The organism is Pseudonocardia sp. NPDC046786, from assembly GCF_040645415.1.
GTDB lineage: Bacteria > Actinomycetota > Actinomycetes > Mycobacteriales > Pseudonocardiaceae > Pseudonocardia > Pseudonocardia kongjuensis.
The window spans coordinates 228,979-285,351 of sequence record NZ_JBEYYF010000002.1; the positions used below are offsets into that span (position 1 = coordinate 228,979).

The following is a 56,373-nucleotide window of genomic DNA, read 5'->3' on the forward strand; positions in this document are numbered from 1 at the left end:
CGGCCCCCGAGGTGTTCCACACCAACGAGGGGCACGCCGGGTTCCTCGGGCTGGAGCGGATCCGGGAGCTCTGCACCGGCTCGGCGGTCGCGTCGAACGGCGCCGGGCCCGCCTCCAGCTCGCCGGCCACGGTCTCCGGCGCCGGGCTGGACTTCGACGAGGCGCTGGCCGCGGTCCGTGCCGGGACGGTGTTCACCACGCACACCCCGGTCCCCGCCGGGATCGACCGGTTCGGCCTGGACCTGGTGCGGCACTACCTGACCGACCGGCTGCTGCCCGGTCTGCCGGTCGAGCGGGTGCTCGCGCTCGGCGCCGAGGAGGACGCCGCGGGCGCCGACCACGGGATGTTCAACATGGCGCACATGGGCCTGCGGCTGGCCCAGCGCGCCAACGGCGTCTCGAAGCTGCACGGGATCGTCTCCCGGGAGATGTTCGGCGGGCTGTGGGCCGGCTTCGACCGCGACGAGGTGCCGATCGGCTCGGTCACCAACGGCGTGCACGGCAACACCTGGGAGGCCGGTCAGGTCGCCGAGGTGCTCGGCGGCCCCGAGTCCGCCCCGGCCGAGGTCTCCGACGCCGACCTGTGGGCGCTGCGCAACACGCTGCGCTCCCGGCTGGTCGACGAGGTCCGCAGGCGGGTGCGCGCCGCCTGGCTGGAGCGCGGCGCGTCCGAGCCGGAGCTGGGCTGGACCGATCACGTCTTCGACCGCGACGTGCTCACCGTCGGCTTCGCCCGCCGGGTGCCCACCTACAAGCGGCTCACCCTGATGCTGCGCGATCCGGAGCGGCTGCGCGGCCTGCTGCTCGACCCGCACCGGCCGGTGCAGTTGATCGTCGCGGGCAAGTCGCACCCGGCCGACGACGGCGGCAAGGCCCTGATCCAGCAGATCGTCCGGTTCGCCGACGACGCCGGAGTCCGGCACCGGATCGTGTTCCTGCCCGACTACGACATGTCGATGGCCCGGTACCTGTACTGGGGCTGCGACGTCTGGCTGAACAACCCGCTGCGCCCGCTGGAGGCGTGCGGCACGTCCGGCATGAAGTCGGCGCTCAACGGCGGGCTCAACCTGTCCATCCGGGACGGCTGGTGGGACGAGTTCTACGACGGCCGCAACGGCTGGGCGATCCCCACCGCGGACGGCGTCGAGGACCCGACCCGGCGCGACGACCTGGAGGCGAACGCGCTCTACGAGCTGATCGCCACCCAGGTCGGGCCCGCCTTCTACGACCGGGTCGACGGCGTCCCGCCGCGCTGGGTGGAGATGGTGCGGCACACGCTGACCACCCTGCGGCCCAAGGTGCAGGCGACCCGGATGGTGCGGGAGTACGTGCAGGACTGGTACGCCCCGGCCGGCCGGGCCGCGGCGGCCGCCGCGGCCGACGACTACGCCGCGGCCCGCGACATCGCCCAGTACCGGGCCCGGCTGAACAAGGCGTGGAACCACGTCCGGGTCACCGGGGTGGACGCGTCCGGGCTGCCGGACACCCCGGTCGTCGGGTCGCCGATGACGGTGCGCGCCGGGGTGGACCTGGCCGGGCTGGAGCCGTCGGACGTGACGGTCGAGGCCGTCGTCGGCCGGGTCGACGACGCCGACGAGCTGGCCGATCCGGTCACCGTCGCGATGGAGCACCGCGGCGAGGGCAGCTGGGAGGTCGCGGTGCCGCTGCCGCACGCCGGGCTGACCGGCTACACGGTGCGGGTGCTGCCGCAGCACCCGCAGCTGGCGTCGTCGGTGGAGCTGGGCCGGATCGTGCTGGCCGGGTGAGTGCCGGTCAGCGGCCGCAGACGTCCAGCGGCGGGCGGGCGCCGGGTACCTCGCCGTACTGCGGGAAGTACCAGGTGAGCACCCGGTAGGCGGTCCGCCCGCCGCAGTCGCCCAGGTCGGAGGCGACCAGCGTGGTCGGCTGCGGTGTCGCCGCGGACAGCGGCGCGCCCGGGGCGGCGTAGCTGGCGGTCCCGGTGCCGGTGGCGTGCGGGCCGCCCCAGTCCTGCCAGGACACGTCCCGGACGACGCCGGTCGCGCCGGTCCCGCCGAGGTCGATCAGCGCGGGCCGGGGCTCGCCGAGGCCGCGGGTGTTCGGCCGGTCCGGGACGCCGAGCAGCGGTCCGCCGGTCTGCCCGGCGGACCCGCCCGACCCGCCCGCCCCGGCCGACCGGCCCGCCCCGGAGGTGTCGGTCGCGGCCGGTGTCGCGGCGGTGCCCGCTCCCGCGGTGCCGGTGGTGCCCGGTCCGGTCGCCGCGGGTGTGCCGCCGGCGCCGGTGAGCACGGGCGCCCCCGGACCGGCGGCGGTGGCCGTGCGGGTCTCCGGGGTGCGTTCGGTGAGCCCGGAGCAGGCGGTGAGCAGCAGGGCGCCCAGCAGCAGCGCGACCGCCCGGGCCGGTAGCGGCCGCGGGCCGGAGCGCGGGGCGGCCGGGTCGGTCCGCGGGACCGCCGGGTCGGTTCGCGGGGCGGCCGGGTCGGTTCGCGGGGCGGCCGGGTCGGTTCGCGGGGCGGCCGGGCCGGGGTGCGGTAGGACCGGGCCGGTCCGCGGCGGCGGGATCAGCCGCCGCAGCACCCTCCGCCGCAGCAGCCCCCGCCGCCGGCCGGGGCCATCGCCGGTGGCGGCGCGGCCCGGCCGCCGGCCGAACGCCCACCGAGCGAGACGGTGGAGAGCAGCTTCACGGTGTCCGCGTGCCCGGCCGGGCAGGCCGCCGGATCGGAGGCGGTGGCCATCGGCCGGTCCACCTCGAAGGTCGAGCTGCACTCGCGGCAGCGGAACTCGTAGCGCGGCATGCGCGCAGCGTACGCCGCGGACGCCGGTGCGGCGACGCCCCGGAACCGGCCGGTGCCCCGTGCCCCCCATCGCCGCCCCCGCATCGTCATCGGTCCTGTGACGATCTCGTCGCGTCGGGACGGTCCGGCGTAACACGACCCGCCGGGCGGTCAGGTGACGGTCGCGGAGGTGCGCGCGACGTGCTGCTCGCCGCGCGGGGAGACGGTGGTGAGCACCAGCCCGTGGGTGCCGGGCGCGAGCCCGTCGAGGGTGGTGCTCCAGCCGGTGGCGCCGCCGCAGGTGCCGCTCCAGGCGGGCGCGCCGTCGACCGTCAGCTCGCACGGCCCGGCGACGTAGGGATCGACCGGCTGCTCCCGGGCTGCGTCGACCCGCACCGCCCCCGGGCCGGTCTGCTCGGCGGAGAGCGACATGTGGATCGGGCAGGGATCGGCCTTGCCGAACTCGGTGAGCACGGTGGGGCCGGTGAGCGGGGCGCCGCCGTGCGGGTCCTGGGTGACCGCGCGCACCGAGAAGGTCAGCGGGCCGAGGCAGCGGTCGCCGCGGACCGGGCCCGCGGTGGTGGCGCCGGTGGCGGCGGAGTGCAGCCGGGTGCCGGTCGCGTCGTGCGTCTCGACGACGTAGTGGGTGCGGATCCCGCCGCCGGTCCCGGCCGGCTCGGTCCAGCTCGCCTCGAAGCCGGTGCCGCGGGCGCCGCCGCCCTCGACCGGGGCGAGCACCAGGTCCCGGACCGGGCCGGGCGGCTCCGGCGCGTCGATCCGCGGCGTGGCGGACACGGCCGCCCCGCCCGCGAGCAGTGCCGCGACCGCGGCGAGCCCGACACCGACCGTCCGGATCGACCGGCTGTGTACCCCGCTCATCGTGGATCCCCCGCTTCGACACGCGTCGCGCTCGTCACACGGACGAGTGAACCACGGCCGTTCGGCGGAGCCGCAGGCGGGATCCGGCTCAGTGGCTGCGCAACAACCGGACCGACCGGGGCGGCAGCACGATCGTCGCGCCGACGCCGATCGGGGCCGGATCGGCGGGCTCGCCGTCGTCGGTGGTGGAGTCCAGCACCGGATCGAAGCCGTGCCCGGTGGGGAGCAGGCAGTCGACCGGCTCGTCGCCGGCGTGCAGGCACAGCAGCCAGTAGTCGGCGAGCAGCACGACGAGGGTCAGCCGGCCGCCGTCGTGCCAGTCGTGTGGTTCCATCGGCCGCCCCGACGGGTCCCACCAGAGCACCTCGCCGTCGACGTAGAACTGGTCGCGGTGCAGCACCGGCGACTCCCGGCGCAGCGCGGTGACCTTCGCGGTGAACGCCTCCATCGCGGCCGTCTCGTCGGTCGCGGTCCAGTCCACCCAGGACGTCTCGTCGTCGCGGCAGTAGGCGTTGTTGTTGCCGCCCTGGGTGCGCCAGCGCTCGTCCCCACCGGTGATCATCGGGGTGCCGATGGACAGCAGTAGGGTCGCCATCAGGGCCCGCGCGGTGGACCGCCGGGCGGCCCGGATCCCGGCGTCGTCGGTCTCGCCCTCGACGCCGAAGTTCTGCGAGCGGTTGTCGTCGGTGCCGTCCCGGTTCTGCTCGCCGTTGCCCTCGTTGTGCTTGCGCTCGTAGGAGACGAGATCGCGCAGCGTGAAGCCGTCGTGCGCGGTCACGAAGTTGACCGAGGCCCACGGCCGGCGCCCGGACATCCGGTAGATGTCGGAGCTGCCGGTCAGCCGGGACGCGAGCTCGGCGACCCCGCCGCCGTGCCCGCGCCAGAAGTCCCGGACGGCGTCGCGGTAGCGGCCGTTCCACTCCGACCAGGCGACGCCGAACCCGCCGACCCGGTAGCCCTCGCCGGTGGCGTCCCACGGCTCGGCGATCAGCTTGCAGCCCGACAGCGTCGGGTCCTGGGCGATCGCGGTGAGCAGGGCGGAGTCCGGGGAGAACGGGCCGGACCGCGGGCGGCCCAGCACCGACGCCAGGTCGATCCGGAAGCCGTCGACGCCGTAGGCGTGCACCCAGTGCCGCATCGCGTCGCAGACCAGCCGGATCACGGTGGGGGAGCCGGCGTCGAGGGTGTTGCCGGTGCCGGTGATGTCGGCGTCGTGCCCGGACCCGCCCAGCGAGTAGTACGCCGGCGCGTCCAGCCCGCGGTAGGACAGCGTCGTCCCGCCGACCCCGCCCTCGCAGGTGTGGTTGGGCACGATGTCGAGGATCACCTCGATCCCGGCGGCGTGCAGGGTGTCGACCAGGTAGGCGAACTCGGCGCACTCGTTGCCCGGGTCGGCGGCGTAGCCGGGGTGCGGGGCGAGGAAGCCGAGCGTGGCGTAGCCCCAGTAGTTGCTCGCCCCGCGCTCCAGCAGCGGTGGCTCGGGGGCGTTGGCCTGCACCGGCAACAGCTCGACGGCGGTGATCCCGGTGCGCTGCAGGTGCGCGATCACGGCCGGATGGGCGAGCCCGAGATAGGTGCCGCGGTGCGCCTCCGGGACCTCCGGGTGCAGCCGCGTCCAGCCCTTGACGTGGATCTCCGAGATCACGGTGTCCGACCAGGGGACGTCCGGCCGGGGCGGGCGCCTGCCGGGCGCGGTGGACTCGACCACCGAGAGCGGGACGCTGCCCAGCGAGTCGACGGTGCTCGGGCCGCCGGTCATCGGGTCGCCGTGCCAGCCGCGGGCGGCGACGACGTCGGTGACCGCGCCGGTGATCCGCCGGGCGTAGGGATCGACGAGGATCTTGTGCGGGTTGCTGCGCAGCCCGGCGAACGGCCGGTACGGCCCGTGCGCCCGGAACCCGTACCGCTGGCCCGGCCGCACCCCGGGCACGTGCCCGTGCCAGACGCCGAAGGTGTGCTCGCGCAGCTCGACCCGCCGTTCGGTCAGCCCGCCCTCGTCCCCGGCGGGGCCGTCGATCAGGCAGACCTCCACCATCTCCGCGCTGGTCGAGGCGACCGCGAAGCGGGTTCCGTGGTCGTCGGGGTGGGCACCGAGCGGGAAGACAGGCACGGTCGGCCAGGATAGGCGGGTGAGCATTCCCGGCACGACGCCCATCGATTCCGAGAGCAGCGGCAGCGGAACGAGTATCGACTCCGAGGACCTGGTGATCGGGATGGACGGCGCCACCGTCCGTCGCGGCGCCGCCACCCTGCTCGACGCCGTGGACTGGCGGGTCGAGCTCGACGAACGATGGGTGGTGCTGGGCCCGAACGGCGCCGGCAAGACCACCCTGCTCCGGCTCGCGGCGGCCGAGCTGCACCCGACGTCCGGCCGGGTGCAGGTGCTCGGCGAGCGGATGGGCCGGGTCAACGTGTTCGAGCTGCGCCCGCGGATCGGGCTGACCTCGGCGAACCTCGGCATCCGGATCCCCGGCGACGAGCGGGTGGCCGATGTCGTCGTGTCGGCCGGGTACGGCGTGCTGGGCCGCTGGAACGAGGACTACGAGAGCGAGGACACCGGCCGCGCGACCCAGCTGCTGGAGCAGCTCGGGATGGGCGCCCTCGCCGACCGGCTGTACGGGACGCTGTCCGAGGGCGAGCGCAAGCGCACCCTGATCGCCCGCGCGCTGATGACCGATCCGGAGCTGCTGCTGCTCGACGAGCCCGCCGCCGGCCTGGACCTGGGCGGGCGCGAGGACCTGGTCGGCCGGCTCGCCGGTCTCGCCGAGGACCCGTACGCGCCGGCGTCGGTGCTGGTCACCCACCACGTCGAGGAGATCCCGCCGGGGTACACGCACGGGATGCTGCTGCGCGAGGGCCGGGTGGTGGCGGCCGGGCTGCTCGACGACGTGATGGCCGACGCGCCGCTCAGCGAGACCTTCGGCCTGGACCTGACCGTCGAACGCCGCCCGGGCGGCCGCTTCACCGCCTACCGCCGGACCTGAGCCGCGCCCGCACCGCCGAGATGCGCAGCAGTGTCCTGCGGAGATCGACTTGTCGCGCTGTGGCGCATCTCGGCGGACGGGGCGCGGGCGCGGCGCGGGGATTAGGGTCCGGGCTGTGACCGAATTCGTGAGCCTGTCCGTGGACGACGGCGTCGGGACGATCCGGATCGACCGCCCGCCGATGAACGCCCTGAACCGCCAGATCCAGGGTGAGCTGCTGGAGGTCGCCGACGAGGCGTCCACCCGCGCCGACGTGCGCGCCGTCGTCGTCTACGGCGGGGAGAAGACCTTCGCCGCCGGCGCCGACGTCAAGGAGATGGCGTCGATGTCCTATGCGGACATGGCGCCGCAGGCCCGCCGGCTCTCGGCCGGGCTGGGCGCGATCTCGACGATCCCGAAGCCGACCGTGGCCGCGGTGACCGGCTACGCGCTCGGCGGCGGCCTGGAGGTCGTGCTCGGCGCGGACCGCCGGATCGCCGGCGAGAACGCGAAGCTCGGCTTCCCGGAGATCCTGCTCGGCATCTTCCCGGGCGGCGGCGGCACCCAGCGGGCGGCCCGGCTGATCGGCGCCCCGCGCACCAAGGACCTGATCTACACCGGCCGGATGGTCGGCGCCGAGGAGGCGCTGGCGATCGGCCTGGTCGACGAGGTCGTGCCGGCCGACGAGGTCTACGCGAAGGCCCTCGCCTGGGCGGCGCAGTTCAAGGACGGCCCGGCGCTTGCCTACGCGGCCGCGAAGAAGGCCATCGACAACGGCCTGGACACCGACCTGCGGACCGGCCTGGACATCGAGTCGGAGCTGTTCGCCGGGGTGTTCGCCTCCGAGGACGCGAAGGCCGGCATGGCGAGCTTCGTGGAGAACGGTCCGGGCAAGGCGACCTTCACCGGACGCTAGGCCGCTGCCTCCACGGGCCCAGCCGGGCAGCAGGTCGCGCCGCGCGACGCCGAGCGGGACCGGCTCGTCGGCGACGAGCCGGTCCCGCTCGGCCGTCGAGCTCGGGCTCCGGGGTCGTCGGGTAGCGGTGGGCCCGCTCACCTGGTCCGGCAGGGCGCTCGTGGTTGCGCCATGACCGAGCCCACCGACGGTTTCGGCCGGTCGACTCTGCAAGACTCCTACTCATGAGTTCGGACCCGGCGCCCACCCCGCACGCCACCGCCGAGCAGGTCGAGGCGGCCTGGCACGACCCGAAACTCGCCAACGTGCTCTACCACGACTGGGAGGCGGGCACCTACGACGAGAAGTGGTCGATCAGCTACGACGAACGCTGCATCGACTACGCCGTCGGCCGGTTCCGGGCCGCCGCACCGTGGGACGGCCGCCCTTACCTGCGGGCCCTGGAGCTGGGCAGCGGAACCGGGTTCTTCCTGCTCAACCTGATGCAGGCCGGGGTCGCCGAGCGGGGCGTCGTCACCGACCTGTCGCCGGGCATGGTCGGCGCGGCCACCCGCAACGCCGAGCACCTCGGGCTCGACGTCGAGGGCCGGGTCGTCGACGGCGAGCACATCCCGTTCCCGGACGACAGCTTCGACCTGGTCGTCGGGCACGCCGTGCTGCACCACATCCCGGACGTCGAGGCCGCGCTGCGCGAGGTGCTGCGGGTGCTGGAACCGGGCGGCCGGTTCGTCTTCGCCGGGGAGCCGACCACCGTCGGCGACGCCTACGCCCGCACCCTCGGCCAGTGGACCTGGAAGGCCACCACCACCATCACGAAGCTGCCGCCGCTGCAGGGCTGGCGCCGCCCGCAGGCCGAGCTGGACGAGTCGTCCCGGGCGGCCGCACTCGAGTCGGTCGTCGACATCCACACCTTCGACCCGGACGACCTGGAGCGCACCGCCCGACGGGCCGGCGCCGAGGGCGTCCGGGCGAGCACCGAGGAGTTCAGCGCGGCGATGCTCGGCTGGCCGGTGCGCACCTTCGAGGCCGCCGTCCCGCCCGGGAAGCTGGGCTGGAACTGGGCGATGTTCGCCTATCACGGCTGGCAGCGGCTGTCCTGGGTGGACGAGCACCTGCTGTCCCGGGTGGTGCCGCGCCGCTGGTTCTACAACGCGCTGATCACCGGCACCGCACCGCGATGAGCAGCCTTCCGGAACGGGCCCGCTCGCGCGCCCAGGGCGCGACCCTGGTCGACGTGGAGCATCCGCTCGAACCGTTCTGGCGCGGCATCATCGCCTACCGGCTGCTGACCCTGGTCACCGTGATCGGGGTGACCGCCTACCACCTGCGCACCGGCTACGAGCGGCCGTCGGCGGCCGTCGGCGTGCTGGTCGCGATGACCCTGTGGACGGCCGTCACCTCCTGGGGCTACCTCGGCGGCCTGCCCGGCGCGCCGGACCACCGCGGCCGGCTCGCGCTCGCCGATCTCGCCGTCTGCGTGGCGGTGATGGCGACCACGCCGTGGGTCGTCAGCGAGTCGCTGCTCGACTCCGGCGGCCCCGGGATGGGCTCGATCTGGACCTCCGGCGCGGTGCTGGCCTGCGCCGTCGCGTTCCGGATCCGCGGCGGGATCGGCGCCGCCGCGGTGATCTCGGTGGCGCTGGTGCTGTCCAAGGAGCGGTTCGGCTCGCTGGAGCTGGGGGACATCCAGCTGCTGGTGCTGGCCGGGCTGACCGTCGGGTTCGCAACGCACGTGCTGGAGCGCACCGCGGCCCGCCTGCGCCGGCTCACCGCCGAGCAGGCCGCCGCCGCCGAACGCGAGCGGCTCACCCGGTCCATCCACGACGGCGTCCTGCAGGTGCTGGCGCACGTGCAGCGGCGCGGCGCCGAGCTGGGCGGCGGCGCGACCGAGCTGGGCGTGCTCGCCGGGGAGCAGGAGACCGCGCTGCGGGCGCTGCTGACCGGGCCCGGCACCACCGACGCGCGCGGCCGCCGCGATCTCGCCGCGGCGCTGCGGATCCTCGCCTCGGACCGGGTCACCGTGTCGGCGCCCGGCCGCCCGGTGGAGCTGGACGCGCCGGTCGTCGACGAGCTGGAGGGTGCGGTACGCGCGGCGCTGGCCAACGTCGCGGTGCACGCCGGCCCGGCCGCGCGCGCCTGGGTGCTGCTGGAGGAGCTGCCCGGCGCGCTGGAGATCAGCGTCCGTGACGACGGCCCCGGCATCCCGGACGGCCGGCTCGCGCAGGCGCAGGCGCAGGGCAGGCTCGGCGTCGCGCGTTCGATCCGCGGCCGGGTGGAGGACCTCGGCGGCACGCTGACCCTGGACACCGGGCCGGAACTCGGTACTGAATGGGTCATCCGGCTGGACAGGGGGGACGCATGAGCGAGGAGACACCGATCCGGGTGATGGTCGTCGACGACCATCCGATCTGGCGGGAGGGGGTCGCCCGCGATCTCGCCGAACGCGGGCTGGACGTGGTCGCCACCGCCCCGGACGCGCCCGCCGCGGTCCGGATCGCCACCGCGGTCCGGCCGGACGTGGTGCTGATGGACCTGAACCTGGGCTCCACCTCCGGGGTCGACGCGATCGCCGAGATCGCGCAGAAGAGCCCGGACAGCCGGGTGCTGGTGCTCTCGGCGTCCGGCGAGCACGCCGACGTCCTCGAGGCGGTGAAGGCGGGTGCGCTGGGCTACCTGGTGAAGTCCGCCGGGGTGGACGAGCTGCTGGAGGCGATCCGGCGGACCGCGCGCGGTGTCGCCGTGTTCACGCCCGGCCTGGCCGGCCTGGTGCTCGGCGAGTACCGGCGGCTCGCGGAGTCCCCCCGGCCGGCCGACGGCTCGCCCGCGGTGCCCGCGCTGACCGAGCGGGAGACCGAGGTGCTGCGGCTGGTCGCGAAGGGGCTGACGGCCAAGCAGATCGCGGCGAAGCTGGTCGTGTCGCACCGCACGGTGGAGAGCCACGTGCAGAACACGCTGCGGAAGCTGCAACTGCACAACCGCAGCCAGCTGGTCCGCTACGCGATCGAGCAGGGGCTGGCCGACTGACCGGGCACCCGGGTCACGATCGGGTCACGGCGACCGGCAGACTCGGCCCGGTCCGCCCGTCGCCCCCGGCAGGAGATCCTCCGTGACCGACCCGACCACGCTGATCGGGTACCTGCTGGACAGCCCGTGGCTGCTCCCGCTGCTCGCGCTGGCCGTCGTCTGCGACGGGCCGCTGCCGCTGGTGCCCAGCGAGCCGGTGCTGTTCAGCGCGACGGCGTCGGCGCTCGCCGACGGCGACCGCTGGCGGATCGTCGCGCTGTTCGGTGCGGCACTGGTCGGGTCGCTGGTCGGCGACGCGCTGCTCTACGGCGCGGGCCGGTCGTCGAACCGGGCGGTGGCCGGCGTCCGGCGGGACGCCGGCATCGGCGCCTGGGTGCGCAGGCACCTGCACCGCCGTCCGATCGTCGCGCTGGTCGCGACCCGGCTGCTGCCCGGCGGCCGGCTGGCGAGCGTGACGGCGGCCGGCCGGGTCCGGCTGCCACTGCGCGCCTTCGTCCCGGCGACGGTGGCCAGCTCGCTGGTCTGGTGCAGCTGGATGACCGGCATCGGGGTGCTGGTCGGCCCGTTCACGCACGGCGACCCGCTGCTGTCGATGCTCGCCGGGCTGCTGCTCGCGCTGCTCGTCGGCGGCACCGCGGGCGCCGCGCGGCGCGTGCTGCGCTACCGCAGGCGCGCCCTCGCTCCCGCCTGACGGGAGCGGCCGTCCGGATGCCGGGAGAGCCGTCGTCACTCGAACGGATCATGGCAAGCTGAGCCGTCCGGCCGAATCGGGTGGAACGGGGAACGACGGGTGCTGCACGACACCGACGCGTGGCCGGCCGGTTCCGTGCTGGTGGGCGACCCACCGGTGCCCGGCGGATGGCCGGTGCTGGGCCGCACCGCGGCCGGCCCCGCGGAGGCGGTGGCGGCCGCCGTCGTCCGGCTCCGGCCGGCCCTGGTGATCGTCGACCTGGCCTCCGCCCGCGATCCGGGACTGGCCGCGGTCGAGGCGGTCGTCGCGCGCGTCCCGGTCGTCCCGGTGCTGGCCGTCGCGGCGCCGGGGGCGGACCACGAGCTGGTCCTCGACGCCGTCCGGGCGGGCGCCACCGGCGTCGCGACCACCGACGACCCGGCCGAGCTGGCCCCGCTCGCCCGGGCCGCGCTGGCCGGGCGGCCGGCGTTCTCACCGGGCCTGGCCGCGGTCGTGCTGGAGTCGGTGGTGACGCCGGTCCGGCCGGTGCCCGAGCTGAGCCCGCGCGAGTCCGAGGTGCTGCGGCTGGTGGTCGAGGGCCTCACCGCGCGGCAGATCGCCGCCCGGCTGGTGCTCTCGCCGCGCACCGTGGAGAACCACGTGCAGCGGTTGCTGCGCAAGCTCGACGTGCCCGGCCGCGGGGCGCTGGTCCGGTACGCGATCGAGCACGGCCTGGCGTAGCGCCGGCCGGTGTCACTCCACCGGCGCGGGCCGGTCCGACTCCGGGCACCTGGTGGTCGCCGCCGACGGGCTGGGCTCCCGGCTGCGCCGCCGGTTCCTGACCGGCCGGCTCACCCGCGCAGCCGGTCCAGCGCGGCGCCCAGCACCGCCGGGACGTCCGGCGCGGACAGCACGTCCACCGCGGCCGCCGGCCCGGGCCCATGGTCCGGGACGGTGGCCCCGCGGGCCGGGCCGAACCCGGTGTCGACGGCCAGCCCGACCGGCTCCGCGGTGAGCGAGCCGGGGGCGACGCAGTCCAGCAGCGCGATCGCGTCGTGCAGCGCGACGGCGTCGCTGCCGGTCCGGTCCAGGTAGCCGCCGAGCATCGCGGCCAGCTCGGCGCAGGCCGGGTCTGCCGCGGCCAGCGCGGCCACCCAGTCCGGGCCGGCCGAGCAGGCCAGCGTCGTCCCCAGCGGGACCAGCGCCACCGGCACCTCGGCCTGGGTGAACACCCGGTGCGCCGCCTCCGGATCGGCGTGCACGTTGAACTCGGCGGCGCCGGTGACGTTACCGGCGCCGATCGCGCCGCCCATGACGACGATCCGGCCGATCCGCTCCGCCAGCTCCGGGTGGGTGGCCAGCAGCAGCGCGGTGTCGGTCAGCGGCCCGATCGCGGCGATCGTCACCGGCTCGGTCGCCTCCTGCAGCACCCGGGCCATCAGCGCGATCCCGGAGCCGGGCACCGGGCCGACCGGGTCCGGCAGGTGCGCGGCCCGGCCGCCCAGCCCGTCGAGGCCGTGCACGTGCGTGGCCCGCTGCTCCAGCCGGTGCACCAGCGGCCGGTCCGCGCCGGTGCCGAGCGGCACGTCCGGCCGCCCGGCCAGCGTGAGCAACCGGCCCGCGTTCGGCAGTGTCCGGTCCAGCCCGACGTTGCCGTAGGACGCGACGACGGCGCGGACCTCCACCTCCGGGCTGCGCAGGGCCAGGACGATCGCGACGGCGTCGTCCACGCCGGGATCGGTATCGATGATCAAGGGGCGGGGCACCCGGATGAGCCTAGGGGCTCACTCGCTGCGAGTCGGCTCGTCCTCGTTCTCCTCGGCCAGCTCGCGGGCCGCGGCCTCGGTGGCGCCCGCGTCGTCGGTGCCCGCCGCGGAGCGCGGGTTGCCCGCATGGTCGCGGTCGCGGGCCGTGCCGGCGCCCGCGGCGCCCGCCCCGTCGCCGGAGGTCAGCTCGCCGGTGCCGACGTCGGTGCCGTCGTCCGGTTCTCTCCTGTCGTCCACGTGTCTCGCTCCGATCGTCGGGGTACCGGTGGAGGTACCCGCCGCGACCGGCCGGCACACCCCTAGGGTCGGACCTGTGCGACCGCAGGACGATCCGGAGCAGGCCCGGCTGTTCACGCTCACCTCGCTGCGCTGGATCCTGCGCCACCGGGCTTTCACCCCGTGGTACCTGCTGCGCTACTGGCGGCTGCTGGTGCTGCGCATCCGGCAGCCGCACGTCGTGCTGCGCGGCATGGTGTTCCTCGGCAAGGGGGTGACGATCGAGGCCCGGCCCGGCTTCGGTCGCCTGGAGATCGGCCGCTGGGTGCACATCGGCGACGGCACCGCGCTGCGCTGCCACGAGGGCTCCATGCGGATCGGCGACAAGGTCGTCTTCGGCCGGAACAACACCCTCAACTGCTATCTCGACGTCGAGGTCGGGGCGGCCACCCTGGTCGCGGACTGGGTGTACGTGACCGACTTCGACCACCGCACCGAGGACGTGCACCGGCCCATCAAGGACCAGGGCATCGTCAAGGCGCCGGTCCGGATCGGCGAGGGCTGCTGGCTCGGCGTGAAGACGTCGGTGCTGCGCGGCACCCGGATCGGCTCCGGCGTGGTGCTGGGCGCGCACGCCGTCGCACGCGGGGAGATCCCGGCCGACACGATCGCCGTCGGCACGCCGGCCCGGGTGGTGCGCGACCGGCGCGCCGACTACGCCGCCGCCGCCGCCGAACGTGCCGCGGTCGCCGACATGGCCCGCAAGGCCGACCGGGCCCTGCGGACCCGGCTCGACGGGGCCTGACCCGCCCCGCCCCGCCCCGCCCCGAGCCAGGCCGGGGTGCGGTGTATGGCGGCGCGGCGGGTCAGGAGGTGCGGTCGAAGAGGTTCCCGGTGGGGATCTTCGGGCGGGGGAGGTTCTGCGGCGGGCCGGGGCGGGCCGCGGCGTAGATCTCCGCGGTGCGGGCGGCGATCGTCGGCCAGGCGAAGTCGGTGCGCAGCCGGGCCCTGGCCGCCCGGGCCCGGCGTCGCGCGGCGCGCGGGTCGGACAGCGCGCGGTCGACGGCGTCGGCGATCCCCGGGACGTCGCCCGGTTCGAAGCCGAGCCCCGTCTCGCCGTCCCGGACGACCTCGCCGAGCCCGCCCGCGGTCGACGCGACCAGCGTGGCCCCGACCGCCGCGGCCTCCAGCGCGACGATCCCGAACGGCTCGTAGCGGCTCGGGAGCACCACGGCGTCGGCGGCCCGGAGCAGGGCGGTGAGCTCGGCGTCGGGGAGGTGGCCGAGGAACTCGACCGAGCGCCGGACCCGGTGCTCGGCGACCCGCGACCCGAGCATCTCCTGCTGGGTGCCGGTGCCGGCGACGAGCAGCCGGGTCCCGGGATGCCTGCGCCGGATCCGGGGGAGGGCGGCGATCAGGTCCTGCACGCCCTTCTCGTACTCCAGGCGGCCGAAGTAGACCAGCCGTGGACCGGCCCCGGCGGGTGCCGGCGCGGTGGCCCGGGAGCGCCAGCGGCGCAGGTCGATGCCGTTGTGCACCACGTGGATCGTGCTGGCGTCGAGGTCGTGCAGGGCGGACACCTCGGCGCGCATCGCGGACGAGCAGGTGATCACCTCGTCGGCGCGCTGCGCCAGCCACCACTCGGTGGAGTGCACCTGCCGGTTCAGCGGCCCGGGGAGCCAGCCCGAGTGCCGGCCGGCCTCGGTGGCGTGCAGCGTCGCGACCAGTGGCACGCCCAGCACGTCGGCGAGCGCGATCGCCGGGTGCGCCACCAGCCAGTCGTGGGCGTGCACGACGTCCGGACGCCAGCCCGGCAGCAACGAGGTCAGCGCGTGCCGGAGCAGGCCGTGCCCCATCGCGAGGGTCCAGGCCACCATGTCGGTGCCGAACTCGAGATGCGGCGGGTCCTCCGCGACGCGCAGCACCCGGACGCCGTCGACGGTCCCGTCGCTGCTCGGATGGGTGCCCGCGTCGGTGCCCGCGGGTGCCCGGGACAGGACGACGACGTCGTGTCCGGCGGCGGCGAGCTCCCGGGACAGCGCGTGCACGTGCCGGCCCAGCCCGCCGACCACGACCGGCGGGAACTCCCAGCTGACCATCAGCACCCGCATCAGGAGATCCTGGCAAACGCCGTACCGGCGGTTACCCCCCGGGTACGAGGCGCGCGCCGGTCCGCGCACCCCGGCTCGGCCGAGGCACCGTCTGCAACGGGTGCGATGCGGCGGTAGGGGTGCGATGCGGGGCCGGGGGCGCGGCGTCTGGCCCGGGCGGGAGCGTGCCCGCGCGAGGCACACCCCGGCGCCCGGGAACGGATCAGGGACCGGCGATGTCCCGGGCGTCGACGTGCCCGAAGGTCGGCACCGGCACGTCGGTCCACCGCTCGGTCCGTCGCTCGGCGGCGCGCCGCCGCCCCTGCCGCAACAGCGCCGACAGCTCGGCGACCCGGCCGGCGTGCGTCGCGGCGCGGGAGCGGGCGTAACCGGCGGCCGAGTCCTTGGTGACCATGAACGCCCAGTCGCTGGACAGCGCGTGCAGCGCCTGGTCGACGAGCAGATCGGCCAGCGGGTCCCGGACGTCGGGGCGCAGCATCGGCCCGGTCTCCGGCCACACGGTGTCCAGCCCGGCCAGCAGGTCGTGCTGGACGTCGTCGCCCAGCGCCACCAGGTCCGACACCTGCGGCCCGGCCCACACCCGCCAGTCCTTGCCGGAGCCCCACGAGCACTCGGGCAGGGTGACGGGGTCGCCGACCAGGCCGTCGTCGATCGCCCCGCCGAGGGTCCGGACGTCGACGCCCGCCTCGGGCAGCAGCCGCAGCACCGCCGCCAGCCAGTCCGGGCCCTCGTGCCACCAGTGCCCGAACAGTTCGGTGTCGAACGCGGCGACGGTCAGCGCCGGCCGACCGGTCGATGCTCGCAGCGACCGCAGCCGGGCGACCACGGTGTCGACGAAGTCCCGGGCGTCGCGCTGCACGGCCTGCGCGGCGAGTGCCGGCGAGTACGGCTTCTTGCGCTCCGGCGGCACCCGGCGGCCGGTCACCCGGGCCGGCTTCAGCCCGGACAGGTGGTCCCAGGTGTGGAAGTCGCGGTACTCCGGCGAACCGGGGTAGCCGCGGCGCGGCGACCAGACCCGGTAGGTGATGTCGAGGTCGCGCCCGACGCACAGCACGTCGGAGCCGCCGACCGGCCGGGCGAGCGCGGTGTCGCCGCGCAGCGCGGGGCCGTCCACCAGGAAGCGTCGCACCCCGGCGGAGGCGTAGTCGTCCTCCATCCCGGGTGCGTAGCCGCACTCGGGTGCCCAGATCCCGGCCGGTCGTCCACCGAGCCGCAGCGCGTGGTCGGCCAGCCCGGCGCGCAGTGAGAAGGCCCGCACCCGGGGGCGCAGCAGCGGCTGGAACGGGTGCGCGGCCGGCCCGCCCAGCAGCTCGACGGCGCCGGAGTCGCCCAGCGCCCGCAGCACCGGCGACCCGCCGTGCCGCCAGTGCGCCTCGAACTCCGCGGTGGCCGCGGTGGACACCCGGTGCTCGTGCGCGGCGAGATCGGGCAGCCGCCCGGCCGCCGAGTGCGCGCGCAGCGTCCACCCGCCGAGCCAGTCGTGCACGCCGCGCAGGCAGTACGGGTCGTCGAGCTGCGCCGCCAGCACCGGGGTGATCCCGAGCGTGGCGAGCTGGCCGCGACCCTCCGCGGCGAGCTCGCGCAGGGTCGCCACGACCGGCAGGTAGGACTGCGCCCACGACTGGTACAGCCACTCCTCGCCGACGGGCCAGCGCCCGTGCCGGGCCAGCAGCGGCAGGTGCGAGTGCAGGACCAGGCAGAAGGTGCCGACCGGGGTCACCGGCGGACCGCCGCGACGAGCAGGTCCAGGGAGGCGTCGAGGTCGTCGGTGCGCAGCTCGAAGTCGGTGCTGCGCACGGCCGCGACGTCGGCGGCGAGAGCGGCGGGCCACGGCTCGCCGGACAGCGCCAGCCGGGTCTGCGCCTCGATCAGCCCGCCGTGCCGGGCGTCGGCCGCGCGCAGCCGGGGGCCGTGGTGCAGCCCGTGGACGACGACGTCGTCGAACCCGGCGTCGACGACCAGCCCGGCCAGCTCTGCCGGGTCCAGCTCGCGGGTGTGGAACGGGTTGAGCGGGGTGTCCCGGCCGGGGGAGAAGGTGATCCGGTTCGGCGTCGACACCAGCAGCGTCCCGCCCGGCCGCAGCACCCGCCGGCACTCGCGCAGGAACCGCTCCTGCGCCCACAGGTGCTCGATGACCTGCAACGACACCACGACGTCGATCGAGCCGTCCGGGACCGGTAGCGCCACCAGGTTGGCCCGGGACACCGCCACCCGGGGATAGCGGGCGCGGACGTGCGCGACGGTCGCGGCGTCGTAGTCCAGCGCGAGCACCCGGCGTGCCGTCCCGGCGAGCAGGTCCGCGCCGTAGCCCTCGCCGCAGCCGGCCTCCAGCACGACGGCGCCGGTGCAGCGGTCCGCGATCGCCGTGTAGACGATCTCGTGCCGCCGGAACCAGTAGTTCTCGACGGCGATCCCGGGGACGGTCCGCTCACCGGTGAGGGGCAGGCTGCTGGTCACCCGCCGACTCCATCACGCCGCGGCGGGCGCCACCCACACCGGGGCACCGGCCGGGTCGGACGTCGAGCGTTGCGAGATGGTGGTGCCGGCAGCCATCTCGCAACGCTCGACGGGTCGTCTACAGCCAGGACGGGTCGAGATCTGTGGTGGTGCGGTCGACGGCGGCGAGCAGGTCGAACTGCGGCCCGGTGCGGGGCAGCTCGTAGCGGAAGAAGTAGCGGGCGGCGGCCCGCTTGCCGTGGCCCAGGTCGTCGGCCCGGTCGCCGGCGGCGAGCAGCTGCTCCAGCCAGATCCAGGCCAGGACGACGTGCCCGGTCGCCTCCAGGTGGATCGAAGCGTTCGCCAGCCGGGCGGTGACGTCCGGTTCGGCGTGCAGTGCCCGGGTCACCCCGACCAGCCGGGCCCGGGCGGCGTCGAGGTCCTCGGCGTACTCCTTCGCCTCGGCGCCGCCGGCGCGGGCCCGGGCGACCGTCCCGGCGATCAGCCCGTCCAGCGCGTCGAGCCCGGCGCCGTCGCGGGCGGCGGTGCGCCTGCCGAGCAGGTCGATGCCCTGGATGCCGTGGGTGCCCTCGTGGATCGGGTTGAGCCGGTTGTCCCGGTAGTGCTGCTCGACGTCGTACTCGCGGGTGTAGCCGTAGCCGCCGAGCACCTGGATGGCGAGATCGTTGCCGGCCAGGCACCACTGCGACGGCCAGCTCTTCGCGACCGGGGTGAGGATGTCGAGCAGCAGCCCCGCCCGGTCCCGCCCGGCCGGGTCGGGATCGGTCTCCTGCTCGTCGAGCAGCAGCCCGCAGTAGAGGACGAGCGCGAGCGCGCCCTCGGCGTAGGACTTCTGCGCCAGCAGCATCCGGCGCACGTCGGCGTGCTCGGCGATCGGCACCTGCGGAAGGCCAGGGTCCCGGCCGGCGACCGGGCGTCCCTGCGGGCGGCTGCGGGCGTAGGCCAGCGACTTGAGGTACGCGGTGTAGCCGAGCGCCGCGGCGCCTGCGCCGACCCCGATCCGGGCCTCGTTCATCATGTGGAACATGTAGGACAGGCCCCGGTGCGGCTCGCCGACCAGGTAGCCGACGGCGCCGGGTGCCCCGCCGGGGGTGTGGCCGCCCTCGCCGAGGTTCAGCACCGCGTTCGTGGTGCCCCGGTAGCCCATCTTGTGGTTCAGCCCGGCCAGCACGACGTCGTTGCGCTCGCCGGGGGTGCCGTCGTCGCCGACCAGGAACTTGGGCACGACGAACAGCGAGATGCCCTTCACCCCGGCCGGTCCGCCGGGGATCTTCGCCAGCACCAGGTGGACGATGTTCTCGCCCAGCTCGTGGTCACCGCCGGAGATCCACATCTTGGTGCCGGTGAGCCGGTAGCTGCCGTCGTCCTGCGGCTCGGCCCGGGTGGTGACGTCGGCCAGCGACGACCCGGCCTGGGTCTCGGACAGGCACATGGTGCCGTGGAAGCGGCCCTCGAGCATCGGCCGGACCCAGGTCTCGATCTGTTCCGGCGAGCCGTGCGCGAGCAGCAGGTTCGCGTTCGCCGCGGTGAGGAAGGCGTAGGCCCAGGTGGCGATGTTCGCCGCGGCGAACCAGGCCACGCACGCCGAGCGCACCACGTGCGGCAGCTGCAGCCCGCCGACCCCGGCGTCCGCGGTCGCGGCGAGCAGTCCGGTCCCGGCGAGCGCGTCGAGCGCCGGGCGGACCTCGTCGTGCAGCACCGCCCGGCCGCCGCCCGCCGGATCGAACCGGGGCTCCTCGGTGTCGTTGCGCTTGTTGTGCGGGGCGAACCGCTCGGCGGCGATCTCGGCGCACACGTCGAGGACAGCGTCGAAGGTCTCCCGGGAGTGCTCGGCGAAGCGTTCCCGGGCGGTGAGCGATCCGGCGTCGAGCCAGTCGTGGAGCAGGAAGTCCAGGTCGGAACGCGAGAGCAGCTGCGATGATCCGGGCACCGGATCTCCTTCGGTTCGGTGGGGCCGCGGGCTCAGATGGACAGTCCGCCGTCGACCGGCAGCACGACGCCGGTGACGTAGGCGGCCTCGTCGGAGGCCAGGAAGGCGACCGCGTCGGCCATCTCGGAGGGCTCGGCGAACCGGCCCATCGGGATCTGCGCGGCCAGCTCGTCCAGCTTGGCCTGCGGGATCGACTCGACCATCCGGGTGCGTGCGTTCGGCGAGATCGCATTGACGGTGACCCCGAACCGGGCCAGCTCCTTCGCCGCGGTGCGGGTGAAGCCGATGATCCCGGCCTTGGCCATCGCGTAGTTGGACTGGCCGACGTTGCCGTGCAGCCCGGTGTAGGAGGTCACGTTCACCACCCGGCCGGAGCCCTGCGCCCGGAACCGCGGCACCGCGGCCCGGGTGAACCGGAAGGTGCCGCCGGCGTGCACCGCCATGACGGTCTCGTAGTCGTCGTCGGTCAGCTTCCAGAGCACGCCGTCGCGCAGCACCCCGGCGTTGTTGACGAGCACGTCGAGCCGGCCGGTGTCGGTCACCACCCGGTCGACGACGGCGGTCACCGCCGCGGTGTCCGACACGTCCGCCGCGATGCCGGTCGCACCCAGCTCGGCGGCCGTGGCGGCGACCGCGTCGGCGTCGAAGTCGACCAGGAACACGCTCGCCCCGGCGCCGGTGAAGCGCTCGGCGATCGCCCGGCCGACGCCGCGCGCCGCCCCGGTGACGACGACCGAGCGGCCGGTGAAGTCGAAGGTCAGGTTCGCCATCAGGACAGCCTCTCCAGGATGATCGCCATGCCCTGCCCGCCGCCGACGCACATGGTCTCCAGGCCGATGCTCGCGTCCCGGGCGCGCAGGCCGTTCAGCAGGGTGGTGGTGATCCGGGCGCCGGTCATGCCGAACGGGTGGCCGAGGGCGATGGCGCCGCCGTGCACGTTGAGCGTGTCACCGAACGGGTCGATCCCCAGGTGCCGGGCGGACGGGACGACCTGCGCGGCGAACGCCTCGTTGATCTCGACGAGATCGACGTCGTCGATCGTCATGCCGGCCCTGGCGAGCGCCTGCCGGGACGCCTCGACCGGCCCCAGCCCCATGATCTCCGGGGAGAGCCCGGAGACACCGGTGGCGACGACCCGGGCCAGCGGGGTGATGCCGAGGTCCCGGGCCCGGGTGTCGGACATGACGACGAGTGCGGCGGCGCCGTCGTTGAGCGGGCAGCAGTTGCCGGCGGTGACCCGCCCGTCCGGCCGGAACACCGGCTTCAGCCCGGCCACGGCGTCGTAGGTGACCCCGGCGCGCGGGCCGTCGTCGGTGTCGACGACCGTGCCGTCGTCGAGGGTGACCGGGGTGATCTCGCGGGCGTGGAAGCCGTCGCCGATCGCGGCCTCGGCGAGGTTCTGCGAGCGGACGGCGAACCGGTCCATCTCCTCGCGGGTGACGCCCTCGGCGAGCGCGAGGTTCTCCGCGGTCTGGCCCATCGCGATGTAGACGTCCGGCAGCTCCCCGGCGGCGCGCGGATCGGTCCACCCCGCGGCGCCGGTGGCGGCCACCTCGGCGGTGCGCTGCTCGGCGCCGGCGAACAGCGGGTTGTGCGTGCCGGGCCAGGAGTCGGAGGTGCCGCGGTCGTAGCGGGAGACGGTCTCCACCCCGGCCGAGACGAACACGTCGCCCTCGCCGGCCCGGATGGCGTGCATCGCCATCCGGGTGCTCTGCACCGACGACGCGCAGTACCGGGTGACCGTGGTGCCGGGGACGGTGTCCAGGCCGAGCAGCACGGGCACGATCCGCCCCATGTTGTCGCCCTGCTCGCCGCCGGGGAGGCCGCAGCCGAGGATCACGTCGTCGATCTCGGCGGGATCGAGCTGGGGGACCCGGTCCAGCGCGGCCCGCACCATGCGGGCGGCCAGGTCGTCCGGCCGGACGCCGGCGAGCGAGCCCTTGCGGGCCCGCCCGATCGGCGAGCGGGTGGCGGCGACGATCACGGCGTCGGGCATCGGCGCTCCTTCCCGAGTAACTAATTGCTTAGTAAGTACCAGTGCGGGGAGCGCCGGGGCAAGTGGGGATGATGGGGTGTGCAGGGCGTCACCGGGACGCGGTGCGCAGGACGGGGACGTGCGGATGACCGAGGTGGACGGGCCGGTGACCGGGGACGCCGGGCGGGCGGCCGCGGCCGGTGCCGTGCTGCTCGCCGGTGACGATCTCTGGTCCGATCTGCCGCCGACCGCCCGGGCGATCGTCGTCGCCGCGATCGACTCGTTCGCCGACCGCGGCTTCCACGCCACCACGCTGCGGCACATCGCCGCCGGCTCCGGGCTGAGCACCGCGGCCCTCTACGTGCACTTCCGGTCCAAGGACGACGTGCTGTTCGAGGTCAGCAGGCGCGGCCACGCGCGGGCGCTCGGGCTGGTGCGGGCCGCTGCCGCCGCCGAACCCGCCGGGCACGCCTTCCGGACGCTGGTCTACGCCTTCAGCCGCTGGCACGCCGAGCAGCGCACCGTCGCCCGGGTCGTGCAGTACGAGTTCGCCGCGCTCGGCCCGGAGCACCGCGAGCAGGTGACGGTGCTGCGCCGGGCCACCGAGCGGATCGTCCGGGAGGTCGTCGCCGAGGTGTTCGGCGGGGTGGACCCGGAGCGGCCGGACGTGCGGGGCGTCGCGACCGCGGTGCTCTCGCTGGGGGTCGACGTGGCCCGCTGGTTCACCCCGTCCGGCCCCTACACCCCGGACGGGGTCGGCCGGCTCTACTGCGAGCTCGCCGAGCGGATGCTGGTGCCCGCCCGGGTCTGACCGCGGCGCGGGCCGGCGGGCCGGTCAGGCGGCCGGTTCGCCCGCGACGGCGACCACCCCGCCGACGTCCTGCCGCAGCCAGGCGAGCAGCGTCGCGTCCTCCAGGGTCAGCGGGACCTCCGGCCCGCCCCACCCCAACCGGGTGGTCGGCCGGTAGGCCAGCGCGTCCTCCAGCATCGCGGCGAGGCCCTCCGTGGCCCGCACGGTCATCCCGCCGTGCTGCACGACCCGGCTGCCCGGGACGTCCTCGTCGGCGTGCGCCCCGGTACTGAGGACGTAGCCGGTCCCCAACCGGTCGTCGAACCCGGTCACCTGCACGACGGCTCCTTCCTGCCGGTGTCCGAGGTGCCGACGGTAGCGAAACCCGTCCCTCCTCCAGGCGATGCACGGTGTGACGTCGCGCGTGCCGGGCGTGACGTGACGCGCGCGTGAGTACGGTCACCGATCGCGGGCGTTTGCCACATGGCTACTCGTTGGTAACAATGAACATCACAGTGGCACGGCGTGCCACTACGGCACGACGCTGGCAGAGTCACCGGGTACACGACGGGCGCGACGCCGCGGCCCACCTCCGCTCGGCAGAGCGCGCGGCACAGCACCGTCACGGTGACGCGAGACGGGACGGGACCGGACCACCGGTGCCGGACCGCGAATCAGGACGACGCGGTGTGCGCAGGCGCGCAGGCCGCCGCGGCAGGAGGTCGAAGAGGTCCTATGAAGATCGTGACCCTGGTGAAGCAGGTGGCCGACACCTACTCGGAGCGGAAGCTGTCCGACTCCGACCACACTCTGGACCGGGCGGGGACCGAGGCGGTCATCGACGAGATCAACGAGCGCGCGGTCGAGCAGGCGCTGCAGGTGAAGGAGGCCAACGAGGGTTCCGAGGTCGTCGTGGTGACGATCGGCCCGGACAGCGCCACCGACGCGATCCGCAAGGCGCTGTCGATGGGCGCGGACTCCGCGGTGCACCTGTCCGACGAGGCCATCCACGGCTCGTGCGCGGTGCAGACGGCGAAGGCGCTGACCAAGTTGATCGGCACCGTCGAGGGCTGGGACCTGGTGATCGCCGGCAACTCGGCGTCGGACGGCCAGATCGCGGCGGTGCCGGCGATGATCGCCGACCTGCTCGGGGTACCCGCGCTGACCTGGGCCAACGAGATCTCGGTCGAGGGCACGACGGTGACCGCCAAGCGGGAGACCGACGACGGCGTCACCCGGCTGACCGCCGAGCTGCCCGCCGTCGTGTCGGTGGGGGAGAAGTCGGGCGAGCCGCGCTACCCCTCGTTCAAGGGGATCATGGCGGCGAAGAAGAAGCCGGTGACGTCGCTGGACCTGGCCGGTGCCGGGATCGACCCGTCCGAGGTGGGGCTGGCGAACGCGCTCACCACGGTCACGTCGTCCGCGCCGAAGCCGCCCAAGCAGGCGGGCGAGAAGGTGACCGACGAGGGCGACGGCGGCGCGAAGATCGCCGAGTACCTGGTCGGCCAGAAGCTGATCTGACCCGTCGGCGTAGTCGAAACCCCTTCTTCCTAGGAGACCGGAAACCATGGCTGAGGTACTGGTTCTCGTCGACCACGTCGACGGAGACGTCAAGAAGACCACCTACGAGCTGCTGACCGCCGCCCGCGCGCTGGGCGAGCCGTCCGCCGTCGTGGTGGGTGCCGCCGGGGTGGCGGACAAGCTGGCCGACGGGCTGGCGCAGAACGGCGCGGAGAAGATCTACGTCGCCGAGACCGACTCGACCGACTTCCTGACCCCCGAGGTGGGGGTGCTGGAGGCGCTGGTCGGGTCCGCCTCGCCGGCCGCGGTGCTGATCTCGGCGTCGGCGAACGGCAAGGAGATCGCCGGGCGACTCGCCGTCCGCACGAACTCCGGCCTGCTCGGCGACGTGGTCGGCGTTACCGGCGGAGACGCTATCGGCGTGCAGCACTCGGTGTTCGGTGGTGCCTACACCGCCGAGGCGAAGGCGAACACCGAGCACCCGGTGATCACCGTGCGCCCGGGCGCGATCGACATCGAGGCGAGCGCCGGTGCCGGTGCGCGGGAGACCGTCGAGGTCCCGGCGGCCGCCGGCCGGCAGGCCACGGTGACCGCCCGCGAGCCGATCGAGGGCGGATCGCGCCCGGAGCTGACCGAGGCGACCGTGATCGTCTCCGGTGGCCGCGGCGTCGGCTCGGCCGAGGACTTCACCGTCGTGGAGGGCCTGGCCGACTCGCTCGGCGCGGCCGTCGGCGCCTCGCGCGCCGCGGTCGACTCGGGCTACTACCCGCCGCAGTTCCAGGTCGGGCAGACCGGCAAGTCGGTGTCGCCGCAGCTCTACATCGCGCTCGGCATCTCCGGGGCGATCCAGCACCGGGCCGGCATGCAGACGTCGAAGACGATCGTCGCGGTGAACAAGGACGAGGAGGCGCCGATCTTCGAGGTCGCTGACTTCGGCATCGTCGGTGACCTGTTCAAGGTCGCGCCGCAGCTGCAGGAGGAGATCACCAAGCGCAAGAGCTGACGCTCCGGCGTCCGCACCGGCGACGCCCGGCCACCGCCCCGCGCGGTGACCGGGCGTCGTCGCGTGCGGGGCCCGTTCGCCTGTTGCCAACCGGCGCCTGCCTGCGCCGACACCCGGCCGACACCCCGCCCGGCCCCGTCGGGGGGCGTTCATCCCGGCGCCACCGCCGGACCGTCCGGGCGTCGGCTGCGGCCGGTACCAACACCGATGTGAACCAGGTGATCGTCTCCACCCCGGAGACCGCCGCCCGGCGGTACTCCCTGCTGCTCACCACCGACGCCGACGACGTCGCCGCCGCGCAGGCACTGCGGTACCGGGTGTTCGCCGGCGAGCTCGGGGCCCGGCTCGACTCCCCGGTGCCCGGCCGCGACGTCGACCGCTTCGATCCCTTCTGCGACCACCTCGTCGTCCGCGAGGACGCCACCGGCGAGATCGTCGGCACCTACCGGATGCTCCCGCCGCGCGGCGCGCACGAGGCCGGCGGGCTCTACGCCGACAGCGAGTTCGACCTGTCCGCGCTCGATCCGCTGCGCGGTTCGCTGGTGGAGACCGGCCGGTCCTGCGTGCACCCCGACCACCGGGCGGGCGCCGTCGTCGGGCTGGCGTGGGCCGGGCTGGCCCGCTACATGCTGCTCACCGGGCACCGCTGGCTGATCGGCTGCGCCAGCGTCGGGCTCGACGACGGCGGCAGCCGTGCGGCCGGCGTCTGGGAGACCGTCCGCGAGCGGCACCTCGCCCCGGTCGGGTACCGGACCGTCCCGCACCGGCCGTGGGACCCGGCCACCGCGCCGCGGCACCGCACGACGACGATGCCGCCGCTGCTTCGCGGCTACCTGCGGCTGGGCACCTGGGTGTGCGGGCCGCCCGCGCACGATCCGGATTTCGGCGTCGCCGACTTCCCGGTGCTGCTCGGGATGGACCTGATGGACCCGCGCTATCGCCGGTTCTTCCTGGGCGACGCGCCCGCGGGGTCCCGGGGATGACGCTCGCGGCCGATCCGGCCGGCGGGACCGCGCCGCCCACCGGGCCGCGACCTGCCCCGGGGGCGGACCCTGCACTGCCCACCGGGCCCGCCCTTGCTCTGCTTACCGACCCGCGCCCGCCCGCCCCGCCCGCCCGATCCGCCCCGCCGGCGCGATCCGCCCCGCCGGCCCCGCCGGCCCTGCTCGCGCGATCCGCCCCGCCCGCCCTGCCCGCCCTATCCGCCCCGCCGGCCCCGCCCGGTGCCGGCGTGCCGCCGCACGCCGGGGCCGGGCACAGGCACCCGACCCATCCCACCGTGCCGCCCGCCGCGCAGCGGCCGGGCGGCCCCTGGGCCGCCTGGTCGCCGTGCACCGCCGACCGGTGCCTGCCCGCCCCGGCGACGACCGGCCGGTGGCGGTTGGTCCGCCGGGCCGCGGTGCTGCTCGCGGTGCTCGGGCTCGCCCTGCTCACCGTGCCGCCGGCCGCCGCGGCGGGCCCCCGGGCACTCGGCCCGGTGCTGCGCGCCCTGCACCGCGCGGTGCTCCGCGGGGCAGGGGTGCGGCTCGTCGTCCGGGGCGGTCCGCTCGCCCCGCCGGACGGCCGCGGCGCGCTGGTCGTCGCCGACCACACGTCCTGGATCGACATCCCGGCGCTCGGCGCGCTCGGCCCGGTGACGATGCTCGCCAAGCGGGAGGTCCGGGACTGGCCGCTGATCGGGACGCTCGGCGCCGTGGTCGGCACGGTCTTCGTGCACCGCGAGGGCCTGTCCCGGCTGCCCGCGACCGTCGCGACGGTCACCGGCGCGCTGCGCTCCGGCGCGCTGGTCGGCGTGTTCCCGGAGGCGACGACCTGGTGCGGCGCGGTGGGCGGGGACTACCGGCGGGCCCCGTTCCAGGCCGCGATCGACGCTGCGGTGCCGGTCCGGCCGGTCACCATCGCGCTCACCACACCGGACGGACGCCCGACCACGGCGGCCGCGTTCGTCGGTGGACAGTCCCTGGGGGACACGCTCGGGCGGGTCCTGCGGCTGCCCGGGCTGGTCTGCGAGGTGCGGGTGGGCGAGCTCGTCGAACCCGGGACCGACGACCGCCGCGGGCTGGCCCGGCGGGCCTGCGACCACGTCCGCCGCCCGGTGCCCGCGCCGGGGGTGCGTGCCGGACCCGGGTGAGGCGCCCGGCCCGCGCGCGCGGGGATTATCCTGGGTGCCGATGACGTACCTGGACCACGCGGCGACCACACCGATGCTGCCCGCAGCCGTCGCCGCCATGAGCGACGCGCTGGGCCGCACCGGCAACGCGTCGTCGCTGCACTCGTCGGGCCGCCGGGCCCGGCGCGAGGTCGAGGAGGGGCGGGAGCGGATCGCCGACGCGGTCGGCGCCCGGCCGTCCGAGGTCGTGTTCTGCGCCGGTGGGACCGAGAGCGACAACCTGGCAGTCAAGGGCCTGTTCTGGGCCCGCCGCACGGCCGACCCGCGCCGCACCCGGGTGCTGGTGTCCGCGGTCGAGCACCACGCGGTGATCGACGCCGCCGAGTGGCTGGTCGCGCACGAGGGCGCCCGGCTGCGGCTGCTCGAGGTCGACGCCACCGGCCGGGTCCGGCCGGAGACACTGCGCGCCGCGCTCGCCGAGGACCCGGACGCGAACGCCCTGGTGTCGGTCATGTGGGCGAACAACGAGGTCGGCACGGTCAACCCGGTCAGCGAGCTGGCCGAGATCAGCCACGCGTTCGGCGTCCCGTTCCACACCGACGCCGTGCAGGCCGTCGGGATCCTCGACGTCGACTTCGCGGCGTCGGGCGCCGACGCGCTCACCCTGACCGGGCACAAGCTCGGCGGCCCGTACGGCGCCGGGGTGCTGCTGCTGGGCCGCGACGTCGAGTGCACCCCGCTGCTGCACGGCGGCGGCCAGGAGCGGGACGTGCGTTCCGGCACCCTCGACGTCCCGTCGCTGGCCGGGCTGGCGGCCGCGGTCACCGAGTCGGTCTCCACCGCCGCGTGGCGGCGCGCCGGGATCGCCGCGCTGCGCGACGAGCTGGTCGCCGCGGTGCTGGCCGAGGTCCCGGACGCGGTGCTCAACGGTGCCCCGCTCGGCGCCGACCGGCTGCCCGGCAACGCGCACCTGTCGTTCCCCGGCTGCGAGGGCGACAGCCTGCTGATGCTGCTCGACGCGCACGGCATCGACTGCTCGACCGGCTCCGCGTGCACCGCAGGCGTGGCGCAGCCCAGCCACGTGCTGCTGGCGATGGGCGCCGACGAGTGCACGGCCCGCGGCTCGCTGCGGTTCTCGCTCGGACACACCAGCACCCGCGCCGACGTGATCGCGCTGGCCGGGGCGATCGGCTCGGTCATCGAGCGCGCCCGCCGCGCCGGGCGCACCCCCGCCACGGTGACGGGCTGATCCGGTGCGTGTCCTCGCCGCGATGAGCGGCGGCGTCGACTCCGCGGTCGCCGCCGCGCGGGCGGTGGCCGCCGGGCACGACGTCGTCGGGGTGCACCTCGCGCTGTCCCGCACCCGGGACGCGATGCGGTCCGGGTCCCGCGGCTGCTGCTCGAAGGAGGACTCGGCGGACGCCGCGCGGGCCGCCGACGTGCTCGGCATCCCGTACTACGTGTGGGACCTGTCCGAGGAGTTCACCCGGGACGTGGTGGACGACTTCGTCGCCGCCTACGCCGCAGGGGAGACCCCCAACCCCTGCCTGCGCTGCAACGAGAAGATCAAGTTCGCGGCGGTGCTGGACCGGGCGCTGGCGCTCGGCTTCGACGCGGTCTGCACCGGGCACTACGCGCGTCTCGACCCGGCGGTGCCGGAGCTGCGCCGCTCGGCCGATCCCGGCAAGGACCAGTCCTACGTGCTCGCCGTGCTGCGCGCCGGGCAGCTGCGGCACGCCATGTTCCCGGTGGGCGACACCCCGAAGCCGGAGATCCGGGCGGAGGCCCGGCGGCTCGGGCTGCGGGTGGCGGGCAAGCCGGACAGCCACGACATCTGCTTCATCCCGACCGGCGACACCCAGGGCTTCCTGCGCGACCGGCTGGGCAGCCGCCCCGGCACCGTCGTCGACGACGCGTCCGGCGAGGTGCTCGGCACCCACGACGGGGTGCACGGGTTCACCGTCGGGCAGCGCAAGGGCCTCGGCGTCGACCGGCCCGCCGCCGACGGGCGCCCGCGCTACGTGCTCGGGATCGAGCCGGTCGAGGGCACCGTGCGGGTCGGCCCGGACTCCGCGCTCGACGTGCGCTCGATCACCGCGCACTCGCCGGTGTGGACCTCGGGGGTGGCCCCGGAGGCGCCCTTCGACTGCGTCGTGCAGGTGCGGGCGCACGGCGGGACGGCGGCCGCCGAGGTGACCCCGTCGGCCGGCGGGGTGACGGTGGCGCTCGCCGAGCCGCTGCGCGGTGTCGCGCCGGGCCAGGCGGTCGCCTTCTACCGGCCGTCGGACGACGGGGACATCGTTCTCGGGTCGGCCACCATCGCCGGGACCGGCTGAGCCGGCCACCGCCCGCCCCGGGCTCGCACCCCGCCCCGGACGCTCGCACCGCCACCCGGCCCGTCCGGTCGCCCTGCCGCGCGGCCGCTCTGCCCGCGCGACCGCCCACCCGCGCGGCTGCTGCGTGGCCGCTCCGCCCGCCCGGCCGCGGTATGTCGCACCCCGGCGCCGTCGTCGCACCTGTTCCATCAGGTGCGGCGTCGCGCTGGGGGTGCGGCGACCGATCCCCGGGGTGCGGCGTCGCGCTGGGGGTGCGGTGACCCGTTCCCGGGGTGCGGCGCCGCGCTGCGCCGATCCCCGGGAAGCACGCGCCCACGAACGAGAGCACTGCTCTTGCATTTCCCTGCAGAAACGTGAACACTGCTCTCATGACGAATCAGCGCTCTCACTACCAAGCCCCCGGTCGGCTCACCCGCTACCTGTTGAACCCCCTGGTCGCCGGTCTGACCCGGCTCGGACTCCCGCTCGCCGGATCGGCGGTGCTCGGCGTCCGGGGCCGCAGCTCCGGTGAGATCCGCACGGTCCCGGTGAACCCGCTGCCCCTCGACGGCCGCCGCTACCTGGTCGCCGCGCGCGGCGAGACGCAGTGGGTCCGCAACCTGCGGGTCGCCGGGCAGGCCGAGCTGACCGTCGGGCGGCGGACCGAACAGGTCGGCGCCACCGAGCTGACCGAGCCGGTCGACTCGGTGCCGGTGCTGCGGGAGTACCTGCGTCGCTGGGCGTGGGAGGTCGGGGCCTTCTTCGACGGTGTCGACGCCTCGTCGTCCGACGAGGAGCTGGCCGCCGCCACCCGCAGGCACCCGATCTTCGTGCTGTCCTGATGCTCGCGGTGCGCCCCGCCCCCTGCAAGGCTGATCCCATGGTCGACTCGAACTACCGCGCACCGGGGATCGTGCACCGCAAGCTGCTGAACCCGCTGCTCGGCAAGCTCGCCGGGCGCGGTGTGCTCCCCGGCGGCACGGTGGTGCTGGTCGTCCCGGGCCGGGTCAGCGGCCGGCTGCGCACGGTGCCGCTCACCCCGTTCGCCGGCGCGGGGGGCCGCTTCCTGATCTCCCCGCGCGGCGAGACCGACTGGGTGCGCAACCTGCGCGCCGCGGGCGGCCACGCCGCGCTCCGGGCCGGAACCACCGAGCGGATCCGGGCCACCGAGCTGTCCCACGACGCGGCGGTCCCGGTGCTGCAGTCCTACCTGCGCGAGCTGGGCGGGATGGCGAAGGTCTTCTTCGACGATCTCACCCCGGACTCGTCCGCCGCCGAGATCGCCGCGGTCGCACACCGCTACCCGGTCTTCGTCCTCGCCGGCGACGGGGCGGCGCAGTAGCGGGCACTGCGAAGGGGGAGACTGGGCGGGTGAGTTCTGACGATCCGCTCGCCGCCGCGCTCGCCGCCGCCGGCCTGGGTGACGTGCGCCCCGGCGAGAGCCGCCCGCCCGAGCCCCGGATCGAGGTCGTCGACGCCGCGCCCGAGGAGCCCGCCGATCCGCGGGAGCTGTGGCCCACCGGCATCGCCACCGGGGTGGGGTCGCTGCCGGGGACCGACGTCCGGGAGGCGGCGGCGCTCGTCGTCGGCGAGACGCCGGAGCTGCCCGCACTGCCGGAGCTGCCCGAGCGCGGCGTCGGCGCGGACATGATCGGCCGCACCGCCGGGCTGCTGGTGGACCTCGCGGTCGAGGTCGTCCCCACCGGCTGGCGGGTCACCGCGCGGCCGGGCCGCGACCTGCGCCGGGCCCGCGACCTGATGGCCGGCGACCTGGACGCGTTCGACGACGCCTGCGACCGCGCCCGGCCGGCCTGGGTCAAGGTCCAGGTCGCCGGGCCGTGGACGCTCGCCGCCGCGGTGGAGCTGGCGTCCGGGCACCGGGTGCTCACCGACCGCGGCGCCGTCCGCGAGTTCGCCGCCAGCCTCGCCGAGGGACTGCGCGGGCACGTCGCCGAGATCGCCGAGCGGACCGGGGCGTCGGTCGTCGTCCAGCTCGACGAGCCCGGCCTGCCCGCGGTGATCGCCGGCTCGCTGCCCACCGCGTCCGGCTACGGCACCGTGCGCGCCGTGCGCGCACCCGACGCGCAGGACGTGCTGCGCGACCTGATCTCCTCGGTGGACGCCCCGGTCGTCGTGCACTGCTGCGCGGACCGCCCGCCGATCCGGCTGCTCGCCGGGGCCGGCGCCGCCGCCGTCGGGATCGACGCGACCCGGCCCGCCTTCGCCGGCGCCTCCGCCGAGCCCGCCGCGCTGGACGCGATCGGCGAGACCTGGGACGCCGGGACGCCGCTGCTGCTCGGGCTGGTACCGGGCACCGCACCGCGCCGCGAGCCGGAGATCGGCGAGCTCGCCCGCGCCGGGTTCGAGCTCGCCGACCGGCTCGGCTTCGACCGGCACCGGCTGGCCCGGCTCGCCGTCCCGACCCCGGCCTGCGGGCTGGCCGGGGCCACCCCCGACTGGGCGCACCGGGCCCTCGCACTCTCCCGGGAGCTGGGCCGGGCCTTCGCCGACCCGGACGAGTAGCGGATCACCGGCCGATCCGGAGCGCGAGCACCAGCCCGCCGCCGACGACGAGCACGCCGCCGAACAGGTACAGGCTCCCCGCGGTGCTGCCGGTCGCCTCCGAGACCACCCCGACCAGGGAGGTGCTCACCGCACCGGCGACGTTGCCGATCGAGTTGACGAGCGCGATGCCCGCCGCGGCGCCGACCCCGGAGAGCAGGGCGGTGGGCAGGCTCCAGAACGCCGCCTGGGCGCTGGAGATCGCCGCGGCCGCCACCGTCAGCGCGACGAGCGCGGGGACGGTGGCGGACTGGGTCAGCCCGACCGCGACCAGCCCGATCCCGCCGACCGCGCACGGCACGGCGGTGTGCCACCGGCGTTCCCCCGTCCGGTCGGCGTGCGTGGCCACCCACACCATCGCGACCACGGCGAACAGGAAGGGCACCGCGGAGAGCAGTCCGACGGTGACCGTGGACTCCACCCCGCTGCGCGAGATGATCGTCGGGAGCCAGAAGCTGATCGTGTAGATCCCGAGTGCGATGGTGAAGTAGATCCCGCCCAGCAGCCAGATCACCGGGCTGCGCAGCGTCGACCGGACGCTGGTGTGCGCGCCGGTGCGCCGGGAACCAGTACGTCAGGTAGAGCAGGATCCCCGGGATGAAGCCCGCCTCGGCCACACCGAGCAGGAACCGCAGCAGGTAGTAGGTAGTGGGGGAGCTCGCCAGCGCCATGAGCCCGGAGACCAGTCCCCAGCCGACCATGATCCGGGCGATCCAGCGGCGGGCGCCGACCCGGTGCAGGACGATGTTGCTCGGCACCTCGAACAGGATGTAGCCGACGAAGAACATCCCGGCGCCGATGCCGTAGACGGCGTCGGAGAACCAGAGCTCGTCGTCCATCTGCAGCCGGGCGAACCCGACGTTGACGCGGTCGAGGTAGGCGACGGTGTAGCAGACGAACAGCAGTGGGACGAGCCGGATCGCGATCGTGCGGTACACCCGGTCGTCGGTGGTGTCGGCCCGGGCGTGCCCGGGATCGGGACGTGCGGCCATCGGAGGGCTCCTCGGCGCCGAGTGAGCACGGACAGCGTCGCACGATGCAACATTCTGAATTCAGAATCAAGCGAAACGACGACGCCGGGGGAGCCGGTCCGGTCGTGCGGTCGGGCCCGGATCAGGACCGGATCAGGATGCGGTGCCGGTCGCGGTGTCCCCGGTCTCCTCGGGGTGCCCGGCGAGCGCGTCCAGGATGAGCTGCTCGCCGTGTTCGGCGTGCTGGCGGGCCAGCATCTCGGCCCGGTCCGCGTCGCCCGAGACGACCGCGGAGAAGATCGCCGCGTGGTCCTCCCAGACCCACTTCGGGGCGCTGCCGCGGAACAGCAGCTCGCCCATCACCCGCTGCACGTTCCGCCAGATCACCCCGGCGCTCTCGATCAGCAGCGGATTGCCCGAGTGCTCGGTGACGAACCGGTGGAAGTCGATGTCGGCCGCCACCATGCGTGCGTAGTTCTTCTCGCGGTCGGCGGCCTGACCCTCGGCGACCAGGGCGAACCCGCGCGACGACTCCTCGGCGGAGAGCTTTCCGGCGGCACAGCGGGCGGCGTAGCCGTCGAGCACCGCGCGCAGCCCGTAGAGGTGCCGGACGAACTCGACGTCGACCGGGGCGACCTCGAGGCCGCGCCGGCCGAAGTCGCGGAGCATCCCCTGGTTGCGCAGCAGGAGCAGCGCCTGCTGCACCGGCTGGCGGGACACCGCGAACCGTTCGGCCAGCTGCTCCTGGCGCAGCGGGGTGCCGGGGGTGAGCCGGCCGGTGCAGATGTCGTCGACGATCGCGTCGTAGACCTGCTGCACGCGCGAGGGCGGTGCGGGCAGTGCCGTCATCGCGGCGAACCGTCCTTCCGCATCGTCGGATCCTCCCGTCGGACAACGGCATCAGGTTACCGGGACGCGGGCACCGCTCGGCATCCGGTTGACTTCTGAATTCAGTATGCGCAAAGTGGGTGGTGCATGTCACCGGTCGAGGAAGCCCGAGGAGCCGCATGAGCGAGGAACCTCCGTCCGCCGTCGCCGAGCTGGTCGCGCGATTCCTGTACGAACGCGGGGTCCGGCGGGTGTTCGGCCTGCAGGGCGGGCACATCCAACCGATCTGGGACCGGCTGGCCCGGCTGGGCGTCGCGATCGTCGACGTCCGGGACGAGGCGGCCGCGGTGCACATGGCGCACGCGCACTCCGAGCTGACCGGCGAGATAGGCATCGCGCTGGCCACCGCCGGGCCGGGGGTCACCAACACCGTCACCGCGGTCGCCAACGCCTCGGTCTCCCGGGTCCCGCTGATCCTGCTCGGCGGCTGCCCGCCCCGGCCGCAGGCGAACAAGCATCCGCTGCAGGACATCCCGCACACCGAGATCCTCCGCCCGGTGACCCGGCAGAGCCGCACGCTGCGGGTCGCCGACGAGGTGCTGCGCGAGCTCGACGAGGGGTGGGCCCGGGCCACCGGCGACGCGACCGAACCGGGTCCGGTCTACCTGGAGATCCCGACCGACGTGCTGCGCGAGACCGTCCCGCCGGCGGTGGTCCTGGACGAGTACCTGCGGCTCCCGCCCGCCCGCCGGTCCCGCCCGCACCCGGACGACGTCGCCGCGGTCGCCGCGCTGGTCGCCGCCGCGCGCAGGCCGGTGGTGATCACCGGTCGCGGCGCCCGCCGGGCGCCGGAGGCGCTGGTGCGGTTCCTCGACGCCTCGGGCGCCGCCTACCTCGACACCCAGGAGGGCCGCGGCCTGGTGCCGCAGGAGCATCCGGCCGTCGTCGGGGCGCTGCGCAGCCGGGTGATGCGCGACGCCGACCTGGTGGTCACCGTCGGCCGGCAGCTCGACTACCAGCTCGGCTTCGGCTCGCCGGCCGCGTTCCCGCAGGCCCGCTGGGTGCGGATCGCGGACTCGGCGGGCGAGCTGTACGACAACCGGCGCGGCGAGGTGGAGATCCTCGCCGACGTCGGGTCCACCCTGGACGAGCTGGCGGCCGTGGTGTCCGGCGATCCGGCCTGGCGGGACGAGCTGCGGGCCGCCCACCTGGAGCGGTCCTCGGGCTACCGGGAGAAGCTGGCCGCGACCCCGCCCGGCGCCGACGGCCGGATGCACCCCAACCACATCTTCGCCGCACTGGCCGAGCTCGACCTGGACGGCGCCACCGTCGTCGCCGACGGCGGCGACCTGCTCAGTTTCGCCCGGCTCGGCGTCCCGCCGCAGGCCCGCTATCTCGACGCGGGCGCCTTCGGCTGCCTCGGCGTCGGGGTCCCGTTCGCGATCGCCGCGGCGTTGGCGAACCCGGACTCGCCGGCGATCACCGTCACCGGCGACGGCGCCTTCGGGATCAACGCGATGGAGGTCAACACCGCCGTCCGGCACGGTGCGCCGATCGTGGTGATCGTCTCCAACAACGCGGCCTGGAACATCGAGCGCTACGACCAGGCCGAGAACTACGGCCTCGTCGTCGGCACCGACCTCGAGCACAACGACTACGCGGCGCTCGCCGAGGCGCTGGGTGCGCACGGCGAGCGGGTCACCGAGCCCGGGCAGCTGCCGGACGCGCTGAAGCGGGCACTGGCGAACGCGCCGGCCGTGATCGACGTGGTGACCAGCCGGGACGCGCCCTCGCCGGACGCGGGCAAGGGGCTCGGCTGGGTCCCCGACCACCAGGCACTGACCCCCTGGAACGACGCCGAGATCGAGCGGAGGAAACAGTGAGCGACCAGATGGAGGAGTGGCACTTCCCGGCCGGCTACGACCAGTCCTACCTGCCGGATCCGGACAGCCCGTACTGGTTCCCGCACCGGGAGACGATGGATCCGGCGGAGCGCGACGCGGCGGTGCTGGTCCGGTTGCAGGAGGTGCTGCGCTACGCGTACACCACCTCGCCGTTCTACCGCCGCAAGTACGACGCGATCGGGCTGGACGTCGGCGACGTCACCACCTGGGAGGCGTTCGAGCAGGTCCCGGTGGTCACCAAGCAGGAGCTGCGCGAGTCGCAGGAGAACGCGCCGCCGTTCGGCGACTACGTCTGCGTGGACGACGCCGAGCTGCACCACATCCACGGCACCTCCGGCACCACCGGCACCCCGACCGCGTTCGCGATGGGTCGCCGGGACTGGGAGGTGATCGCCGACAACCACGCCCGGATCCTGTGGGGGATGGGCGTGCGCCCCGGCGACACCGTGTTCGTCTCCGCGCTGTTCTCCCTCTATCTCGGCTCCTGGGGTGCGATGTCCGGAGCGGAACGTCTGCGCTGCAAGGTCTTCCCTTACGGCGCCGGAGCGTCCGGGATGACCGCGCGGGCGGTGCAGTGGTTGGCCCGGACCCGTCCGCGGGCGTTCTACTCGACGCCCTCCTACGCGCTGCGCCTGGCCGAGGTCGCCGAGCAGGAGAAGATCGACCCGCGCGAGTTCGGGATCGACGTCATGTTCTTCTCCGGCGAGCCCGGCGCGTCGGTCCCGACCGTCCGCAAGGCCATCGCCGACGCGTTCGGGGCGCGGGTCGTCGACTGCGGGACGATGGCCGAGATGACGCCGTTCATGTCGGCGTCGGCGACCGCGGGCAGCCCGGACGGGATGCTGCTCTGGCAGGACATCGTCTGGCACGAGGTGTGCGACCCGGGCACCTTCCGCACCGTCCCGTACGGCGACGAGGGCACCCCGGTCTACACCCACCTGGAGCGCACGTCGCAGCCGATGATCCGGCTGGCGTCCAACGACCTGACCCGCTGGGAGCTGGGGACCAACGGCTGCGGCCGCACCTACCCGCGGCTGCCGGCCGGGGTCTACGGCCGGATCGACGACATGATCCACATCCGGGGCGAGAACGTGTACCCGACCGAGATCGACAACGTGCTGCGCTCGATCGAGGGCTACGCGGGCGAACACCGGGTCGTGGTCACCCGCACCGGCTCGATGGACGAGATCGTCGTCCGCGCCGAGGCCGCCCCCGGGCACGCCGCCGCCTTCGAGACCGAGGCCGCGCGCGGCCTGCACCGGGTCGTCGGCCTGCGGGTCGGCGTCGAGGTCGTCGCACCCGACACCTTCGAGCGCAGCGAGCACAAGGCGCGCCGGGTGCTCGACGACCGCGAGCACGTCCAGCGTCCCTGAACCCCGTGGCAAGGAGGCCATCTCCCATGACCGTCACCACCCACTCACTCACCCTCGACGCCGACGCCCGCACCGCCGAGCACGTGGCGATGTTCGTCGATGGCGAGTTCGTCCCCGCCGCGGCCGGGGCGACCTTCCCGACCGTCGACCCGAACACCGGCCGGACCGTCGCGCAGGTCCCGCGCGGCGACGGCACCGACGTCGACCGGGCCGTCGCCGCGGCGAAGCGGGCCGCCGTCGACTGGCAGTTCACCGACGCCATCGCCCGCGCCGCCCTGCTGCGCACGCTCGCCGGGCTGGTCACCGAGAACGCCGACGAGCTCGCCCGGCTGGAGGCGCTCGACTCCGGTCACTACCTGGCCAAGGCGAGCGAGCTGATCGGGGCGATCCCGCTCTGGCTGGACTACTGGGCGAGCCTTGCCGACAAGGTCGGCGGCCGCACCATCGAGGTGCCCGGCGACAAGCTGTCGTTCACGCTGCTCGAACCGCTCGGCGTGACCGCGCACATCGTGCCCTGGAACTACCCGCTGCTGATCCTGGTCCGGTCCTGCGCACCGGCGCTGGCGCTGGGCAACACCGTGGTCGTGAAGCCGGCCGAGGACACCTCGCTGTCCGCCTGCAAGTTCGCCGAGCTGGTCGAGGAGGCCGGCTTCCCGGACGGCGTCTTCAACGTGGTCACCGGGTTCGGCCCGGAGGCGGGCGCCTCGCTGGCCGCGCACCCGGACGTCGCCGGCATCACCTTCACCGGCTCCACCGAGACCGGGAAGGCCGTCGCGAAGCTGGGCGCCGACCACGTCGCCCAGGTGAACCTGGAGCTCGGCGGCAAGAGCCCGACGATCGTGTTCCCGGACGCCGATCTCGACGACGCCGTCGAGGCCGCCGTGCAGGGCTTCTGCTCGCACACCGGGCAGGTCTGCGTCGCCGGGACCCGGCTGTTCGTGCACGCCGACGTGCGCGAGGCGTTCCTGGAGAAGCTCACCGCGCGGCTCGACGAGACCCGGATCGGCGACGGCTTCGCCGACGGCACCCAGATGGGGCCGCTGGTCTCGCAGAAGCAGTACGACCGGGTGCGCGACTACATCGAGATCGGCCGGACCGAGGGCACGCTGCACTACGGCGGCGGACGCCCGGCGGGGGCGCCCGAGGGCGGGTACTTCGTCGAGCCGACGGTCTTCGTCGACGTCCCGCACGACGCCCGGATCGCCCGCGAGGAGATCTTCGGCCCGGTCGCGTCGGTGCACGCCTGGACCACTGAGGACGAGCTGGTCGAGGCCGTCAACGACAGCATCTACGGGTTGTTCGCGGTGCTGCTCGGCCGGGACATCACCCGGCTGCTGTCCACCGCGCGCCGGTTGCAGGTCGGCGGCGTGATGATCAACGACTGGTTCGGCGAGCTGCCGATGACCCCGCACGGCGGGCACAAGCAGTCCGGCACCGGCCGCGAGGAGGGCCTCGAGGCGGTGCACGGGTACACGCAGGTCAAGCACGTCAGCGTCAACCTCGACGGCGGCCTGCGCGCGGGCACCGACTGGGCCGGCGCCCCCCTGTAGAGCGCTCTTCGACGAGGAGGAGGACAGCAGTGAACGACGCACCGGGTGAGAAGCCCGCCCCGTTCGGGGCGCCGGAGTTGACCGCCCCGCCCGGCGAGGCCGGCGGGTTCTTCGAGAGCGGCCGGCCCCGGCTGGGCGGCCTGCAGGAACCGACCCGGTTCACCGGCCGGCAGGCCGCGGTGATCCGCGCGGTCGCCGAGACGATGATCCCGCCGGACCCGGCCTGGCCGGACGCCGGATCGGACGAGATCGACATCGTGGCCTTCGTCGGCCGCTACGTCACCCCGTCCGGCTACCGGAACAAGCACTACCCGTTCGCCGAGGAGGACGCCGTCACCGCGGGCCTCGACCGGCTCGGGCAGTCCTTCGTGGACGGTGACGCGACCGCCCGCGCCGCGGCCGTCGCGGCGCTGGAGGAGGCGGGTGACCCGCTCTTCGAGCAGCTGCGTGCGCTCGTCTACTACGGCTACTACTCGCGGCCCGTGGTCACCCTGGCGATCAACCGGAACCTGCCCGCCGGGCGGGACTACCACGGCCCGCCGCTGCCCTACGGCTACCTGCAGACCACCGAGCCGTGGGACGAGGAGCTGCTGACCCGGGCCGGCGAGAACGGCTCGTACCTGGCGACCGACGACGTCGTGCGCGTCGACCTGTCCCAGCTCTCCTGGACGAAGTGAGGAGCACGTCATGGCCGCATACGACGAGACCGACGTCCTGATCATCGGAGCCGGCCCGGGTGGCGCCGGGATCGCGCTGAAGCTGGCGAAGGCCGGGATGAGGGTGGTGTGCCTGGAGCAGGGCCCCTGGGTCGCCCCGTCCGAGCACCCGCACTACCACGACGAGTGGGAGCTGGAGAAGCAGCGCGGCTGGGCCTACGACCCGAACGTCCGGCAGCTCCCGGAGGACTACCCGGTCACCGGGACGACCACGCCGTACATGATGAACAACGTCGGCGGCTCCACGGTGCACTATGCCGGGCACTGGCCGCGCTACAAGCCGGTCGACTTCCGCAAGGGCACCGAGCACGGGCTCGAGGGCACGATCGACTGGCCGATCAGCTACGAGGACCTCGCCCCGTTCTACGACGAGAGCGACGAGATCTACGGCATCTCCGGCCGGATCGGCGACCCGTCCTACCCGGACCGCAAGCAGGCGGTGCGCGATCCGGAGGTGCTGCCCGGCAAGCTCGGCCTGAAGTACGCCAAGGCGTCGCGGGACCTGGGCTGGCACTGGTGGCCGTCCGACAACGCGATCATCACCCGGGACCGGGAGAACCGGCAGGCCGACCAGGCGATGGGCAACGAGCTGTCCGGCAGCCCGACCGGGTCGCTGTCCACTCCGGCGAACGCGCACTGGCCCTACGCCGTCCAGCACGGCGCGGACCTGCGCACGATGGCCCGGGTGGAGACGATCAACTCCGCCGGCGGCCGGGCCACCGGGGCGACCTACGTCGACCGCAGCACCGGGCAGCGGCACGAGGTGCGGGCGAAGATCGTGGTGCTCGCCGCGAACGGGATCGGGTCGCCACGGCTGCTGCTGCAGAGCGCCCAGAAGGGGCATCCGGACGGCCTGGCGAACTCGAACGGGATCGTCGGCAAGTACCTGATGCACCACGTCTTCGCGTTCTGCGACTCGTGGTTCGACGAGCCCGTCGAGGGCTTCAAGGGCAGCTTCGGCGCCCCGCTGTACTCGCACGAGTTCTACCACACCGACGTGAGCCGGGGCTTCGTCAACGGCTTCGGCATGCAGGTCGCCCGCAGCTTCGGCCCGGCCTACGCCGCGATGGGCACGCACACCGGCTACACCGCGCCGTGGGGGGCCCGGCACCGCGAGTTCTTCGACTCGCACTTCGCCAACCACCTGATGGTCTTCATGTTCGGCGAGGACCTGCCGGTGGAGACGAACCGGGTCACCCTCGACCCGGACGTCACCGACTCGTCGGGGCTGCCCGCCGCGCACGTGAACTACGCGCTGCACCCCAACGACGTCGCGCTCGCCGAGTACGGCATCGGCAAGATCTTCGAGGCGACCCGCGCGGTCGGTGCGGTGGAGACCAACGACACCGGCGTGCTCTACCCGCCGCCGGGCTGGCACCTGATGGGCACCTGCCGGATGGGCAACACGCCCGCCGACTCGGTGCTCAACAAGTGGTGCCAGACCTGGGACGTGCCGAACCTGTTCGTTTGTGACGGCAGCACGCTGACCACCGGCGCCGCGGTCAACCCGACGTCGACGATCGGTGCGCTGTCCCAGCGGACCGGGGAGTACATCCTGCGGAACTTCGACGCGGTCGTCGCGCAGAAGGTCACGCCGTCCAACGCGGACGCGCCGGACATGTGAGGCCGGGGCCGGGCCGGCGCAGCGTGGCGCCGGCCCGGCCGCCGCTCAGTTCAGCTTCCGGGTGCCCTCCGGCAGCCCGCCGCCGCGGTAGACGTCCTCGGCCAGCTCGGCCAGTGCGGTGAGCGCCACGTTCTGGCTCCACGGACCGTAGGAGACACGGGCGACGCCGAGTTCCTGCGCGGTCTTCAGCGGGATCGAGCCGGGGATGCCGATCAGGTTCACCTTCCGCTCGCCGAGGGCCTCGACCAGGCGTCCGACCTGGGTCTGGTCCAGCTTGCCGGGCACGAAGAAGTTCGACGCGCCGGCGTCGAGGTAGGCGCGCCCGCGCTCGATCGCGTCGTCCAGCACGGCAGCCGGGTCCTTGTCGCCCGCCTTGAGGAACGCGTCGGTGCGGGCGTTGAGCACGAAGTCGACGCCGGCCTTCTCGGCGGCGGCGACGGCCGCCTCGACCGCCTGCACCGCCTCGCGCAGCGGCTTGACCTGGTCCTCCAGGTTGGCGCCGACGATCCCGACGTCGATCGCGCGGGCGATCGTGCCGCCCGGGTCGCCGTAGCCCGCCTCCAGGTCGGCGGTCACCGGCAGGTCGCCCGCGGTGCGGGCGATCAGCCCGACCGCGGCGATCATCTCGTCGCGCGGGATGTTCTCGCCGTCGTCGTAGCCGTGCGCCGCGGCGATGCCGTGGCTGGCCGTGGCGAGCGCCGTGGTGCCCGGCGTCTCGGCGACGACCTTGGCGGTGATCGCGTCCCAGACGTTGACGACGAGCAGCAGATCCGGCGCGGCGTGCAGCTGCTGGAGCGCGGTGGCCTTGTCGGCGGTGGAGGTCATACGGCCACCGTAGGGCGGTCGCCGCGACACCGCCGGTCGGTCGCAGCCGGACACCTGCCGAGGGTGTACCCAGAACTGGGTATCTGCGGGCTCCCGGGGCGCGCTCGGGTGCCCGGAGTCGGCGATGCTGTGCCCGTGCTCCCCGACCCTGCCGCCGCCGCGCCGTCCGTCCCCGCGCCCGCAGTGGGTCTGGGCACCTCCGCGCTGGTGCTCGGTGTCCTCGGGACGTTGGCGGTCGCCGTCGCGGTGGCCCTGTCGATCGGCGCCCCGCCGAGCCTGGTGGGGCTCGCCCTCGCCTCGGGCGGGCTGGTGCTCGCGGCCGGCGGGCTGGTGCTGGGCACGGTGGCCGCGGTCCGCGGCGGGGTCCGCGGGAACCGGACGGCGATCTCGGCAGCGGGGCTGTCCGTCGTCGGCCTGTCCGGCGCGCTGATCTGGTTGGCCGCCTTCGTGATCACCATGCTGTCCGGGGCCCTGCCGGCCGCCCCGGGCGGCTCGGACGGTGCCGCGCCGCCGCCCTGCGCGCCGCCGACCTGCGCGGCGCCCTGACCGCCCTCCGGATGCGGTACCCGGGTCCGGTCGCGGACGTCGCCGGCCCACCGGACTCCGGCCGGGCCGCGCTCAGCGCGGGACGCCGAGCTGGTCGCGGATCGCGTCCATGTCGACCAGCGATCGGATCTCGGCGATCCGCCCGCCCTCGTACCGGTAGAAGGCGTGCTCGACGAACGAGATCGGTTCCCGGGCGGCGGGCAGGCCCCGGAACCCGGCCGGGGTGCAGTCGAAGCGGATCCGGCACGCGACCTGGTCGGCGTCGGTCACCAGCGTCTCGATCGCGTAGTGCAGGTCGGGGATCTCCGCGACGTCCCGGCGGAGCAGGTCCCCGAACGCGGCGACGGACAGCCGGCGTCCGTTGTGGACCACCGGATCGTGCACGAACCCGCCGAGGTCGTCGAACCGTCGTTCGTTCAGGCAGGCGAGGTAGGCCCGGTACCGGTCACCTGGGCCGTCACGGGCGCCCATCGGAGCGCCGGCGCTACGAGATCGACGATCCGGCGGGCATCGCCTCGAGCCGCAGGTCCGGGAACTTGCGGGCGATGATGTCCATCCGCCACTTGTTGCTGAACAGGGCCAGGTACTCGCCGTCGGAGTCGCGGCGCAGCACCTCGCACTCGGACTGCGCGGACAGCAGCTCGACGGCGGCGGACTCGGTGAGCCGGGCCACCTGGTAGGGCAGCCGGTCCAGCGAGACCGGCGCGTTGAACTCGGTCTCCAGCCGCCCGGTGACCACGTCGAACTGCAGCGGACCGACCGCGGCCAGCACCGGGGCCTGGTCGCCGCGCAGGTCCGAGCGCAGGATCTGGATGACGGCCTCGTTGCCGAGCTGCTCGATGCCCTTGCGGAACTGCTTGTACTTGCCGGCGTCCCGGGCGCGGATCACCGCGAAGTGCTCGGGCGCGAACGCCGGGATCGAGGGGAAGTCGACCGGATCGGCGGCGTAGAGCGTGTCGCCGGGACGCAGCGCGGTCGCGTTGACCAGGCCGACGATGTCGCCCGGGTACGCCTCCTCGACGGTCCGGCGCTCGGCGCCGAACACCGCCTGGGCGTACTTCGTCGCGAACGGCTTGCCGGTGGCGGCGTGCGTGAGCACCATCCCGCGCTCGAACCGGCCGGAGCAGATCCGCAGGAAGGCCATCCGGTCGCGGTGCGCCTTGTCCATCCCGGCCTGCACCTTGAAGACCAGCCCGGACGTCGGCGCGTCCAGCGGGCGGTCCTGCCCCTCGACGTCGGGCCGGGCGGCCGGGGCCGGGGCGAGATCGACCAGCGAGTCGAGCAGCCGGGCGACGCCGATGTTGGACAGCGCCGAACCGAACAGCACCGGGGTGGCGCTGCCGGAGAGGAAGTCCTTCTCGTCCCAGGTCGCGCCGATCTCGTCGAGCAGGCCCAGCTCGTCCTGCGCGGTCTGCCAGTACTCCGGCTCCTGGGCGGCGATCGTGTCGGCGTCGACGACGGTCGCGGTCGCCTTCGTCGCGCCGCCGGCGGCCCGGGTGAAGGCGGTGTACTCGCCGGTGGTCCGCTCGATCAGGCCCTTGAACTGGCCGGCGATCCCGAGCGGCCAGGTCAGCGGCATCGGGCGCAGGCCGATCGTCTGCTCGACCTCGTCGAGCAGCTCCAGCGCCTCCCGGCCGGGCCGGTCCCACTTGTTGACGAAGGTGACCACCGGGACGCCGCGGGACCGGCAGACGTCGAACAGCTTGAGGGTCTGCGGCTCGAGGCCCTTGGCGGCGTCGAGCAGCATCACCGCGGCGTCGACGGCGGCGAGCACCCGGTAGGTGTCCTCGGAGAAGTCGCCGTGACCGGGGGTGTCGAGCAGGTTGATGACGCAGTCACGGTAGGCGAACTGCAGTACCGCCGACGACACCGAGATGCCGCGGGCCCGCTCCATCTCCATCCAGTCGCTGGTGACGCCCTTGCGGCCGGACTTGCCGTGCACCGCGCCCGCCGAGTCGATGACCTCCGCGTGCAGCGCGAGGGCCTCGGTCAGGGTGGACTTGCCGGCGTCCGGGTGGGAGATGACGGCGAACGTGCGCCGGCGCGCGGTCTCGTCGAGTACGTGCGCGTCCTGCGTGTCGGTCACGGATCCCAGGATAGGTGCGGCGGATCAGCCGGACGACGGTGCCCGGCTGAGGTCCACGACGCAGAACACGTTGCCGTCCGGGTCGGCGAGCACGACGAAGTCCGGCTCGGCCGGGTAGCCGTCCCAGCCCGGCCGGGTGGCGCCCAGCCCGAGCAGCCGCGTGACCTCGGTGGCCTGCTCGGCGGTGGTGTCGACGAACAGGTCGAGATGCAGGCGCGGCCGGGGCTCCGGTGGCGAGACGCTGCGCATCAGGCCGAGCGTGCGGACGCCGTCCGGTCCGGTCAGGGTGCGCCAGGCCGCGCTCGACCACTCGTCGGAGACGGTCAGGTGCAGGGCGGCCGACCAGAACGCGGCGGCGCGATCGAGGTCGGTGACACCGACCACCGGGAACCCGAGACGCAGCATGTCTGCCAGCATGGCGGAGCGCACCGAACGGGAACGGCCCGGCCGCACCGAGGTGCGACCGGGCCATCCGTCCCGAACTGACGCGCCGCTCCCACCACGAAGCGACATGACCTAACTTAGGTGAGCCTGCCCTAACTGTCAACGGTGCGTTCGAGGATCTCCCGCATGTCGGGAAGATCGAAGTGCTCGACCGTCGCCCAGGCGCTCGGGCTGCCGTGGTGCGGGTCCGCCCCGGCCGCCAGCAGCGCCGTCACCGACTCGGCCGAGCGGGCGAACAGTGCCGCCGCGATCGCCGTCTGGCCCCGGTCGTTGGTCCGGTCCGGGTCCGCGCCGCGGGCCAGCAGGTCCGCGACGATCGGCGGATGCCCGTGGTACGCGGCCAGGATCAGCAGCGTGTCGCCCTTCGGGTCGGTGATCTCCACCGGCACCCCGGCGTCGAGGTAGCCGGCCAGCTCCGCTGCCGCGCCCGCCCTGGCCAGGTCGAACAGCCGGTGCGCGAGCTCCACCGCGGCCGGGTCCGGGCCGACGTCGGTGCCGTTCTTCCCGCCGTCCGTCATGGGGTCACCGTAGGTTCGCCCGGTCGGTCGCGCTCGCCCGCCGGTGACTGTCGGGGGTCGCCGCTAACCTGCCCGACGTGAGTTCTGAGAGCGACGGCCAGGCCCGCGACCGGCACGCGAAGCTGGCGGCCGAGGTGGCCGACCATCAGTTCCGCTACTACGTGCTCGACTCGCCCGTCGTGTCCGACGGCCAGTTCGACGAGCTCTGGCACGAGCTGCTCACCCTGGAGGAGGCGCATCCGGAGCTGGCCACGCCGGACTCGCCGACCCAGCGGGTCGGCGGCACCTTCTCCACCGAGTTCGTCGCGCACGACCATCTCGAGCGGATGCTCTCGCTGGACAACGCGTTCTCGCCGGAGGACCTGCGGACCTGGCAGGAGCGGGTCACCCGGGAGGTCGGCGAGAACCTGCACTACCTCTGCGAGCTCAAGATCGACGGGCTCGCCGTGAACCTGCTCTACGAGCGCGGCACGCTGACCCGCGCGCTCACCCGCGGGGACGGGCGCACCGGCGAGGACATCACCCTCAACATGCGCACCCTGGCCGAGGTCCCGGTCACGCTGACCGGCACCGACGAGTTCCCGGTGCCGGAGCTGGTCGAGGTGCGCGGCGAGGTGTACTTCCGGCTGGAGGACTTCGACCGGCTCAACGCCTCGCTGGTCGAGGCCGGCAAGGAGCCGTTCGCGAACCCGCGCAACACCGCCGCCGGGTCGCTGCGGCAGAAGGACCCGCGGGTCACCGCGTCGCGCAACCTGCGGCTGATCTGCCATGGTCTCGGCCGCCGCGAGGGATTCACCCCGCGCACCCAGTCCGAGGCGTACGACGCACTGGTCGCCTGGGGGCTGCCGATCTCCCCGCGCACCAAGGTGCTCCGCGGGATCGAGGCGGTGATCGAGTTCGTCGAGTACTGGGGCGAGCACCGGCACGACGTCGAGCACGAGATCGACGGCGTCGTCGTCAAGGTCGACGAGGTCGCGCTGCAGCGCAGGCTCGGCGCCACCTCCCGCTTCCCGCGCTGGGCGATCGCCTACAAGTACCCACCGGAGCAGGCGACCACCCGGCTGCTCGACATCCGGGTCAACGTCGGGCGCACCGGCCGGGTCACCCCGTTCGCCGTGATGGAACCGGTCAAGGTCGCCGGCTCCACGGTCGAGATGGCGACCCTGCACAACGCTGACGAGGTCCGCCGCAAGGGCGTGCTGATCGGCGACCGGGTGGTGATCCGCAAGGCGGGCGACGTGATCCCCGAGGTGCTCGGCCCGGTCACCGACCTCCGGGACGGCACCGAGCGCGAGTTCGTGATGCCGACCCACTGCCCGGAGTGCGGAACCGCGCTCGTGCAGCAGAAGGCCGGCGACGTCGACCGGCGCTGCCCGAACGCCCGCTCCTGCCCGGCGCAGCTGCGGGAGCGGCTGTTCCACGTCGCCGGGCGCGGCGCGTTCGACATCGAGGGGCTCGGCTACGAGGCGGCGGTGGCGCTGCTGACCTCCGGCGTGCTGACCGACGAGGGCGACGTCTTCTCGCTCACCGAGGACGACCTGCTGCGCACCGAGCTGTTCCGCAACCAGAAGGGCGAGCTCACGGTCAACGGCCGCAAGCTGCTCACGAACCTGGAGGCGGCCAAGGACCGGCCGCTGTGGCGGGTGCTGGTCGGGCTGTCGATCCGGCACGTCGGGCCGACCGCGGCCCAGGCGCTGGCCCGCGAGTTCGGCTCGATGGAGGCCCTCGAACGGGCCGCGGCGCAGGCGAAGGAAGGCACCGAGGCCGCCGGGGTCGCGATCGTCTCCGACGGGACGGCGGGGGAGGAGGACACCGCCGCCGAGCCTAGGGCTGCCGAGTCGGGGGCTGCTGAGTCGGGGGCTGCTGAGTCGGGGGCTGCTGAGCCCGGGGCTGCTGAGTCCGGGGCCACCGAGTCCGAGCCCGAGGCTGCGGATGCCGCGGTCGCCGACGCCGAGGCCGCCGCTGCCGAGGCCGAGAAGCAGGAGCGTGCCGCCACGCGCGCCCGGGCGAAGGCGGTCGCCGAGGCACTCGCCCCGATCGCCGGGGTGGACGGCGTCGGCCCCACCATCGCCGCCGCGGTGCGCGACTGGTTCTCCGTCGACTGGCACCGCGAGGTGGTGCAGAAGTGGCGGGCGGCCGGGGTCCGGATGGAGGACGAGATCGACGACTCGGTCCCGCGCTTCCTGGAGGGCCTGTCGATCGTGATCACCGGGTCGATGGAGCGCTGGTCCCGGGACGAGGCGAAGGAGTCGATCATGGCCCGTGGTGGCCGTGCCGCCGGGTCGGTGTCGAAGAAGACCGCGTTCGTGGTGGCCGGGGAGGCACCCGGCTCCAAGTACGAGAAGGCCGTCGAGCTCGGTGTCCCGGTCCTCGACGAGGCCGGGTTCGAGGTGCTGCTCGATCGCGGCCCGGACGCGGCCCGGGAGCACGCCTCGGCGGAGTGAGCCCGGCGGACCTGGCAGCACAGGCGACACCCGACGCGCCCGAGGGTGGCCGCTCGATCACCGCGCGTGTCCGCCCGGCGCGGGGGTCCTGCCGGACGGCGACGTCACCCGGTGCGTGGCGCGTCCGGGCGCCGTCGTCCGCGGACGACCACCTAGTCTCGGTCCGTCGGTCCGATACGGACCGGCGACGGATCGAAGCGGAGGAACACGGTGTTGCAGGCGGCGCTCAACGGGTCACGACCGGCGGATGCCCATCCGGCCCTCCCGGTGCTGCCGCGCCACCTGGCCCGCGACGCCCGCGCGGTCGCCCGGCTCGGCGTCACCTCGGTGCACGTCCACCCGCGCGACGACGACGGGCTGGAGACGATCGAGCCCGCCGTGGTCGGCGACGTCGTGGCGCTGATCCGCCAGGAGGCGCCCGGCATCGAGGTCGGCGTGCCGACCGGCCGCTGGATCCAGCCGGACCCGGCCGACCGGGTGGCGACCGTGCTGACCTGGGGCCGGCTCGGCTCCGGCAAGCCCGACGTGTGCGGCGTCAACGTGCACGAGCTGGGCTGGACCGACGTGTGCCGGGCCGCCTGGTCGGTCGGCATCGCCGTCGAGCTGGGCGTCTGGACCAGCGGCGACGCGGTGACCCTGCGCCAGAACGGCCTCCCGCCGGGCACCCGCCGGGTGATCGCGGAGTCCACCGTCGTCGATCCGGAGACCGCCGTCGCCGAGGGCATCCGGATCCTGCGCGCGCTCGGCCAGCCGCCCGTCCCCGTGCTGCTGCACGGCGAGGAGGAGGGCGCCTGGCCGGTGCTGGAGTACGCGACCCGGGTCAACATCGACACCCGGATCGGCTTCGAGGACGTCCTGGTCCGGCCGGACGGCTGGCTGGCCACCGGCAACGACGACCTGGTCCGCACCGCGCTGTCGATCCGGGTCTGAGCGCCGCCGGCACACACCCCGTGGCCCTGCCGCACACCCGTCGCAGCAGGTGTGCGGCGAGGCCATGGGGTGTGTGGCCCGGGCGTCAGACTTTGAGGACGGTGGCGACTATCCCGGCCAGGTGCGCCAGCCGGGCCAGCTCGGAGGGCCGGAACACCGGGCCACCCGGCCGCCCCACCACCAGCGTCTTCGGCGGCACGCCCGATCCGAACGGCGCAGCCGCCAGCTCGGTGTCCATCGCCCGCCAGGGCTCCGGCACCCAGTGCCGCTCGTCGAGCGCGATCGCCCGGTCCAGCGGCAGCCACGGCAGGTCGCCGGTGCGGGTCTCGGGTGCGGCGGAGCTCTCCGCGATCCGGTAGGACCGGCCGTCCTCACTGACCGCGACCAGCGCCCAGCCGGCCCGGAACAGCCGAGGGACCTCCGCGGCGAGCAGGTCGAGCCCGTGCCCCGGGGCACCGGCGATCTCGTCCAGCAGCTCCAGCTCGCGGTGCGTGTCCAGCTGCCCGGTGTGCGGGCGCACCGACTCGACCACGACACCCGGCACCGACTCCGCCGCGGTGATCAGCACGTCCGGCGGGCGGTGCGCGGACAGCTCGACGGCGATGTCGTCGACCGCCTGCCCGTCGCTGCGCTCGACGACGTCCACGCTGAGGATGTCCGCTCCGGCCCCGCCGAGGGCGGAGGCGACGGCCCCGAGGTTTCCGGGCTTGTCCGGGAGGATGACCCGGAGCAGGAACGACACGAACGGATCCTCTCCCTCTGCTCGGACGCCCTGGTGGCATGCCGGTGCACCCGCACCGCGGCGGCGAGGCCGTGACCGTCCGCGACTGGGGGCGCGGAGGGTTCCGGGCGGGAACAGTGATCCTGCCATCCGGGCCCCCGCCCGGTCATCATCTCCCCGCCCCGCACCACCCGCGGGGCCGGTCACCGGGGGGCGGTCGGCCGCCGGACCGGCGGGAATAGACTTGGCCGCACACCGGCGCACGCGTCCGTCGCGGACGTGTCGGGTGGTGTTCCGGGCGGGCCGCCCCACCGCGGTCGCAACACCGTCGTCGCTGCGCCGGACGGGACCCGCGCATCCGGATCCGCCCCGGGCCCGCGAGCCAGAACCATCCCGAGGAGGGGCATGACCACCGATTCCCCCGCAGCAGGCGGGGCCATCACCCGGGACGAGGTCGCGCACCTCGCCCGGCTGGCCCGCCTGGCCGTCACCGAGCAGGAGCTGGACGTCTTCGCCGGCCAGCTCGACGTGATCATCGGCTCGGTGGCGCGGGTCGGGGAGGTCGCCGCCGACGACATCCCGCCGACCTCGCACGCCGTGCCGCTGGAGAACGTCTTCCGGCCCGACGAGGTCCGCCCCGGCCTCACCCAGGAGCAGGCGCTCGCCGGGGCACCGGCCGCCGAGGACGGACGCTTCCGGGTGCCGCGGATCCTGGGGGAGGAGGCATGAGCAGTGAGCTGATCCGGCTGACCGCGGCCGAGCTGGCCGGGAAGATCCACTCCCGGGAGGTGTCCGCGGTCGAGGCCGCGCAGGCGCACCTGGACCGGATCGCCGCCGTCGACGGCGGTGACACCGGGGTGCACGCCTTCCTGCACGTCGGGGCCGAGTCCGCACTGGCTGCCGCGCAGCGCACCGACGCCGCGCTCGCCGCCGGGGAGGCCGCCTCCCCGCTGGCCGGGGTGCCGCTGGCGCTCAAGGACGTCTTCACGACCTCCGACATGCCCACCACCTGCGGCTCGAAGATCCTCGAGGGCTGGCAGCCGCCGTACGACGCGACCGTCACCGAACGGCTGCGCGCCGCCGGGATCACCGTCCTGGGCAAGACCAACATGGACGAGTTCGCGATGGGCTCCTCCACCGAGCACTCCGCCTACGGCGTCACCCGCAACCCCTGGGACACCAGCCGGGTGCCGGGCGGCTCCGGCGGCGGCTCCGCGGCGGCGCTCGCCGCGTACCAGGCGCCGCTGGCGATCGGCACCGACACCGGCGGCTCGATCCGCCAGCCGGCCGCCTTCACCGGCACCGTCGGCGTCAAGCCCACCTACGGTCAGGTGTCCCGCTACGGGCTGGTGGCCTGCGCGTCGTCGCTGGACCAGGGCGGGCCGTGCGCCCGCACCGTGCTCGACGCGGCGCTGCTGCACGAGGTCATCGGCGGGCACGACCCGCGCGACTCCACCTCGATCGACCGGCCGGTCCCGGCCGTCGTCGAGGCCGCGAAGCTGGGCGCCACCGGTGACCTGTCCGGGCTGCGCGTCGGCGTCGTCCGGGAGCTGGGCGGCGAGGGCTACCAGCCGGGCGTCCGCGCCGCCTACGATGCGTCGCTGCGCCGGCTGGAGAAGCTCGGCGCCGAGCTGGTCGAGGTGTCCTGCCCGCACTTCGAGTACGGCATGGCCGCCTACTACCTGATCCTGCCCAGCGAGGTGTCGTCGAACCTGGCCCGGTTCGACGCCATGCGCTACGGCCTGCGCGCCGTGGAAGGGAAGTCCGCGGAGGAGGTCATGGCCAACACCCGCGAGCAGGGCTTCGGACCCGAGGTGAAGCGGCGGATCATGCTCGGCACCTACGCGCTGTCGAGCGGCTACTACGACGCCTACTACGGCCAAGCGCAGAAGGTCCGCACGCTGATCAGCCGGGACTTCGACACCGCGTTCGCCCAGGCCGACGTGCTGGTCTCGCCGACCACACCGACCGTGCCGTTCCCGATCGGGGACAAGGTCGACGATCCGCTGGCCATGTACCTCAACGACCTGGCCACCATCCCGACCAACCTGGCCGGGGTGGCCGGGATGTCGGTGCCGTCGGGCCTCTCCGACGGCCTGCCCACCGGGCTGCAGATCATGGCGCCCGCGCTCGGTGAGGCCGTGATGTACCGCGTCGGGGCGGCGTTCGAGGCCGCCCGCGACGCCGACGAGGGTGGCCCGCTGATCGCTCGGGTCCCGGAGGTTGCAGGGGTGACCGCATGACCGCGTCCATCGAGCTCGTGGACTTCGACGACGTCGTGGCCCGCTTCGATCCGGTGCTCGGCATCGAGGTGCACGTAGAGCTGTCCACCGCCACCAAGATGTTCTGCGGCTGCCCGACCGGTTTCGGCGCCGAGCCGAACACCCAGGTCTGCCCGGTCTGCCTCGGCCTGCCCGGCGCGCTGCCGGTGGTCAACCGGGCCGCCGTGGAGTCGGCGATCCGGATCGGCCTGGCGCTGAACTGCTCGATCGCGCCGTGGGGCCGGTTCGCCCGGAAGAACTACTTCTACCCGGACATGCCGAAGAATTTCCAGACCTCCCAGTACGACGAGCCGATCGCCGTCGACGGGTTCCTGGATCTCACCCTGGACGACGGCGAGGTCGTCCGGATCGGGATCGAGCGGGCGCACATGGAGGAGGACACCGGCAAGTCGCTGCATGTGGGCGGTGCGGACGGCCGGATCCACGGCGCCGACCACTCGCTGCTCGACTACAACCGGGCCGGCGTCCCGCTGATCGAGATCGTCACGAAGATGATCCCGGACACCGGCGCCCGCGCCCCGGAGGTGGCCCGCGCCTACGTCACCGCGCTGCGCGACCTGATCTCCTCGCTCGGCGTCTCCGACGTCCGGATGGACCAGGGCTCGATGCGCGCCGACGTGAACCTGTCGCTGTCCCCGGCGGGCAGCGGCACACTCGGCACCCGCACCGAGACCAAGAACGTCAACTCACTGCGGTCGGTCGAGCGGGCCGTCCGGCACGAGATGGGCCGGCAGGCCGCCGTGCTCGACGCCGGGGCTGCGATCGTCCAGGAGACCCGGCACTTCGACGAGGCCACCGGGCACACCCGGGCCGGGCGGCGCAAGGAGACCTCGGAGGACTACCGGTACTTCCCGGAGCCCGACCTGGTCCCGATCGCGCCGAGCGCCGAGTGGATCGAGGAGCTGCGCGGCACCCTGCCCGAGCTGCCCTGGGAGCGGCGCCGCCGGATCCAGGACGAGTGGGGCATCTCCGACGAGGAGATCCGCGACCTGGTCAACGCCGGTGCACTCGACCTGGTCGAGGCGACTGTCGCCGCGGGTGCGCCGTCCCAGGAGGCCCGCTCGTGGTGGGTGTCCTACCTCGCGCAGCAGGCGAACGCCCGCTCCGTCGAGCTCGGCGAGCTGGCGATCACCCCCGAGCAGGTGGCCCGGGTGGTCGAGCTGGTCGGGGCCGGCGAGCTGACCAACAAGCTGGCCCGGCAGGTCGTCGACGGTGTGCTGGACGGCGAGGGCGACCCGGACGCGGTCGTCGCCGCCCGCGGGCTGAAGGTCGTGTCCGACGAGGGCGAGCTGATCGCCGCCGTCGACGCGGCGCTGGCCGCGCAGCCCGACGTCGCGGAGAAGATCCGTGGCGGCAAGGTCCAGGCGGCCGGGGCGATAGTCGGCGCCGTCATGAAGGCGACGAAGGGCCAGGCCGACGCCAAGCGCGTGCGCGAGCTGGTCGTCGAGCGCGTCGGGGCATAGCCCGCACCCCGTCGCCCCGGTCCGCACCCGCCGCAGCAGGTGCGGACCGGGGCGGCCGGGTGCGAACCCTCAGATCGCGGACTCGCCGCCCCCGGTGGGCGGCTGGATGCGCACCACCCGGTCGTCGGTGCGGCCCGGTGCCGTGCCGTCGCGGTTGACGGTGCCGAGCCAGAGCAGCCCGTCGGGGGCGCGGGTGACCTCGCCGACCGCCCCGTAGATCTCCTCCAGGACCGGTTTCGGGTCGCCGGTGAAGGCACCGTCGCGGCCCGGGGTCAGCAGGTACAGCGCCTCGGCGCCGGACTGGGCGACGACCAGCGTGCCCGGCAGCACCGTGCAGCCCGCGACGCCGGGCCGTTCCGGCCAGGTCCAGGCGGGCGCCCCGAGCGTCCCCTCGCCGACCCGGTACAGGACGTCGCGGGTCGGGGCCCGGTCGGTCACCCAGGTGGTGTCCGTCGCCGGATCGATGCAGACCCCGCCCGGAGCGGTGAGCCCGCGGGCCAGCACCGGTGACGCGGGATCCGGGTTCCCCGGCGCCGGACGGCCGAGCGTGTCGATCCGCAGCACCGCCCCGGCGAGCGGGCCATCGCCCGCCCCGGTCGCCACCACCAGGTGCGCGTCGTCGACGGCGAGCCCGCCGCCCGCCGAGTTCGGCAGCCCGGTCAGCACCGGCTTCGGCGGCTCGCCGGGCGCGATCCGCAGCACCTGGCCGCCGTCCGGGGTGCCGGCGAGCACGTAGACCAGCCGGTCCTCGGCGTAGCCGGGGGAGAGCACCAGGCCGTTGATCCCGGTGGCCGGATCGACCGGCACGGTCGCGATCTCCACCGGGTCCGCACCGCGGCGCACCTGCAGCACCCGCCCGGTCCGGCGCTCGGCGACCAGCGCCTGGTCGCCGGGGGGCAGCACGGCGATCGCGCCGACCGGGCCCAGGCAGGCCGCGACCACCTGCGGATCCGGGTCCTCGCACGGCCCGGCCGGCGGCGGCGCCTGCTGCTGTTGCTGCGGGCCGGGCACCGGCTCGGTCGGCGGCGGCGGCTCGGTCGGCGCGATCTGCGGCGGACCGCCCAGCTCGCCCTCGCCCTCCGCCTGCGGCCGCCAGTCCCGGGCACCCTCGTCCGGGAACGTCGCGCAACCGGTCACGAGCACGAGCAGCGCCGCGACGGTCAGCAGCAGGCGGACGTTCACGGGGGTCCACGGTAGGCGGGGCGAGGTGAGCGCCGGGTGAGTACGGTCCGGAGCCATGAGCCCCGTGACCGTTCTGGTGCCGCACGCCGAGGGAGCCGAGATCCTGTCCGAGGTGGACGGGTTGAGCCCCGTCGTCTACGACCCGGAGAAGCCGCTGCCCGACGCGGCGGGCACCGCCCGCGTCCTGGTCCCGCCGTTCCTCGCGACGTCCGACGCGATCGCGCTGACCGAGGCGGTGCCACAGCTGGAGCTGGTCCAGCTGCTCACCGCGGGCGCCGAGGCGTGGATCGGGAAGCTGCCCGACGGCGTCGCGCTGTCCGACGGCCGCGGCGCGCACGGCGGCGCCACCGCGGAGTGGGTGGTGTCGGTGCTGCTGGCCGTCTACCGGCACCTGGACCGGTTCGTGCGCGCCCAGGACCGCGGCGTGTGGGACTACCACCAGACCGAGGAGCTGGCCGGGAAGAAGATCCTGATCGTCGGTGCGGGCGACGTCGGGGTGAAGACCAGGGCCCGCCTTGAGCCGTTCGAGGTCGAGACCACCCTGGTCGGCCGCACCGCCCGGGACGGCGTGCACGGCTGGGACGAGCTGCCGCAGCTGCTGCCCGCGCACGACGCGACGGTGCTGATCGTCCCGCTCACCGACGAGACCCGCGGCATGGTCGACGCGGAGTTCCTGGCCGCGATGCCGGACGGCGCGCTGCTGGTCAACGGTGCCCGCGGCCCGGTGTGCGACACCGACGCGCTGCTCGCCGAGCTGAACTCCGGCCGGCTGCGGGCCGCAGTCGACGTGACCGATCCGGAGCCGCTGCCCGAGGGGCATCCGCTGTTCTCCGCGCCGGGTCTGCTGCTCACCCCGCACGTCGGGGGCAGCGTCCCGCTGGCGATGCGCCGCGCGTACGGCGTCGCGGCCGAGCAGCTGGCCGCGTTCGCCGCCGGTGACGAGCCGCCGAACCTGGTCACCGGGGCCTATTAGTCAGGGGACGCGCCGGGGGAAACCCGCAGGTGGGCAGCCCACCCGCCGGTAGGGTCCGCGGTATGAGCGGGCCCACGCAGCAGTACGACTGGGGCAGTGTCTCCGGTGACGAACCGCCGGAGCGGACACGGCCGGAACGGTTGCCGGTACCGGCGCACGTCTCGTCGGACATCGGGCTGTTGATCCTGCGCGTCGTGGTCGGCGGGATCTTCGTCGCGCACGGCGTGCAGAAGGTGTTCGGCCTGTTCGGCGGGCTCGGCCCGACCGGCACCGCCGAGGCGCTCGACGGACTCGGGTTCACCGCGTTCGCGCTGCCGCTGGCCTGGGTGCTCGGCGTCGGGCAGCTCGTCCTCGGCGGGCTGCTGGTCCTGGGCCTGCTCACCCCGTTCGCGGCGGCCGGGCTGCTCGCCACCAAGATCGTCGCGATCGTGCTGTCGCTCGGGCCGGACGGCCCGGTGGTGCCGCTGTTCGCCGCGGACGGCCCGAACTCCCTGGAGCTGCACCTGCTGCTCGGTGGCGGTGTCGCCGCGCTGCTGTTCACCGGTGCCGGCCGGATCGCGCTCGACGCGGGCCGCACCTACCAGCGCCGCCCGCTGCCCTGGTCGGTGCTCGCGCTCGTCATCGGGGTGGGGGTCGCCCTGCTGGCCCTGTTCGTGCTGCGTCGATGACGGCACCACCCGACGACGTCTGGCTGGGCCCGCTCGCGACGCGGCTGCGGCACAAGGTGCGGGTCGTCGGCCGGGAACCGCTGGCCGGCGGCTACGCCTCGGCGGCGGTCGAGCGGATCGACCTGGACGACGGCTCGTCGGTGGTGCTGAAGGCGGCCGGTGCCGAGGAGGTCGCGGCGCTGCGTGCGGTCGCCGTCGTCAACGGCCCGGTGCGGGTGCCCCGGCTGCTGGTCACCGGCGACGGCTGGATCGTGCTCGCGCACGAGCCCGGCGGTCCGCTGCCCCCCGGCACCCCGGTCCCCGACGACGCCTGGCGCACCCTGGCGCTGGTGCACGCGCACTGGCGGCGGAACCGGCCGCGCGG

Annotated in this window: 55 protein-coding genes and 1 pseudogene (2 of these 56 cut by a window edge); 33 read left to right on the forward strand and 23 right to left on the reverse strand. The window is 74.6% G+C overall.

From position 1 onward, the window contains the following. Positions 1-1,766, forward strand: the 3' portion of a protein-coding gene (gene glgP, locus ABZ881_RS03045; protein WP_358481371.1) for an alpha-glucan family phosphorylase. 817 nt of this gene lie to the left of the window's left edge; the window shows 1,766 of its 2,583 coding nt (coding positions 818-2,583); its start codon lies off the left edge, out of view; it ends in the stop codon at positions 1,764-1,766. A gap of 7 nt (positions 1,767-1,773) precedes the next feature. Here glgP and ABZ881_RS03050 read toward each other — a convergent pair whose 3' ends face one another. From ABZ881_RS03050 to glgX, 4 genes are all read right to left on the reverse strand, one after another. Continuing rightward, positions 1,774-2,556 carry a hypothetical protein gene (locus ABZ881_RS03050; protein ID WP_358481372.1) on the reverse strand — a complete coding sequence of 261 codons (783 nt, stop codon included), beginning with the start codon at positions 2,554-2,556 and terminating at the stop codon, positions 1,774-1,776. After that, complete coding sequence (locus ABZ881_RS03055) at positions 2,541-2,774, reverse strand: zinc ribbon domain-containing protein (protein ID WP_358481374.1); 234 nt, start codon at positions 2,772-2,774, stop codon at positions 2,541-2,543. The genes ABZ881_RS03050 and ABZ881_RS03055 overlap by 16 nt, the downstream gene beginning before the upstream one ends. 150 nt (positions 2,775-2,924) lie before the next feature. Then, on the reverse strand, positions 2,925-3,632 hold the full coding sequence (locus tag ABZ881_RS03060) for a hypothetical protein (protein WP_358481376.1): 708 nt from the start codon (positions 3,630-3,632) through the stop codon (positions 2,925-2,927). 88 nt (positions 3,633-3,720) lie between these two features. Then, positions 3,721-5,742, reverse strand: a complete 2,022-nt coding sequence (glgX, locus tag ABZ881_RS03065; RefSeq protein WP_358481377.1) for a glycogen debranching protein GlgX — start codon at positions 5,740-5,742, stop codon at positions 3,721-3,723. 103 nt (positions 5,743-5,845) lie between these two features. Here glgX and ABZ881_RS03070 point away from each other — a divergent pair, with 103 nt between their 5' ends. The 7 genes from ABZ881_RS03070 to ABZ881_RS03100 all read left to right on the forward strand — a co-directional run bounded on the left by ABZ881_RS03070 (position 5,846) and on the right by ABZ881_RS03100 (position 11,946). Then, on the forward strand, positions 5,846-6,616 hold the full coding sequence (locus tag ABZ881_RS03070) for an ABC transporter ATP-binding protein (RefSeq protein ID WP_344030465.1): 771 nt from the start codon (positions 5,846-5,848) through the stop codon (positions 6,614-6,616). 115 nt (positions 6,617-6,731) lie between these two features. Then, positions 6,732-7,511, forward strand: a complete 780-nt coding sequence (locus ABZ881_RS03075) for an enoyl-CoA hydratase/isomerase family protein (protein ID WP_358481380.1) — start codon at positions 6,732-6,734, stop codon at positions 7,509-7,511. A gap of 224 nt (positions 7,512-7,735) precedes the next feature. Next, positions 7,736-8,692, forward strand: coding sequence for a methyltransferase domain-containing protein (locus tag ABZ881_RS03080; RefSeq protein WP_344030401.1), 957 nt, complete (start codon positions 7,736-7,738; stop codon positions 8,690-8,692). Beyond that, entirely contained in the window at positions 8,689-9,873 is a 1,185-nt protein-coding gene (locus ABZ881_RS03085; RefSeq protein ID WP_358481382.1) for a DUF5931 domain-containing protein, read from the forward strand. Before ABZ881_RS03080 ends, ABZ881_RS03085 begins: the two co-directional genes overlap by 4 nt. After that, positions 9,870-10,535 carry a response regulator transcription factor gene (locus ABZ881_RS03090; protein ID WP_344030396.1) on the forward strand — a complete coding sequence of 222 codons (666 nt, stop codon included), beginning with the start codon at positions 9,870-9,872 and terminating at the stop codon, positions 10,533-10,535. Before ABZ881_RS03085 ends, ABZ881_RS03090 begins: the two co-directional genes overlap by 4 nt. 82 nt (positions 10,536-10,617) lie before the next feature. Continuing rightward, complete coding sequence (locus ABZ881_RS03095; RefSeq protein ID WP_358481383.1) at positions 10,618-11,226, forward strand: VTT domain-containing protein; 609 nt, start codon at positions 10,618-10,620, stop codon at positions 11,224-11,226. A 99-nt stretch (positions 11,227-11,325) separates the two neighbouring features. Then, complete coding sequence (locus ABZ881_RS03100) at positions 11,326-11,946, forward strand: response regulator transcription factor (protein WP_358481385.1); 621 nt, start codon at positions 11,326-11,328, stop codon at positions 11,944-11,946. 110 nt (positions 11,947-12,056) lie between these two features. On the opposite strand, the gene ABZ881_RS03105 is transcribed toward ABZ881_RS03100, so the two are convergent. Together ABZ881_RS03105 and ABZ881_RS03110 are read right to left on the reverse strand one after the other, a co-directional pair. Next, the gene (locus ABZ881_RS03105; RefSeq protein WP_358481386.1) at positions 12,057-12,971 is read right to left on the reverse strand and encodes a nucleoside hydrolase; all 915 of its coding nucleotides are present in this window, start codon (positions 12,969-12,971) and stop codon (positions 12,057-12,059) included. An 18-nt stretch (positions 12,972-12,989) separates the two neighbouring features. After that, positions 12,990-13,208: a hypothetical protein gene (locus ABZ881_RS03110; protein WP_358481387.1), complete on the reverse strand. Its 219-nt coding sequence runs from the start codon at positions 13,206-13,208 to the stop codon at positions 12,990-12,992. Between the two features lie 76 nt (positions 13,209-13,284). Between ABZ881_RS03110 and ABZ881_RS03115 the strand changes: the two genes are divergently transcribed. Then, positions 13,285-13,992, forward strand: a complete 708-nt coding sequence (locus tag ABZ881_RS03115) for an acyltransferase (RefSeq protein WP_358481388.1) — start codon at positions 13,285-13,287, stop codon at positions 13,990-13,992. A gap of 61 nt (positions 13,993-14,053) precedes the next feature. On the opposite strand, the gene ABZ881_RS03120 is transcribed toward ABZ881_RS03115, so the two are convergent. The 6 genes from ABZ881_RS03120 to ABZ881_RS03145 all read right to left on the reverse strand — a co-directional run bounded on the left by ABZ881_RS03120 (position 14,054) and on the right by ABZ881_RS03145 (position 21,681). After that, positions 14,054-15,298 carry a glycosyltransferase family 4 protein gene (locus ABZ881_RS03120; RefSeq protein ID WP_358481389.1) on the reverse strand — a complete coding sequence of 415 codons (1,245 nt, stop codon included), beginning with the start codon at positions 15,296-15,298 and terminating at the stop codon, positions 14,054-14,056. 202 nt (positions 15,299-15,500) lie between these two features. Beyond that, on the reverse strand, positions 15,501-17,018 hold the full coding sequence (locus tag ABZ881_RS03125) for a glycoside hydrolase family 57 protein (RefSeq protein ID WP_358481390.1): 1,518 nt from the start codon (positions 17,016-17,018) through the stop codon (positions 15,501-15,503). Continuing rightward, positions 17,015-17,755 (reverse strand): class I SAM-dependent methyltransferase, encoded by a 741-nt coding sequence (locus ABZ881_RS03130; protein WP_358481391.1) that lies wholly within the window; start codon positions 17,753-17,755, stop codon positions 17,015-17,017. The genes ABZ881_RS03125 and ABZ881_RS03130 overlap by 4 nt, the downstream gene beginning before the upstream one ends. 118 nt (positions 17,756-17,873) lie before the next feature. Continuing rightward, positions 17,874-19,685 (reverse strand): acyl-CoA dehydrogenase, encoded by a 1,812-nt coding sequence (locus ABZ881_RS03135; protein WP_358481392.1) that lies wholly within the window; start codon positions 19,683-19,685, stop codon positions 17,874-17,876. A 32-nt stretch (positions 19,686-19,717) separates the two neighbouring features. Continuing rightward, positions 19,718-20,455 carry a 3-oxoacyl-ACP reductase family protein gene (locus tag ABZ881_RS03140; RefSeq protein WP_358481393.1) on the reverse strand — a complete coding sequence of 246 codons (738 nt, stop codon included), beginning with the start codon at positions 20,453-20,455 and terminating at the stop codon, positions 19,718-19,720. Beyond that, positions 20,455-21,681 carry an acetyl-CoA C-acetyltransferase gene (locus tag ABZ881_RS03145; RefSeq protein WP_358481394.1) on the reverse strand — a complete coding sequence of 409 codons (1,227 nt, stop codon included), beginning with the start codon at positions 21,679-21,681 and terminating at the stop codon, positions 20,455-20,457. Before ABZ881_RS03145 ends, ABZ881_RS03140 begins: the two co-directional genes overlap by 1 nt. Positions 21,682-21,805: 124 nt before the next feature. Between ABZ881_RS03145 and ABZ881_RS03150 the strand changes: the two genes are divergently transcribed. After that, a complete protein-coding gene (locus tag ABZ881_RS03150) occupies positions 21,806-22,471 on the forward strand; it encodes a TetR/AcrR family transcriptional regulator (RefSeq protein WP_358481396.1) in 666 nt (221 codons plus the stop codon). Positions 22,472-22,495: 24 nt separating this feature from the next. Here the strand turns inward: ABZ881_RS03150 and ABZ881_RS03155 are convergent, their stop codons facing one another. Then, positions 22,496-22,789 carry a hypothetical protein gene (locus tag ABZ881_RS03155; protein ID WP_344018020.1) on the reverse strand — a complete coding sequence of 98 codons (294 nt, stop codon included), beginning with the start codon at positions 22,787-22,789 and terminating at the stop codon, positions 22,496-22,498. Between the two features lie 396 nt (positions 22,790-23,185). Between ABZ881_RS03155 and ABZ881_RS03160 the strand changes: the two genes are divergently transcribed. From ABZ881_RS03160 to ABZ881_RS03200, 9 genes are all read left to right on the forward strand, one after another. Then, entirely contained in the window at positions 23,186-23,971 is a 786-nt protein-coding gene (locus tag ABZ881_RS03160; protein ID WP_344018021.1) for an electron transfer flavoprotein subunit beta/FixA family protein, read from the forward strand. A gap of 46 nt (positions 23,972-24,017) precedes the next feature. Then, on the forward strand, positions 24,018-24,974 hold the full coding sequence (locus tag ABZ881_RS03165; protein WP_358481397.1) for an electron transfer flavoprotein subunit alpha/FixB family protein: 957 nt from the start codon (positions 24,018-24,020) through the stop codon (positions 24,972-24,974). Between the two features lie 209 nt (positions 24,975-25,183). Continuing rightward, positions 25,184-25,957 carry a GNAT family N-acyltransferase gene (locus ABZ881_RS03170; RefSeq protein ID WP_358481398.1) on the forward strand — a complete coding sequence of 258 codons (774 nt, stop codon included), beginning with the start codon at positions 25,184-25,186 and terminating at the stop codon, positions 25,955-25,957. A 248-nt stretch (positions 25,958-26,205) separates the two neighbouring features. Beyond that, positions 26,206-27,105, forward strand: a complete 900-nt coding sequence (locus ABZ881_RS03175; RefSeq protein WP_358481400.1) for a lysophospholipid acyltransferase family protein — start codon at positions 26,206-26,208, stop codon at positions 27,103-27,105. Positions 27,106-27,145: 40 nt separating this feature from the next. Continuing rightward, entirely contained in the window at positions 27,146-28,333 is a 1,188-nt protein-coding gene (locus ABZ881_RS03180; RefSeq protein WP_358481402.1) for a cysteine desulfurase family protein, read from the forward strand. Between the two features lie 4 nt (positions 28,334-28,337). Then, positions 28,338-29,420 (forward strand): tRNA 2-thiouridine(34) synthase MnmA, encoded by a 1,083-nt coding sequence (gene mnmA, locus ABZ881_RS03185; RefSeq protein WP_358481404.1) that lies wholly within the window; start codon positions 28,338-28,340, stop codon positions 29,418-29,420. 368 nt (positions 29,421-29,788) lie between these two features. Then, on the forward strand, positions 29,789-30,241 hold the full coding sequence (locus ABZ881_RS03190) for a nitroreductase/quinone reductase family protein (RefSeq protein ID WP_358481405.1): 453 nt from the start codon (positions 29,789-29,791) through the stop codon (positions 30,239-30,241). A gap of 38 nt (positions 30,242-30,279) precedes the next feature. Then, the gene (locus ABZ881_RS03195; protein ID WP_358481407.1) at positions 30,280-30,741 is read left to right on the forward strand and encodes a deazaflavin-dependent nitroreductase; all 462 of its coding nucleotides are present in this window, start codon (positions 30,280-30,282) and stop codon (positions 30,739-30,741) included. A 167-nt stretch (positions 30,742-30,908) separates the two neighbouring features. After that, positions 30,909-31,922, forward strand: coding sequence for a methionine synthase (locus ABZ881_RS03200; RefSeq protein ID WP_358481578.1), 1,014 nt, complete (start codon positions 30,909-30,911; stop codon positions 31,920-31,922). 4 nt (positions 31,923-31,926) lie between these two features. Here ABZ881_RS03200 and ABZ881_RS03205 read toward each other — a convergent pair whose 3' ends face one another. From ABZ881_RS03205 to ABZ881_RS03215, 3 genes and pseudogenes are all read right to left on the reverse strand, one after another. Then, positions 31,927-32,487 carry a hypothetical protein gene (locus ABZ881_RS03205; protein ID WP_358481580.1) on the reverse strand — a complete coding sequence of 187 codons (561 nt, stop codon included), beginning with the start codon at positions 32,485-32,487 and terminating at the stop codon, positions 31,927-31,929. Between the two features lie 31 nt (positions 32,488-32,518). After that, positions 32,519-32,953, reverse strand: a pseudogene (locus ABZ881_RS03210) (MFS transporter); the annotation flags it as partial. 132 nt (positions 32,954-33,085) lie between these two features. Then, on the reverse strand, positions 33,086-33,781 hold the full coding sequence (locus tag ABZ881_RS03215) for a GntR family transcriptional regulator (RefSeq protein WP_344018030.1): 696 nt from the start codon (positions 33,779-33,781) through the stop codon (positions 33,086-33,088). Positions 33,782-33,939: 158 nt separating this feature from the next. On the opposite strand from ABZ881_RS03215, the gene ABZ881_RS03220 reads away from it, so the two are divergent. The 5 genes from ABZ881_RS03220 to ABZ881_RS03240 are packed head-to-tail and all read left to right on the forward strand — an operon-like array spanning position 33,940 to position 40,927. Further along, entirely contained in the window at positions 33,940-35,643 is a 1,704-nt protein-coding gene (locus ABZ881_RS03220) for a thiamine pyrophosphate-binding protein (protein ID WP_358481409.1), read from the forward strand. Continuing rightward, positions 35,640-37,037: a phenylacetate--CoA ligase family protein gene (locus tag ABZ881_RS03225; RefSeq protein WP_344018032.1), complete on the forward strand. Its 1,398-nt coding sequence runs from the start codon at positions 35,640-35,642 to the stop codon at positions 37,035-37,037. Before ABZ881_RS03220 ends, ABZ881_RS03225 begins: the two co-directional genes overlap by 4 nt. A 26-nt stretch (positions 37,038-37,063) precedes the next feature. Then, positions 37,064-38,587, forward strand: a complete 1,524-nt coding sequence (locus ABZ881_RS03230; RefSeq protein WP_358481411.1) for an aldehyde dehydrogenase family protein — start codon at positions 37,064-37,066, stop codon at positions 38,585-38,587. A 29-nt stretch (positions 38,588-38,616) separates the two neighbouring features. After that, positions 38,617-39,264 carry a gluconate 2-dehydrogenase subunit 3 family protein gene (locus ABZ881_RS03235; RefSeq protein ID WP_358481414.1) on the forward strand — a complete coding sequence of 216 codons (648 nt, stop codon included), beginning with the start codon at positions 38,617-38,619 and terminating at the stop codon, positions 39,262-39,264. Positions 39,265-39,274: 10 nt separating this feature from the next. Further along, complete coding sequence (locus ABZ881_RS03240; RefSeq protein WP_358481415.1) at positions 39,275-40,927, forward strand: GMC family oxidoreductase; 1,653 nt, start codon at positions 39,275-39,277, stop codon at positions 40,925-40,927. A gap of 45 nt (positions 40,928-40,972) precedes the next feature. Here the strand turns inward: ABZ881_RS03240 and ABZ881_RS03245 are convergent, their stop codons facing one another. Further along, entirely contained in the window at positions 40,973-41,752 is a 780-nt protein-coding gene (locus ABZ881_RS03245) for an isocitrate lyase/phosphoenolpyruvate mutase family protein (RefSeq protein WP_358481417.1), read from the reverse strand. A gap of 135 nt (positions 41,753-41,887) precedes the next feature. Between ABZ881_RS03245 and ABZ881_RS03250 the strand changes: the two genes are divergently transcribed. Then, positions 41,888-42,298 carry a hypothetical protein gene (locus ABZ881_RS03250; protein ID WP_358481418.1) on the forward strand — a complete coding sequence of 137 codons (411 nt, stop codon included), beginning with the start codon at positions 41,888-41,890 and terminating at the stop codon, positions 42,296-42,298. A gap of 72 nt (positions 42,299-42,370) precedes the next feature. Here the strand turns inward: ABZ881_RS03250 and ABZ881_RS03255 are convergent, their stop codons facing one another. From ABZ881_RS03255 to ABZ881_RS03270, 4 genes are all read right to left on the reverse strand, one after another. Beyond that, on the reverse strand, positions 42,371-42,769 hold the full coding sequence (locus ABZ881_RS03255) for an ester cyclase (RefSeq protein WP_358481419.1): 399 nt from the start codon (positions 42,767-42,769) through the stop codon (positions 42,371-42,373). Between the two features lie 13 nt (positions 42,770-42,782). After that, complete coding sequence (locus ABZ881_RS03260; protein ID WP_358481421.1) at positions 42,783-44,384, reverse strand: peptide chain release factor 3; 1,602 nt, start codon at positions 44,382-44,384, stop codon at positions 42,783-42,785. A gap of 24 nt (positions 44,385-44,408) precedes the next feature. Further along, a complete protein-coding gene (locus tag ABZ881_RS03265) occupies positions 44,409-44,789 on the reverse strand; it encodes a VOC family protein (RefSeq protein ID WP_358481423.1) in 381 nt (126 codons plus the stop codon). A gap of 131 nt (positions 44,790-44,920) precedes the next feature. Then, a complete protein-coding gene (locus tag ABZ881_RS03270; RefSeq protein WP_358481425.1) occupies positions 44,921-45,346 on the reverse strand; it encodes an ankyrin repeat domain-containing protein in 426 nt (141 codons plus the stop codon). A 68-nt stretch (positions 45,347-45,414) separates the two neighbouring features. Here ABZ881_RS03270 and ligA point away from each other — a divergent pair, with 68 nt between their 5' ends. Together ligA and ABZ881_RS03280 are read left to right on the forward strand one after the other, a co-directional pair. After that, a complete protein-coding gene (ligA, locus tag ABZ881_RS03275; protein ID WP_358481581.1) occupies positions 45,415-47,790 on the forward strand; it encodes an NAD-dependent DNA ligase LigA in 2,376 nt (791 codons plus the stop codon). Positions 47,791-48,000: 210 nt separating this feature from the next. Further along, positions 48,001-48,720: a 3-keto-5-aminohexanoate cleavage protein gene (locus ABZ881_RS03280; RefSeq protein WP_358481426.1), complete on the forward strand. Its 720-nt coding sequence runs from the start codon at positions 48,001-48,003 to the stop codon at positions 48,718-48,720. An 85-nt stretch (positions 48,721-48,805) separates the two neighbouring features. On the opposite strand, the gene ABZ881_RS03285 is transcribed toward ABZ881_RS03280, so the two are convergent. Next, a complete protein-coding gene (locus tag ABZ881_RS03285) occupies positions 48,806-49,462 on the reverse strand; it encodes an amino acid-binding protein (protein WP_358481428.1) in 657 nt (218 codons plus the stop codon). Positions 49,463-49,846: 384 nt separating this feature from the next. Between ABZ881_RS03285 and gatC the strand changes: the two genes are divergently transcribed. The 3 genes from gatC to gatB are packed head-to-tail and all read left to right on the forward strand — an operon-like array spanning position 49,847 to position 53,186. After that, positions 49,847-50,170, forward strand: coding sequence for an Asp-tRNA(Asn)/Glu-tRNA(Gln) amidotransferase subunit GatC (gene gatC / locus ABZ881_RS03290; protein WP_344027345.1), 324 nt, complete (start codon positions 49,847-49,849; stop codon positions 50,168-50,170). Next, positions 50,167-51,684: an Asp-tRNA(Asn)/Glu-tRNA(Gln) amidotransferase subunit GatA gene (gene gatA / locus ABZ881_RS03295; RefSeq protein WP_358481431.1), complete on the forward strand. Its 1,518-nt coding sequence runs from the start codon at positions 50,167-50,169 to the stop codon at positions 51,682-51,684. The genes gatC and gatA overlap by 4 nt, the downstream gene beginning before the upstream one ends. Beyond that, entirely contained in the window at positions 51,681-53,186 is a 1,506-nt protein-coding gene (gene gatB / locus ABZ881_RS03300; protein ID WP_358481433.1) for an Asp-tRNA(Asn)/Glu-tRNA(Gln) amidotransferase subunit GatB, read from the forward strand. The genes gatA and gatB overlap by 4 nt, the downstream gene beginning before the upstream one ends. Before the next feature lie 69 nt (positions 53,187-53,255). On the opposite strand, the gene ABZ881_RS03305 is transcribed toward gatB, so the two are convergent. Further along, a complete protein-coding gene (locus tag ABZ881_RS03305) occupies positions 53,256-54,368 on the reverse strand; it encodes a glucose dehydrogenase (RefSeq protein WP_358481435.1) in 1,113 nt (370 codons plus the stop codon). Positions 54,369-54,423: 55 nt separating this feature from the next. On the opposite strand from ABZ881_RS03305, the gene ABZ881_RS03310 reads away from it, so the two are divergent. The 3 genes from ABZ881_RS03310 to ABZ881_RS03320 form a co-directional block, all read left to right on the forward strand. Further along, complete coding sequence (locus tag ABZ881_RS03310) at positions 54,424-55,341, forward strand: 2-hydroxyacid dehydrogenase (RefSeq protein ID WP_358481436.1); 918 nt, start codon at positions 54,424-54,426, stop codon at positions 55,339-55,341. 62 nt (positions 55,342-55,403) lie between these two features. Continuing rightward, on the forward strand, positions 55,404-56,009 hold the full coding sequence (locus ABZ881_RS03315; protein WP_358481437.1) for a DoxX family protein: 606 nt from the start codon (positions 55,404-55,406) through the stop codon (positions 56,007-56,009). Beyond that, positions 56,006-56,373: the 5' portion of a phosphotransferase gene (locus ABZ881_RS03320; protein ID WP_358481439.1), read on the forward strand. It continues 565 nt past the right edge of the window; only the first 368 of its 933 coding nucleotides appear in the window; the start codon lies at positions 56,006-56,008; the stop codon falls past the right edge of the window. Before ABZ881_RS03315 ends, ABZ881_RS03320 begins: the two co-directional genes overlap by 4 nt.

Bases quoted from the DNA above. Each gene is read 5' to 3' on its own strand.
- ABZ881_RS03055 (WP_358481374.1), bottom strand. From the start codon at position 2,774: ATGCCGCGCTACGAGTTCCGCTGCCGCGAGTGCAGCTCGACCTTCGAG.
- ABZ881_RS03060 (WP_358481376.1), bottom strand. From the start codon at position 3,632: ATGAGCGGGGTACACAGCCGGTCGATCCGGACGGTCGGTGTCGGGCTC.
- ABZ881_RS03070 (WP_344030465.1), top strand. From the start codon at position 5,846: ATGGACGGCGCCACCGTCCGTCGCGGCGCCGCCACCCTGCTCGACGCC.
- ABZ881_RS03080 (WP_344030401.1), top strand. From the start codon at position 7,736: ATGAGTTCGGACCCGGCGCCCACCCCGCACGCCACCGCCGAGCAGGTC.
- ABZ881_RS03085 (WP_358481382.1), top strand. From the start codon at position 8,689: ATGAGCAGCCTTCCGGAACGGGCCCGCTCGCGCGCCCAGGGCGCGACC.
- ABZ881_RS03090 (WP_344030396.1), top strand. From the start codon at position 9,870: ATGAGCGAGGAGACACCGATCCGGGTGATGGTCGTCGACGACCATCCG.
- ABZ881_RS03120 (WP_358481389.1), bottom strand. From the start codon at position 15,298: ATGCGGGTGCTGATGGTCAGCTGGGAGTTCCCGCCGGTCGTGGTCGGC.
- ABZ881_RS03140 (WP_358481393.1), bottom strand. From the start codon at position 20,455: ATGGCGAACCTGACCTTCGACTTCACCGGCCGCTCGGTCGTCGTCACC.
- ABZ881_RS03145 (WP_358481394.1), bottom strand. From the start codon at position 21,681: ATGCCCGACGCCGTGATCGTCGCCGCCACCCGCTCGCCGATCGGGCGG.
- ABZ881_RS03150 (WP_358481396.1), top strand. From the start codon at position 21,806: ATGACCGAGGTGGACGGGCCGGTGACCGGGGACGCCGGGCGGGCGGCC.
- ABZ881_RS03160 (WP_344018021.1), top strand. From the start codon at position 23,186: ATGAAGATCGTGACCCTGGTGAAGCAGGTGGCCGACACCTACTCGGAG.
- ABZ881_RS03165 (WP_358481397.1), top strand. From the start codon at position 24,018: ATGGCTGAGGTACTGGTTCTCGTCGACCACGTCGACGGAGACGTCAAG.
- ABZ881_RS03180 (WP_358481402.1), top strand. From the start codon at position 27,146: ATGACGTACCTGGACCACGCGGCGACCACACCGATGCTGCCCGCAGCC.
- ABZ881_RS03190 (WP_358481405.1), top strand. From the start codon at position 29,789: ATGACGAATCAGCGCTCTCACTACCAAGCCCCCGGTCGGCTCACCCGC.
- ABZ881_RS03195 (WP_358481407.1), top strand. From the start codon at position 30,280: ATGGTCGACTCGAACTACCGCGCACCGGGGATCGTGCACCGCAAGCTG.
- ABZ881_RS03215 (WP_344018030.1), bottom strand. From the start codon at position 33,781: ATGACGGCACTGCCCGCACCGCCCTCGCGCGTGCAGCAGGTCTACGAC.
- ABZ881_RS03220 (WP_358481409.1), top strand. From the start codon at position 33,940: ATGAGCGAGGAACCTCCGTCCGCCGTCGCCGAGCTGGTCGCGCGATTC.
- ABZ881_RS03230 (WP_358481411.1), top strand. From the start codon at position 37,064: ATGACCGTCACCACCCACTCACTCACCCTCGACGCCGACGCCCGCACC.
- ABZ881_RS03240 (WP_358481415.1), top strand. From the start codon at position 39,275: ATGGCCGCATACGACGAGACCGACGTCCTGATCATCGGAGCCGGCCCG.
- ABZ881_RS03245 (WP_358481417.1), bottom strand. From the start codon at position 41,752: ATGACCTCCACCGCCGACAAGGCCACCGCGCTCCAGCAGCTGCACGCC.
- ABZ881_RS03255 (WP_358481419.1), bottom strand. From the start codon at position 42,769: ATGGGCGCCCGTGACGGCCCAGGTGACCGGTACCGGGCCTACCTCGCC.
- ABZ881_RS03265 (WP_358481423.1), bottom strand. From the start codon at position 44,789: ATGCTGCGTCTCGGGTTCCCGGTGGTCGGTGTCACCGACCTCGATCGC.
- ABZ881_RS03270 (WP_358481425.1), bottom strand. From the start codon at position 45,346: ATGACGGACGGCGGGAAGAACGGCACCGACGTCGGCCCGGACCCGGCC.
- gatC (WP_344027345.1), top strand. From the start codon at position 49,847: ATGACCACCGATTCCCCCGCAGCAGGCGGGGCCATCACCCGGGACGAG.
- gatA (WP_358481431.1), top strand. From the start codon at position 50,167: ATGAGCAGTGAGCTGATCCGGCTGACCGCGGCCGAGCTGGCCGGGAAG.
- gatB (WP_358481433.1), top strand. From the start codon at position 51,681: ATGACCGCGTCCATCGAGCTCGTGGACTTCGACGACGTCGTGGCCCGC.
- ABZ881_RS03310 (WP_358481436.1), top strand. From the start codon at position 54,424: ATGAGCCCCGTGACCGTTCTGGTGCCGCACGCCGAGGGAGCCGAGATC.
- ABZ881_RS03315 (WP_358481437.1), top strand. From the start codon at position 55,404: ATGAGCGGGCCCACGCAGCAGTACGACTGGGGCAGTGTCTCCGGTGAC.